Source organism: Faecalibacterium hattorii, from assembly GCF_003287455.1.
Lineage (GTDB): Bacteria > Bacillota > Clostridia > Oscillospirales > Ruminococcaceae > Faecalibacterium > Faecalibacterium hattorii.
Genome location: NZ_PRLC01000001.1, coordinates 228567 through 281941, shown reverse-complemented (window position 1 = coordinate 281941; position 53375 = coordinate 228567). Strand labels below are relative to the sequence as shown.

Genomic DNA, 53375 nt, shown 5'->3' with positions numbered 1-53375 from the left:
TGGCCCGGTAGCTCAGTTGGTTAGAGCACCAGCCTGTCACGCTGGGGGTCGTCGGTTCGAGCCCGATCCGGGTCGCTGCTGCTTCGCAGGAAGCAGCTTGTCTGCCTCTGTAGCTCAGTCGGTAGAGCAGGGGACTGAAAATCCCCGTGTCATTGGTTCGATTCCGATCGGAGGCACCATATGCGGCCGTAGCTCATCTGGTAGAGCGCCACCTTGCCAAGGTGGAGGTAGCGAGTTCGAGCCTCGTCGGCCGCTCCAGACGAAAAGCCACTGCATCACATGAGATGCGGTGGCTTTTTTCGCACAATCGTTTAAAATCGTCTCGGAATCGGAAGAGGAGGGAAAAGCAAAACCATGATATTCGGCAAGTATATCAACCGCTACTACCTCAAGCACGCCCCGGCGCTGCTTCTGGGGCTGGCAGCACTGCTGATGGTGGACTACATCCAGCTGATCATCCCGCAGTTGTACCGCTTGGTCATCAACGGCATGAACCTTGGGCAGGTGGTGGTCAACGGCGAAACGCTGCCCTTTACCAAAGAAGTGCTTTTGCAGCACATCTGTCTGCCGATGATCTGGATCGTGGTACTCATGGTCATCGGGCGCTTTCTGTGGCGTGTCTGCTTCTTCGGCTCGGCGGTGCGGGTCACGGCGGACCTGCGGGAGCGGATGTTCGACCATAGCCGGAAGCTGTCTCAGCAGTACTATCAGGTGAACAAGGTCGGCAACCTGATGAGCCTGTACACCAACGACCTCGACACCATTCAGGAGTGCTTTGGCGACGGCGTGCTGATGTTCTTCGATGCGCTGACGCTGGGTCTGCTGGCCCTTTATAAGATGTGGCGGATGGACGTCAAGCTGACCGTCCTTGCCCTCATCCCGGCTTTCATCATGTTCACCATCGGCACGCTAATGGGCAAGGTGATGACAAAGCGCTGGGAAGAACGCCAGCAAGCCTTTTCCGACCTGTCCGATTTTGCGCAGGAGAACTTCTCCGGCATCGCGGTCATCAAGGCCTTCGTCAAAGAGCTGAAGGAGCTGATGGCTTTCCGGAAGCTGAACAAGGAGAACGAGGAGATCAACGTCACCTATACCAAGATCGCCACCCTGCTGGAAGTGCTGGTCACCCTCCTCGTTGAGTCGGTCATCTGCGTCATCCTCGGCTACGGCGGCTATCTGGTCTACTGCGGCCGGTTCAACGCCGGTCAGCTCGTGGAGTACATCGGCTATTTCGAGGCGATCGTCTGGCCCATCATGGCCGTGTCGATGCTCATCGAAAAGACCTCCCGCGGCAAGGCCTCCCTCAACCGAATCACCGAGCTGCTGGATGCCCCCATCGATGTGGCGGACCGCCCCGGCGTGCCCGACCTGAAGGCCCCCAAGGGCGGCATCGAGTTCCGGAACCTGACCTTCCGCTATCCGGACGGCGAATTTGACGTGCTCAAGAACATTTCCTTCAAGATCGAGCCCGGCGAGAGCGTGGGCATCGTGGGCAAGACCGGCGCGGGCAAGACCGCACTGGTGGACCTGCTGCTCCGCACCTACAATGTGCCGGACGGCACCCTCTTCGTGGACGGGCAGGATGTGAACCGCGTGTCCATCCACTCGGTCCGCAATGCGTGCGCCTATGTGCCGCAGGACAACTTCCTCTTCTCGGATACCATCGCCCATAACATCGCCTTTGGTGTGGACGATGCCACGCAGGAGGACATCGAGCGGGCGGCCAGCCTCGCCGATGTGCGGGACAACATCGTGGACTTCAAGGACGGCTACGAGACCGTCCTCGGTGAGCGGGGCGTCACCGTCTCCGGCGGCCAGAAGCAGCGCATCTCCATCGCCCGCGCCCTACTGAAGAATGCCCCCATCCTGATCCTCGATGACTCGGTCTCGGCGGTGGATACCCGCACCGAGAAGATCATCCTCGACAACCTGAAGACCAGCCGGGCAGGGAAGACCACCCTGCTCATTGCCCACCGCATTTCCACGGTGGAGCGGCTGGATAAGATCATCTTCCTCGAAGATGGCGCCATCGAGGCCGTCGGCCCCCACGATGCGCTCTACGCTTCCTGCGAGGAGTACCGCCGCATGGTCGATCTGCAGCGGCTGGAAGACGAAACGGGAGGTGACGCGCAGTGAGTGATCTGAATCCGCTTTTGCTGGTGGGCGCGGTCATCGGCGTCATCACGGCGCTGCTGGTGGCTGCCTACGGGGGCGTCAAGGACAAAAAGACCGCCATGGGCTTTGAGCGTAACATGGACGACGGCGAAATTCTGCGCCGTCTGGCCGGGTACGCCAGACCGTATCTGGGCAAGTTCATCCTCGTGGGGTTCCTGATGCTCTTTTCCATCGCCTATGACATCGTCTCGCCCCTCATCGTCGGCTCCATTGAGGAGCTGGTAGTCGGCGACTTTACGCTGAACGCCCTGTTTGCCGCAGTGGCCGTCTATGGGGGCGTGCTGGTCTTTTCCATGGGCAGCACCTATTTACAGGCGGTCATTTTGCAGCGGGTGGGCCAGCGCATCATCTCCGACCTGCGCGAGGACCTGTTCACCCACATCGAGTCCCTCTCCCACGAGCAGCTCAATGAGATCCCCGTGGGCAAGCTGGTCACCCGCGTGACCAACGACACCAACGCCATCTCCATGATGTTCACGAACCTCTTGGTCCAGCTGACCAAGAACTGCTTCGTCATCCTCGGCATTCTGGTGGCAATGATCTGCCTGAACTACGAGCTGACCCTGATGGTGCTCTGCTTTGTGCCTTTCATCGTCATTTTCACGGTCATCTTCCGCAAATTCTCCCGCCGCGCCTACCGTAAGGTCAAGGACGCCACCACGGACATCAACACCTACCTGTCCGAGAACCTCTCCGGCATCAAGGTCACCCAGATCTTTGGCCGGGAGGACGAGAAGATGGAGGACTTCCGCAAAAAGAGCCAGACCCTCGCCAAGGCATCACAGGAGCAGATCTTTGTCTTCGGCGTGTTCCGCCCGCTGGTGTATATGCTCTATATCAGCTCGATCTTGTGCCTGTTCTATCTGGGCGGCATGGGCCATCTGAACCACATTGCCTTCCTCGGCCAGAGCATTTCCAGCGGCACAGTCGTCACCTTCTATATGTACATCTCCAAGTTCTTCACCCCCATCCAGAACCTTGCCGAGCAGTTCAACTGGCTGCAGTCGGCGCTGGCATCCTCGGAGAAGGTCTTCTCCATCATGGACCTGCAGCCCAAGATGGTGGACGCCCCGGACGCCATTGAGCTGGACGAGGTGAAGGGCGAGATCGAGTTCAAGGACGTCTGGTTCAGCTACATCCCCGGCGAGTGGGTGCTGCAGGGCGTTTCCTTCCATGTGGACCCGCGGGAGACCGTGGCTTTCGTCGGCTCCACCGGCTCCGGCAAAAGCACCATCCTCTCCCTCATCTGCCGCAACTATGAGTTCCAGAAGGGCCAGATCCTGATCGACGGCATCGACATCCGGAAAATTAAAATTTCCTCGCTGCGCCGCCACTTCGGCCAGATGCTGCAGGACGTCTTCCTCTTCTCCGGCACCATCCGCAGCAACATCGTTCTGCGGGAGGAGAACATCTCCGACGACGAGATCATGAAGGTCTGCCGCTACGTCAACGCCGACCGGTTCATCTCGAAGCTCGACCACGGCCTTGAGGAAGAGGTGCGGGAGCGCGGCAACAACTTCTCCGCCGGCCAGCGCCAGCTCCTCAGTTTTGCGCGGACCATCATCCATAAGCCCAGCGTTATGATCTTGGATGAGGCCACCGCCAACATTGATACCGAGACGGAGCTGCTGATTCAGGATTCGCTGGAAAAGATGCGCTCGGTGGGCACCATGCTCATCGTGGCCCACCGCCTGTCCACCATCCAGCACGCCGACAACATCATCGTCCTGTCCCACGGGAAGATTCTGGAACAGGGTACCCATCAGCAGCTGCTGGCCAACCACGGCCGGTACTACCAGCTCTATACGCTGCAGTACCACAAAGAGCAGATGCAGAAATAAGAAAAATTCCCTCCGCCCCTTGACGCTGCAGCGATTGTAGCGTTTATTGTAAAAGGGTAGGAGGGAATTTTTTATGGAAAAGAATTGGACGACCGGCAGCGTGGGAAAAAGCATCCTCCGCAGCGGGCCGCTCAGGCTGCATCCAAGAACTCTTCTGGGTCTTCGATGACGTCCTCGATGACTTCCTCCACCGAGTCGGAGACTTCTTCGTCGGAGGGGAAGAACCAGTTCTGGATGGCGTCGCGGAGGGAGAGCAGGGTGGTGTCCATCTCGGCGTTCTGGCTGAGCAGCTCGTTCACCATGTCGGGCTTGTCGGTGATCAGGTCATCTGCGCCCAGCTCCATCATGTGCTTGGCGTCCTCCTCGCGGTCGATGGTCCACGCGGAGACGGTCTTGCCGCGCAGGTGGATCTGATTGACCATGCCGGAGGTGATAAAGGTCGTTTCCACGCTGAAAAAGTCGGCGTCGGGCAGGTCGTAATAGTTGCCCACCCCCAAGGCGAGGATGTAGCCGGTGGGGATGTCAGGGGCCAGCTCCTTGACCTTGTGGAGGGTCTCATAGCTCTGGGAGGTGATGACGCAGTGCCCCTCGAAGCCGTACTCCCGCAGAAGGCGGACGGTCTCGGCTTCCAGCGTCGGGGTAGCGGCACTGGGTTTGATCTCCACGTTCAGGTCGATTTTCCCTTGGCAGAGCTGCAATACCTCTTCCAAGGAGGGAATCCGCGTCCCGGCGAAGCGGGTGCTGAACCAACTGCCCGCGTCCAACTGCTCGATCTCGGCAAATGTCAGGTCGTAGACCTTTGCATTTTTGCCGGTGCAACGCCTTAAATTGGTGTCGTGGGTCACAACGGCCACGCCGTCTTTGGTCATCTGGACGTCCAATTCGATGCGGTCGCCCTTTTTCAGGATGGCCGAGCGGAAGGCGGGCAGCGTATTTTCGGGGGCAATGGAGCAGTCGCCGCGGTGGTAGGTGACCAGCGGGGTCACGCCGCCCACGGCGGCAAGCAGCGCATCGTCCTGCGGCAGACTGAGCAGGTAGGCTGTAACGCCACAGGTGACGAGGGTGACGCCCGCGACCATGGCCGTCAGCAGCAGCCGCCCGCGGGGGCGGCTGCGCTTGCCGTCGGGGCGCTCTTCCGGCGCAAAGGCACCGGCGCTCCGGGTCCGGAAGTAGAGCAGACCGAGGATGGTGCACTGGGCCACCGTTACCTTGCAGTCCAGCAGGAAGCCGAAGAAGGGCAGCTCCACCAATTGCAGCGCGCGGGAGAGCAGGAGCATGGCGCGGGTGCTCTCCAGCCCCACCACCGCCGCGATGCCATACATCAGCATCGTGGCCAGCACGAACAACAGACCCATGCGGAGCAGCACCCCGAAGTTCCAGCGGGCCAGCGCGGCCAATACCCGGAAAAACCGATGCTTGACGTAGGCGCAGCTCTCCTTGACGGCGGTGCCGAAATTTTTGTGCTCCAAGGTGAACAACGGCAGTACCAGCGCAAAAAAGACCGTGAGCAGCACAGCGGCAAGGAAGATGGCACTGTACAGCGCCAGATAGATCGGTTTTGCCCGGATGACGCCCATGATGTATTCGGGCACAGCCAACTGGGTGATATAGTTGGAGGTGACGAAAATATCCGTAAAGGGGATGAGAACGGCGCAGTAAAAGAGGATGGGCCAGTTCTTCGGAAAAACGGCGTGGCGGATGGCGGCAAAGCTTTCCCGGAACAGGGGACGCAGTTTGCACGCCTCGCCCCGGCGGGCAAAGTCCAGCCCATGCAGCACGAGGGAGAACTCGTACAGGTTCCAGAGGGCTGCCAGCACCGCAATGAGCGCGATGCCGCCCAAAATGCTGGGGGCGGTGAAGATCTGGTGCGCGTTGTTGTTGGTCAGGTAGTTCACCGGCGAAAAGCGCAGCGTCAGCGACCAGATGCCCCGCATGGCGGGCAGAAAGAACAGGTTCGTGAGGATCTTGTAGAGGACGATGGCTGTTATGAGGAACATCTCGGCGCGGTGCATCAGCGCTTTGGCGTTCCGGCGCAGCTCCCTGTAGGCCGCATTTGCCTCGCGCAGGGTGATTTTGGAACGGCTCAATGAAAATTCCACCTCGCTCAAAAGTCCATTTTTTGAAAACTTTTTTATTTTATAAGTAGTATACCACAAAAATCGGCAAAAGAAAACGACGGGAGCTGAGAGGTTTAGCCAAAATTTGACGCAATTTTTTCGGCATCTTTTCAGCCGGAGAAAACCATGGTACAATAAAGAAAAACGATGGGGAGGAACGCAGGATGGATTTCCAATACAACATCAAGCCCGGCCGCTACCGGCATTTCAAGGGCAACGAGTACGAGGTGCTGGGCATGGCACACCACAGCGAGACCGAGGAGGAGCTGGTGGTCTACCGTACCCTCTACGGCGACCACGACCTCTGGGTGCGCCCGGCGGCCATGTGGTGCGAGACGGTGGAGAGGGACGGCAAGGTCCAGCCGCGCTTTGCCTACATCGGGGAGTGAGCGTATGGTGATCGCAGATCGTTTCAAGAGCCGGCCGGGGGCAGAGACCGTCCGTCTGCCGTCCGGCGGGGAGATGACGCTGGCCGTGGAGCACGCGGCGGCGATCCTTGTCAACGAGCAGACGGCGTTCCGGGTGGTCTGCACGCCGGAGCTGCTGCCCCAGTTGGCGCTGGGCCGTCTGCTGACCGAGGGCTGGATCACCTGTGCCGACGAGGTGGAGCAGATCGCCGTCTGCGCCGAGGGGCTGAAGGTCAGCGTCCATCTGACACACCCGCTGGAAACGGCGGCGGCCGCCGGGCAGGAGGTGCCCAGCTGCTGTACCGACAATCTGACTGTGGCGTCTCCCGTAAAACTCCGCCCGCTGGCCCCGGTGCCGCAGCGGGAGATCCCGGACGAGTGGGTGGAGACGCTGGCTGCCGCCATGGGGGATGAGCTGCCCCTTTACCGCGCTACCCACGCCGTCCACAGCTGCTTTGTGCTGCGGGACGGGAAGATCCTGTATCAGTGCGAGGATCTTGGCCGCCACAACGCGCTGGATAAGGCCGTTGGCTGTGCGCTGGCGGAGGGGGTGCAGCTGGGTGAGTGCGTGCTCTACACCAGCGGCCGGGTGCCGGTGGATATGGTGCGCAAGGCCATCCGGGCCGGGGTGCCCGCCCTCGTCAGTAAAACGATGCCCACGGTGCAGTCGCTGGAACTGGCGGAAGCGTATGGGCTGAAGCTGCTCATCCGAAAGAAGAAATCGTTTCATGCGGCAGCGAAGAAAGTTAGAGAATGTTCTGGCTGAAAAATGTGTCTGTATATGTTGACTAACTTACGAAAAACATGTTATTCTTATGACGAAGATACCGCTCCGTTCTGTTGCAGCAGGCTGGGCGGCTGTTTTTCGTGCACGGGGACCCCGTGCATGACGATAAGAATAGGCAGGTGAAACAATGAAGCAGACAAATCGTGCGCCGCAGCCTTTGTGGCGCAGACGGCTGCCGGGTTATGCCGCCATGGGCGCGGCCTCGCTGGTATTGGCGCTGGGTCTGCATGGGCTGATGAATGCCCGCACCACCGTTGCGGGCACCGCTCTGGCCCTGACCGACGCCGACGCTGCCACCTACGGCATCAGCGCGGTGTACCAGTTGGATGAGAACACCTATTATGTGGTGGGCTCCCAGAAGGGCTTCCAGAGCGATGTCGAGGTCGGCGTGACCCTTGGAAAGGACGGCACAGTCCAGAGCGTCGCCATCCTTACGCAGGGCGAGACCGACAACCTCGGCGGTCAGTGCGTGAACCCGGAGTTCACGGCCCAGTATCAGGGCACAGCGCCCTTCACGCTGGCGGGCAAGAGCTACACCGTGACCGACCCGGCCACCGGTGCCGTGTATGCCGCCGCGGGCAGCGCAGAGACCGAGGCCCCGGCGGAGGACTTCGACCCGTCCGCTTGGCGGGCAGGGGATACCTCCCCGGAGGCGGAAGCCACCCGCAAGATGTACGAGGCGGGCCTGACCCTCTCGGCCATCCATGGCGAGCCGATGGACAACGAGCTGATCCCCCCGATGGATTCCAGTGCGGAGGCCGTCGCAAGCCGCAAGCTGTACCAAGCGAGCCTGAGCAAGAGCGCACAGGACGGCGAGGAACAGGCCAAGCCCTTTGCAGACTGGTCGGCCGAAAAACAGGCGGCATACCGTCTGGAACAGGCGGAGCTGACCACCAGCGGCACCGGTGCTGAAACCAGCAGCGCCGACCTGACCGAGGTGGATGCACTGACCGGCGCGACTATTACCTCGACCGCCGTGACGAATGTCGTCAACAACAGTTATTTCTATGTGACCGAAGTGCTCAGCGCAGAGTAACTTCACGGAGGAATGGAACCTATGGCAAAAACCGATTTCCTGACGGCTGACATGACCCGCCGTCAATTCATGAAAATTTCGGGCAAAAGTCTTGCAGGGCTGAGCCTTTCCGCTTCGATGCTGTCGCTGTTCGGCTGCTCCCAGAGTCAGATCGATTCCGGCGCAGTGGCTACGTGGGCGCTGCCGCAGGGTCTGCTGGTGGTCAACGCAGATCTGTGCACCGGCTGCCAGCGGTGCGAGATCAACTGCACCCTGACCAACGACGGCGTCTGCTCTTCCTACATCAGCCGCGTTAAGATCCAGCGCCGCCTGAACCTCGACGGTGCGGGCAACGGCCTGTTGTCCGGCACGGACAACTGCTGGGTCTACTTCCCGGATACCTGCCGCCAGTGCGAGGACCCCGCCTGCGGCAACGCATGCCCCCAGAAGGCCATCGTGACCAATGAGCAGGGCATCCGCGTCGTGGATACCGATAAGTGCATCGGCTGCGGTGCTTGCCACGAGGCTTGCCCGTGGCATATGCCCACCGTCAACCCGGAGACCGGCAAATCGTCCAAGTGCATCGCATGCGGTGCCTGTGTCGCGGGCTGCCCGTCCGGCGCTCTGTCCATCGTGGATTGGGATGCCGTTACCAGCGCAGCACAGGCTGCTTACATGGACCTGTAAGGAGGAACAACAATGGCTGAAACCTATGGCTGGGCAGGCAAGATCCTGCGCGTCAACCTGACCACCGGTGAGATCACCACCCAGGACGACGAAAAATACCATAAATATATCGGCGGTATGGGCATGGCCTACCGCATTATGTACGAGGAAGCTCCCATGGAGCTGGACCCCTATGACGAGAAGGCTCTGGTCATCTTTGGTGTCGGCCCCCTGACCGGTGCCGGCGTGCCCTGCTCCGGCCGTATGAACGTGACTTTCCGTTCTACTTGGTCCAAGGGCCACTCCATCATCGATGCACACATGGGCGGCCACATCGGCTCCATGCTGAAGTATGCCGGTTACGACGGCATCGTTGTCAGCGGCATCTCCGAAAAGCCCGTCTACCTGCGCATCGAGGACGGCGAGGTCTCTCTGGAGGATGCAAGCGAGATCTGGGGCAAGGGTACCTTTGCTTCCAACAAGTGGATGGTGGAGCAGAACGGCCGTGAGTTCGAGACTGCTTCCATCGGCCCCGCCGGTGAGCACCTGGTGGATTACTCCACCCTGAACACCAGCTTCGGCAACTCCGGCGGTGCCGGTCTGGGCGCTGCCATGGGCAACAAGAAGCTGAAGGGTCTGGCCATCCGCGGCACCGGCAGCGTCAAGGTCGCAGACCCCAAGAAGGTGCTGGAGCTCTCCAACTACATGATGGGCAACCTGATCGGCGGCAACAACAACCACAACGTGCCCGCACAGCCCCAGAGCTGGGCAGAGTACAGCGCCACCTCCGGCAAGAACCGCTGGTCCGGCGCCCCCGGCCGGATGTGGAAGAAGGCTCCCGGCGGCCCCGTGGATACCGGTGAGCAGCCCTACAACGATATCAACAAGGTGGCTCTGCGCTGCTTCAAGGGCTACTTCGACTTCGGCGCTCCGGCTGCCGAGTACACCGTGAAGAACGGCGGCTGCTCCTCCTGCCCCATCCGCTGCTACACGGAGTACGATGTGGATCCGCTGGCCGATTACGACCTGCCCACCCACAACTCCAACACCTGTATGCCCGTGCTGTACGGCACCCGCGTCTATCCGGACGGCGTGCACGATTTCAAGTACGAAGGCGACGGCACCATGGTCATCAATCTGGCATGGTCTCATGCTGTGGACGATATGGGCCTGTGGGACAACTACGGCAACCTGAACCGCGACCTGCTGTGGATCCTGCGGATGCCCCGTGAGGAGGCCACCAAGTACATCAGCGAGGAAGAGTACGATTCTCTGCCTTGGGAGTGGGAGAAGGCCGGCGATCCCCGCTGGGAGGTGGAGCTGATCCGCCGCATGGCTTACGGTGAGGGCGACCTGTCCGTGATCGCCAAGGGCACTCTGGCCATGATGGAGAAGTTCGGCCTGCCCAAGAGCTGGCTGGACCGCGACGATGATGCCACCAACTCCAACCTGATCTACAACGGCTTCCCCAACCACCACGGCCCTGCTGAGGCATGGCAGGTGGGCATGCTGTACAACCTCGTTTTCAACCGCGACTGCATGATCCACGAGATCGTCTGCGAGACCGGCTCCGGCGCTCCCTATGAGGTGACCAAGAAGGTCATGGAGGACTTCTTCGGCGAGGGCTGCTACGATAAGGCCAAGGCCTACACTCCCATCAACGAGAACAAGGCAAAGCTGGCTGCATACTGCGTCAACGACAAGAACTTCCACGACTCTGCCACCCTGTGCAACTGGATGTGGCCCATGACCCAGTCTCCCTCCAAGGAGCGTGAGTACCACGGCGACTTGGATCTGCAGGCAGACTTTATGACTGCTGTTACTGGCGAGACCTATACTCAGGCCGGTCTGCAGGAGGACGGTGAGCGCATCACCCAGATGCTCCGCGCCATGACCGCCATCAGCTTCCAGCTCAACTGCGGCAGCGCAAACCTGCGTCAGGAGCACGATGCCATCTGTGATTGGGTGTTCGATAAGGACCCCGACTTCAAGGCATTCGAGGAAGGCACCACCAAGCTGGACCGTGCCGACATGGAGAAGGCAAAGGACATGTTCTACGACATCTTCGGCTGGGATAAGACCACCGGTGTGCCCACCCGCGAGACGCTGGAAAAGTTCGACCTCGCCGATATGGCAGACGACCTCGAAAAGCGCGGCATCTATGCCCAGACCACCGAGGCCGCTGCTGAGTAAAATCCCAGAGAAACGAGGAATTTCGTCATGTTGTTTGGCAGACGCAAACCCGGCTACACCACCACGGTGGACGCCAGTGCAGACCCGGAACAGGTCGTTCTGGATCTGCAGAAGGCGGAGATGGCCGCGAAGAAAAAGCCCAAGGCTGAGGTGTTCGACATCAACGCTGCCAGCGAGACCGCCCGCCGCCTGAAAGAGACGGGCAGCACCTTTGACGGCGCCGCCGCCAAGGCCGGTGAGGACGTGATCGCCGTGGTGGAGCGGGAGACCGGCGAGCTTGCTGCAAAGCAAGCCGCGGAGAACGCTTCCGCCCCGGCAGAAACGCCCGCTGAAGCGGCCCCGGATACCGACAGCACCGCAAAGCCGGAGCTGCTGGATTTTCTGGCCGCAGCCCCCGAAGCGGAGAATGACCCCTACGCCGACCAGCCCACCCAGACGGCTCCGGAGCTGCCGGAGCTGACCCCGGCGCAGGAGCTGGCAGGGTACATCCGCTCCCGCTCGGCGGCGGCGCAGGTCACGTCCCACGCCCTGCTGGTCACAGAGGTAGAAAACGCCGACGAGCTGCTGGCCCAGATGCCGCAGGACCCCCAGTGCGAGGATATCGTTGCCCGTGCAGGCGCAAAGGATACCTACTATTACTCCAACGCCAACATGAGCGACAACTACGCCATGATCGCGCAGCTCATCGAGGACGAGGACCTGTGCGCGATGTTCGCGGAGATGGTGCGGTTCAATGCCCGCATTTACCCCAGCGCCACCCCGCTGCGTTACTTCCGCCGCTCACCCTACGGCCTTTCGCCGGAAGAGGTCGAGCAGACGTGGAAGGCTATGCAGGGCAAGCCGGAATTTTCCGACATCGAGGAGCTGACCAACAATCAGAACGAGCGGTTCCTCTTTTCCACCCAGTACCTCACCCGCCGCTACGCGAAAGCCATCAGCGACGTGGATGAGTGGACCGACTAAAGCAATCCATACAATTGAACAGGGTATAAGAGCTTCTTTGAGCAAAGGCGTCTAAACCGAAGGGCATTGACGCCGCGCCGCAATGCTAAGGGCCCGCACGCGAGCCGGCATTCAAGGGTGGCTGGGGAAACCCGGCCGCCTTCCCGCAGAAGAAACGCTGCAATTTGAAAAAAAGAACTCCTCCCATCGACCCGACTCAAGGGGCCTCCTTTGTGTACGGCTGCTGCAACAGCCCGCGCAGAGCCGGTCCCTCCGGCGTTGCAGTCTGCAAACAGCAGCGCGGGGATATTGTGTCGTGTTTTCTGCGGGGGCGTTTTGATTTTCGTCAAGACGTCCCCGCATTTTTTACCTGCCTTTTGAAAAACGATGGAATCCGCAGAAACGCTGCTGTCCGAGCCATAGCGGACGGCTGTTTCTGCGTGCAAAATGGAGGATATTTTTCAAATGAAACAGCCTTTTTGTGCGCCCGCCGAGGCGCTGCGCCGTGTGCTGGACGCGGCGGCGCAGCTGCCAAAGCCTGCGGTTGAGAATGCCGGGCTGGACGAAGCCGTTGGCCGCATTGCCGCTGCGCCCCTGTGCGCCCGGATGGACCAGCCGCCCTTCGACCGCAGCCCCTTGGACGGCTACGCCCTCCACAGCGCGGACACGGCCGGGGCCGGGGAGAAGACCCCGAAGACCCTGCCCGTGGTGATGAAGCTGTATGCGGGTGACGCGCCGACGGCGGCCCTGCCCGCCGGGTGTGCGGCCCGGATCATGACCGGGGCACCCCTGCCCGCCGGGGCTGACTGCATCCTGATGCAGGAACTGACCGACGGCGGGGAAGAGAACGTGCGCATCTACGCCGAACTTTCCCACAACGCGAATGTGGTCTTCCGGGGCGAGGACATCGCCGCCGGGGCCCTCATTGCCGATGCGGGCACGGTGCTGACCCCGGCGCACCTCGGTGTGCTGGCGGGGCAGGGATTTGCGGAAGTGCCGGTCTACCGGCCGCTGACCGTCGGCGTGCTGGCTACCGGCAGCGAACTGCTGGCCCCCGGCGAGACTTTGGCCCCCGGCAAAATTTACGATGCCAACGGCATCCAGAACGCGGCCCGGCTGCGGCAGATGGGGTTTGCGGTCCAGCGCCGTCACTGCTCGGACGACCCGGCCCTCATTGTGGCGGAACTGGAAGAGCTGCTGACCGGCTGCGACGCCGTCGTTACCAGCGGCGGCGTGTCGGTGGGGCAAAAGGACTATCTGCCCGTGGTGCTGGAATCGCTGGGGGCAGAGCCTGTCTTCTCCGGCGTGGCCCAGAAGCCCGGCAGCCCCATGCTGGCGGCGAAGGTAGAGGGCAAGCTCGTCTTCTGCCTGTCAGGCAACCCCTTCGCGGCAGCGGCCACACTGGAGCAGTACGTCCTCCCGGCCCTGCTGCGGGCCGCTGGGCGGCTGGAGAAAGGCTGCATCCTGCCCCGCACCAAACGCACCCTGACCACCGGCTTTTCCAAGGCCAGCAAAGGCAACCGCTACCTGCGGGCGAAGGCGTCCGGCGGCACCGTGGCCATCCCCGGCGAGGGCAACGCCGAAGCCCATTCGTCCGGCAGCCTGTCCGCGATGATCGGCTGCAACTGTCTGGTAGAGCTGCCCGCGGGCAGCGGCCCGGTAAAGCCGGGCGAGGAAGTGGAGGTGCTTTCGTTTGTATACTGAACGCAAGGAGGCTCTGGCTGCAGAGCTGAGCTTAAAACACCCGGCGGTGCTGGCCGTCAGCGGTGTGCATAACAGCGGCAAGACCACGCTGCTGGAAAAACTGATTCCTCTGCTGCGGGCACGCGGGCTGAAAGTGGGTGTCATCAAGCACGACGGCCACGACTTTACCCCCGATGTCCCCGGCACCGACAGCTACCGGCTGCGGGAAGCGGGCGCGGAGGGCGTCGCTGTCTTTTCCGGGAACCGCTATCTGCTGACGGAAGAGTTCCGCCTGAACGAGCAGGACCTGCTGGCGCTGTTCGAGCGCCACGGCTACGACCTCGTGCTGATGGAAGGCTTCAAGGAGAGCGGCTGGCCCAAGATCGAGGTGGTGCGCAGCGCCATCTCCAAGGAACCGGCCTCCTTTGAGCCGCTGGCCGTGGTGGGCGATGTACCGGGCGCAGATTTCGCGCTGGACGAGCCGGAAGCATTGGCCGATTGGATCGCCGCTCAGATGCCGGCGCAGTGAGGAAGAGAGGAAATTACCATGAAACTGATCCGTACCGAAGACGCGGCGGGGCAGGTGCTCAGCCACGATATCACGCAGATCATTCCGGGCGAGTTCAAGGGAGCCCGCTTCCGCAAGGGCCATATCGTCCAGCCGGAGGATATCCCGGTGCTGCTCTCCATCGGCAAGGAGAACCTCTACGTCTGGGAAAAGAAGCCCGGCATCCTCCATGAGGATGAGGCCGCCGCACTGCTGTACAAGGCCGCTGCGGGCAAAAACATCCACGGCACCGAGCCGAAAGAGGGCAAGATCGAGCTGATCGCCGACTGTGACGGTCTGCTCAAGATCCACCGCGAAGCCTTGCTGGCCGTGAACCGCACCCCCCAGATGATGATCGCCACGATCCACGGCGACCTGCCCGTGAAAAAGGGCGCGAAGCTGGCGGGTACCCGCATCATCCCCCTCGTCATCGAGCAGGAGAAGATGGACGCCATGCAGAAAGCGGCGGGCAGCGAGCCCATCCTGAACGTGCTGCCCTTCCACCAGAAGAAGTTCGCGGTCATCACCACCGGCAGCGAGGTATTCAAGGGCCGCATCGAGGACAAGTTCACCCCCATCCTTGAAGCAAAGCTCAAGGAATACGGCTGCGAGATGACATTCCATAAGGTCTGCGATGACGACCCGGCGGGCATCACGGCAGCGATTCTGGAAGCAAAGGCAGCGGGCTGCGAGCTGATCTTCACCACCGGCGGCATGAGTGTGGACCCCGACGACCGCACCCCGCTGGCCATCAAGAACACCGGGGCCGACATCGTGACTTACGGCGCGCCGGTGCTGCCGGGTGCCATGTTCCTCGTCAGCTACTTGGACGGCGTGCCCGTCTGCGGTCTGCCCGGCTGTGTGATGTACGCCAAGCGCACCATTTTTGACCTGCTGCTGCCCCGTCTGCTGGCCGATGACCCCATCACCGCCGACGACATCGCCCGCCTCGGCGAGGGCGGCCTCTGCCTTGGCTGCGCCGAGTGCCACTGGCCCAACTGCGGGTTTGGGCATTGCTGAGAGGTTGTACGGAGGAGAAGCGTGACAATATGACAAGTAACTTGACCCATTTCGATGCCGAGGGCAATGCGGTGATGGTGGACGTGAGCGAAAAGCCCGTCACTGCCCGCGAAGCCACGGCCCACGGCATCATTACCATGAACGAAGAAGCCTTTACCGCTGTGAAAAACGGCACGGTCAAGAAAGGCGATGTGCTGGGCGTGGCCCGCGTGGCGGGCATCATGGCCACCAAGCGGACCAGTGAACTGATCCCGCTGTGCCATCCGCTGCCGCTGACCAAGGTGAAGATCGAGTTTGAGCTGTTGGAAGACCGCCGCGCCGTCGAGGCCCGCTGCACCGTCAAGACCAGCGGCGTCACCGGCGTGGAGATGGAGGCCCTGACCGGCGTTTCCACCGCGCTGCTGACCATTTACGATATGTGCAAGGCCGTGGACAAGGGGATGGAACTGGGCGAGATCCACCTTGAGAAAAAGAGCGGCGGCAAGAGCGGCCTGTACATCCGGGCGGAGGGCGGCTATGTTTGATGCAAAGGGCCGCAGCATCCATTACCTGCGCCTGTCTGTCACCGACCTGTGCAATCTGCGCTGTCGGTACTGTATGCCGGACGGCGTGGAGAAGCTGGAACGGGAAGATATTCTGACCTACGAAGAATTCCTGCGCCTTGCCGCGCTGTTTGCCAAGTGCGGGGTGGACACCGTCCGCGTCACCGGCGGCGAACCGCTGGTGCGCAAGGGCGTGGACTATCTGGTGGCCCAGTTGAAGGCCATCCCCGGCATCCGCCGCGTGACCATGACCACCAACGGTGTTCTGCTGGCAAAGCAGCTGCCCGCCCTGCTCTCTGCCGGGCTGGACAGCGTGAACATCAGCCTCGACACCCTCTCGCCGGAGCAGTTCGCCCGCATCACCGCGCGGGACGAGTTTGAAAACGTGAGGGCGGGCATCCATGCCGCGCTGGAAAGCGGGCTGCCCGTCAAGCTGAACTGCGTGCCGCAGGTGGGCGTGAACGAGGGCGAGCTGGAAGCGCTGGCCGCCCTCGCCAAAGACAAGCCTTTGCAGGTGCGGTTCATCGAGATGATGCCCATCGGCTATGGCGCGGCCATGCCCTGCATCTCCGGGCCGGAACTGCTGGCCCGGCTGCAAAAGCGCTGGCCGGGGCTGGCCCCGCTGCCCGCGCAGGAGAGCGCCGCCCTCGGCGACGGCCCGGCGGTCTACTACACCGCCCCCGGCTGGCAGGGGAGCGTGGGCTTCATCGCGGCGGTGCACGGCAAGTTCTGCGCCTCCTGCAACCGCGTCCGGCTGACAAGTCAGGGCTTTCTGCGCCCCTGTCTTGCCAGCGAAGCGGGCTGCGACATGAAGACCCTGCTGCGCTCCGGCGCAACGGACGAGAAGCTGCTCAAGGCGATCCAAACGACGATTTGGGAAAAGCCGCAGGAGCACCATTTTGAACGCAAACAAAACATCCCGGCGACCCGCGGGATGTATCGGATCGGAGGATAATATGGGAAAGATTCTGGCCATTTGCACCAGCCCCAAGCGCGGCACCGTCAAGACCGAGGTGCCCGAAGCCACCCTGACCCCGGAATGGGGCATCGAGACCGACGCCCATGGCGGCAATTGGCACCGTCAGGTCAGTCTGCTGAGCGCCGAAAAGATCGAGAACTTCCGCAAGAAGATCTGGGTCGATTACGGCGCATTTGGCGAAAATCTGGTCGTAGAAGGGTTCGATTTCCGCAACCTGCCCGTCACCAGCCGGTTTCAGGTGGGGGATGTCGTTCTGGAAATGACCCAGATCGGCAAGGAGTGCCACAACGACTGCGTCATCAAGCAGCAGACCGGCGAGTGCATCATGCCCCACGAGGGCGTGTTCGCCCGCGTGCTCCACGGCGGCACCATCCATGTGGGGGACGAGATGACCCTGCTGCCCCCGGAGGAGGATCCGCCGCTGCGTGCCGCCGTCATCACCCTGTCCGACAAAGGCTCCCGCGGGGAACGGGAGGACAAGAGCGGCCCGCTGATCGTGGAGATGCTCACCGCCGCCGGGTACAAGGTGGAGGAAACGATGATCCTGCCCGATGAAGCCAAGGCCCTCAAGGCTCAGCTCATCCGGCTGGCCGATGGCCGTCAGGTCAACCTGATCCTGACCACCGGCGGCACCGGCTTCTCCCCCCGCGACATCACCCCGGAGGCGACGTATGCTGTCGCCACCCGCAGTGCCCCCGGCATCGCCGAGGCCATGCGCTGCCACAGCCTGAGCATTACCCCCCGCGGGATGCTCAGCCGCGCCGCCAGCGTCCTGCGCGGCAAGACACTGATCGTCAACCTGCCCGGCAGCCCCAAGGCCGTGCAGGAAAATCTGGAGTACATCCTGCCCAGCCTTGAACACGGCATCCGCATCGCCGCCGGGCTGGATGGCGAGTGCGCCCGCAAATAATGTTGCTTTATGAAGCACTTGTGACTCCCTCAGTCACGGCTTCGCCGTGCCAGCTCCCTCTCGGAGGGAGCCTTGGCGTAACGGTAAGCTGTGAAAGCCTCCCTCATTGAGGGAGGTGGCATCGCGTAAGCGATGACGGAAGGAGTCTGCAAGAGCTTTATAAATAGATCGAAGTGTTAAGGAGTACACACAATGAATGGCAAGATCTCCCGCCGCAGCTTCCTGTGCGCTGCCGGCATCGTATCCGTATCTGCTGCCCTGACTGCTTGCGGCGGTTCCGGTAGCTCCACCAGCACTGCTTCCTCCGTGGCAGGTTCCGCTGCCGCTTCCTCTGCGGCGGCTTCCGGCGAGGCCGTCGAGCTGATCGTCTTCGCCGCAGCTTCCCTGACCGAGACCCTGAACGCCATCGCCGAGAACTACGCAGCAGAGAACCCCGGCGTGACCTTCCGCTTCAACTTCGATTCCTCCGGCACCCTGAAGACCCAGATTCAGGAGGGCGCGGACTGCGACCTCTTCCTCTCCGCCGGTCAGAAGCAGATGAACCAGTTGGACATCACCGCTTCTGCAGATGTCAATACCGAGGGCCTCGACTTCGTGGACGGCGACAGCCGCGTGGACCTGCTGGAGAACAAGGTGGTTCTCTGCGTGCCCGAAAACAGCGATCAGGGCATCGACAGCTTCGATTCTCTGGCTGAGCACCTGAAGGCGGAGGACATCCTGTTCTGCATGGGCAACAGTGATGTGCCCGTTGGCCAGTACACCCAGAAGATCCTCGCTTACTACGGGCTGGACGAAGAGGCTCTGGCGGCTGCCGGTGTCATCACCTACGGCTCCAACGTCAAGGAAGTCACGACGCAGGTCAGCGAGGCCAGCGTCGATGCCGGTGTCGTCTACTGCACCGATGCCTTCAGCGCTGGTCTGAAGGTCGTGGACGAGGCCACCGAGGAGATGTGCGGTCAGGTCATCTACCCGGCTGCCGTTCTGAAGGCTGCCCCCAACGCCGAGGCCGCCAAGGAATTTCTGGCCTATCTGCAGACCGACCGTGCCGCCACCGTCTTCGAGAGCGTCGGCTTCACGGCATTATGATGGACTGGTATCCGCTTTGGAACAGCCTCCGCATTGCGCTCATCAGCGGTGCGGCGGTGTTCTTCCTCGGCATTTTTGCCGCGTATTATATCGCGAAGCTCCCGCGGGTGCTCAAGGGCGTGCTGGATGTGATCCTGACGCTGCCGATGGTCCTGCCGCCGACGGTCGTGGGCTACTTCCTGCTGCTGCTCTTCGGTGCCAAGCGGCCGCTGGGGATCTTCTTTATGGAGCATTTCGGCGTCAAGCTGGTCATGAACTGGTACAGCGCCATCTTCGCGTCCATCGTGGTGGCCTTCCCGCTGATGTACCGCACGGCCCGCGGCGCTTTCGAAAGCTTTGACGAAACGCTGGCGTGGTCGGCGCAGACGCTGGGCCTCTCGAACACATGGATCTTCTGGCGGGTGCGGATGCCCTATTGCCGGCAGGGCATTCTAGCCGGCACGGTGCTGGCCTTTGCCCGCGCACTGGGCGAGTACGGCGCCACCAGCATGATCGCGGGCTACACCCCCGGCAAGACGGCCACCATCGCCACCACGGTGTACCAGCTCTGGCGCACCAATGACGAAGCGGGCGCGATGCAGTGGGTGCTGGTGGACATCCTCATCTCGGCGGTGGTGCTGCTGGCGGTCAATCTGCTGGAGCGCAAACAGAGGCAGGGGGGTAGGCACGCATGAGTCTGGAAGTGACCATTGCCAAGCGGTTTGAAGGCTTTACCCTCCACGCCGATTTCACAGCGGGCAACACCGCTGCCGCCATCCTCGGCGCATCCGGCTGCGGCAAGAGCATGACCCTGCGCTGCATCGCGGGCGTCGTCAAGCCCGACAGCGGCCGCATCGTGCTGGATGGCCGGGTGTTGTTCGACAGCGAGAAGGGCATCGACCTGCCCCCGCAGCAGCGGAACGTGGGCTTGCTGTTCCAGAACTACGCTCTGTTCCCGAATATGACGGTGGAGCAGAACATCCTCTGTGCCCTGAAAAAGGAAAAAGACCCCGCCGCCCGGAAAGCTGCCTGTGGGTCAGCTCTCCGCGCCATGCGGCTGGAAGAGCTGGCCCATCGGCTGCCCAGTGAGCTTTCAGGCGGGCAGCAGCAGCGTGCCGCGCTGGCCCGCCTCTTGGCGGGCAGACCCCGCATCCTGATGCTGGACGAGCCTTTCAGTGCGCTGGACAGCTACCTGCGCGAGGAAGTGGAGGGCGAAGTGGGAAGTCTGTTCTCCAACTTTGACGGCACGGCCCTGCTCGTGACCCATGACCGGAACGAAGCCTACCGCCTCTGCCGCGAGATGATCGTCATGGACAGTGGCGAAGTGCTACGTGCGGGCACGACGAAGGAAGTTTTCGCCGACCCCCGCCGCCTGACCGCCGCCCGGCTGACCGGCTGCAAGAACATCCTGCCCTGCGTCCGGGTGGACGAACACCATGTCCGCCTGACCGGCTGGGAGCGGGAGCTGACCGTGGCCCTGCCGGTGCCGGAAGGGTGTTGCGCCGTGGGCATCCGCGCCCACGACTTTGCCCCCGAAGCGGCCGACGGCGAAAACCGGATGCCGGTTCAGGTGGGCGCTTCCAGTGAAAACCCCTTTGACTGGAACATGATCTGCACCGCTGCGGACGATGCAGGCAAGCTGTGGTGGAAGGTGTCCAAAACGACCCTTTCCTCCCCGCCGCCTCAAGCCCCTGCCTACCTCCGGGTAGCGCCGGAAAACATCATGCCGCTGGTGTAAAAAAATAAAAAGGCTGCTGCCTTTCCTCCCACCGTCACGGCTTCGCCGTGCCAGCTCCCTCGGTGAGGGAGACTTGGCGCAACGAAACGCGATGGGAAAAGGAGTAGGCAGCAGCCCTTTTTTGTTGCGGAGTGGATCACATCAATGCCGTCAGCACCAAGGCACACAACGGCAGGGTGACGATGCTGAGCAGAGTGGTCAGGACGACGCACCCGGCGGCAAACTGCTCATCGTGGCCGAACTGGACCGCAAACACCGAGGTGATGGCGGCGGCGGGGCAGCACTCCAGCAACAGGACCACCTGTGCGCTCATGCCGAACCGCAGAAGCCCCAGCACCGCGAAAGCGGCAAGGCAGACTGCCGGGATGAGCAGCATCCGCACCGCCGCCAGCTTCCAGATGTGCCGGTCGCAGACGATCTGCTTCAGGTCGCCTGTGGCGATCAGGATGCCTGTGATGAGCATGGAGAGCGGGGTGTTCATGTTGCTCAAAAGCTCCAGCGGCTGCGCAATGAGGGCGGGCACCGGGATCTGCAAAAGGTAGATGGCAAGCCCCGCCACCATGGCGTAGAGCACCGGCGTGCGGAGCAGACTCTTGACCACTTCCTTGGGGCTGGAACTGCCGCTGACCATGCCGTAGCCCATGGTCCAGAGCAGGATGTTGAAAACGGTAACATAGGCGCTGGCGTAGAGCAGCCCCTCCGAACCGAACAGCGCCGAGATGAGGGGGAAGCCCATGTAGGCCGCATTGGAGAAGACGCACGCGAACCGGAAGATGGGGGCGCGGCGATCCTTCTGCTTGGCCGTCAGCGCCAGCGTCAGCACAGTGCCGATCAAGATCGCCAGCACACTCAGCCCAAAGGCCGCCAGCAGGTTGTGCAGGATCTCCTCGCTGAACTCCATCATGTAAGAGTGGATGATCATGGCCGGGACGACCAGATACACCAGCAGGTTCGAGAGCGTCTGCCGCCCTTCCGCCTTGAGCACGCCGGTCTTGATGGCCGCCGCGCCCGCGCCGATGAGCAAAAACAGCACGATGACCTGCTGTGCGCAGATAAGTGCCAGTTCCATTTCCAATTCCCCCTCATTCATAGATACAATCATGAATACAAGAAAGATATAGCACAAAACCGCCCGTTTGGCAAGAGAAAAAGCGACGATTGCAAAGAATAACTCCCTCCGTCACGGCTTTGCCGCGCCAGTTCCCTCAGGGAGAGAGCCTTGGCGCAGCGGTAAGCGATGGCGGAAGGAGCTGTGTTTACAAGATCACATTCTTGATCAGCAGGGAAACGCTGCCGTCGGCGTCGTGGAGGAACTCCACCTCGGAGTCGGAGGAGAGGATCTCGGTGGGAATCTTCACCTCGATGCCGCTGGCGGTGTGGATGCTGCGGCTCTCCATCCGGCGGATGCGGGAGGGGGTGACGGTGACGGGCTGCTCGGCGTGCTCGATGACCTCGCTCTTTTCCACATAGTCGTCGAAGGGGACAGCGGCCAGCGGGTATTCTTCGGCCAGCTGGCGGCGCACCTGCTCCACCGAGATCTGGTTGTCGTTGTCGGCGGCCTCCGTGGCAATGAGCATGGCCACCTGCGCGTCGGCGTGAGGCTCGTCCACGTAGGCGTCCTTCACGGCCTGTGCAGCGGCTTCCTGAATGGCTTGGAGCTTCTTTTTCTCCGGCTCAGCTTGGGTGTACTGGAAGACCACGGAGGAAAGGTAGAACTCCTTGTGGCCGTCGATGTCGTACTTCTTTTCCAGCAGACGCATGGAGAGATCCTGCAAGTTGATGAGGGCGCCTTCCTCCACCTTGCCGCTCTGGGTGGGCAGACAGGCCCGCTGCTGGATGATGGAGTTCACGGGGGCACCCTGTACCGTTTCGGTGTAGTGGGTGTAGCCGTTTTTGTAGTTCAGCTTGAGGATGCCCAGCCACGGGGCCCCGTCGCGGGTGAAATCCACCACGGCGAGGTCTGCGCCGGGGATGGTGGTGTGGGCGTGCATGTAGTCGAACAGCACCCCCGCAATGCGGCAGGACAGGTCGATGAAGTCCTGATTGTGCTCCAGCTCGTTTTTGAAGGCCGAGTCCGGCAGCGGGCGGCACTGGCGGATGTCGTCGCTGGCCAGCAGCTTTTCGATGTGGTTTTGCAGGTAGGCCGTTTTTTCGGCGGTCAGCTCCATGCTGCTGCCGCTGAGCACCGGGGCGTCAAGGGTGGTGTCCAGCACGTGCAGGATGGCCTGATGAATGATGATCTCCATGGGTCAAACCTCATTTCTTGGGAAATCTAAAATGTTCCGTCCCAGTATACCACACCCGCGCCCAAAAGGCGAGAGGAAAAGCCGCTTGTCAACGCCCGGCGGGGGTGTTACAATAAGGCTGACGAAACTACGCTGAAAGGGGATAAGGACCTATGGAATTTCGGGATAAACCCATGCAGAACCTCATCCGCATCAAGGAAAAGGACATCTGCAAAAATGTACAGGCTCTGCTGCTGGAGGGCGAGACCATCGTGGGCGCGTACAAGACGGTGCGCGATCAGGCGGTTTTCACCTCCCACCGCATCTTTCTGGTGGATATGCAGGGCGTGACCGGCACCCGGCAGGAGATCTTTGTGCTGCCTTATAAAAAGGTGCTGCACTTCGGCATCCAGACGGCGGGCTTCGGCGACCCGCTGCAAACCTCCGAGCTGACGGTCTGCTTTGCGGACGAGCACGAGGCGAAGTTCGGCTTTATCGGGCAGGAAGAGCTTCTGGCCGTGGCCCGCGCCATCAGCCGCTGCATCCTGTAAGGGCGAAAACGCGCAGAGCGCCCGCTCCGGCTTCTGACCCCGGAGCGGGCGCTCTGCGTTGCTGTAATATGCGAATGAACGAGAAGATGGCTTGGTTTAGCCGGCCACGCGCTCGGTGCGGCCCGCTTCCAGCATATACCGCAGGAAGCCGGTGACGTCGGTGGGGTCAGTCACGGTGATGTCAAAGCCCTTCTTGGGGGCGTTCATCATCCGCAGGATGGAGGATGCCGTCGCATCCTTCTTCAAATCGCAGGTCTTACCGTTGTCCAGATGGAGCAGCACGCTGCCATGGCTGGCGGAAACCTGACGCATGAAACGGTCTTTATCAAAGTATTCGATACGAAGCATAGAAATACCTCCTGTCAGAACTTTTTTTTCTGCACGCCGAACGGCGGGGAAACGATTGTGTTTCACTTCGTTCGGTGTTATACTGAGCTTGGAAGCTCTGATGAAATAATACCACGATTTCGACAGATATGGTAGAACAAAATCGCACCTTTTATACAACAAAATCGGCTTTGACAAAAAATGTTCAAAGTATTGCGGAAAGGAATTGGGCAAAATGGCATATCAAACGAGCTGTGCAACAATCGTCCATGGCAGTGGGATCCACTGCGAGACGGACATCGTGGCCGACGCCGAGGGCCGCGAGCTGGTCCAGCACGGCAGCGCGCTGTTTCCCATCGCGTGCTATGCGGAAGATCTGACCAGCTACTCGGTGGCGTGGCATTGGCACGAGGAGTTTGAGTATATCCTCGCGGTGCGGGGGCCGCTGCAGGTGGATGTGAACAAGACCCGCCTGACCCTGCAGACCGGGCAGGGGGTGTTCCTCAACTCCGGGGCGCTCCACTCGGTCGAACAGGCCGAGCACACGGCTCTGCTCCACTCCGGCGTGTTCCAGCCCCGGCTGGTGGGCGGCATGGATACGATCTTCTGGCAGAAGCTCATCCGCCCGCTGCTGCAGCCCGGTGCCCCGGCCTTTTTCCTGCTGGACGAGGCCGTGCCGTGGCAAAAGCAGGTGCTGGTCTGTCTGCGGGATGCGTGGAAAGAGGTGGCCGATGAGCCTTTCGACTACGAGAACCGGGTGCGGTATCATCTCTCGGCGGCGCTGCGGCTGCTGAGCACCCAGTGCGTCGGCGGGAAGACCAAGGTCTCGGAGCAGGAACAGATCGCCTCCGAGCGGATGAAGCAGATGCTCCGCTACGTGGAGGAACACTACGCCGAGGAGCTGACCGTGGAGAAGATCGCGGGCTGCGTGGCCCTCAGCGAGAGCGCCTGTCTGCGCAGCTTCCGGCAGCTGCTGGGCATCACGCCCATCCAGTACGTCAAGCAGTTCCGGGTGGAAAAAGCTGCGGAGCTGCTCCGCTCCACCCGGCTCAAGACCGGCGAGATCGGGCTGGAATGCGGCTTTTCGGATGGCAGCTATTTTATCAAGACCTTCCGGGAGATCAAGCACTGCACCCCCCGCGAATACCGGATCAGATTTTGTTGAGTTTTCGGAAAAGAGGAAGGAACCACCATGCAGCGTACTTTAACGGAAGGGTCCATCACGCGGAACATCCTGCTGTTCGCCCTGCCTTTGATGTTCGGAACCCTTTTGCAGCAGATGTACAATATCGCCGACACGTGGGTGGTCGGCCGCTTCCTCGGCGCGGATGCGCTGGCGGCGGTTGGCTCCTCCTACACCCTGATGACCTTCCTGACCTCCATCCTGCTGGGCCTTTGCATGGGCAGCGGCGCGGCCATCTCGATGCAGTACGGCAGCGGCGAGGAGGAAAAAATGCGGAACAGCGTGTTCCAGTCCTTCGTGCTCATTGCAGGGATGGCGCTGGCGCTGAACCTGCTGATCTATCTGGGGCTGGGGGGCATTTTGTGGGTGCTGCGGGTCCCGGCGGAACTGCAAGCCCTGATGAAGCAATATCTGGTCGTCATCTTTATGGGCATCTTTGCAACATTTTTGTATAACTATTTCGCGAACCTCCTGCGCGCCATCGGCAACTCCATGGTGCCGCTGATCTTTTTGGCCGTGTCGGCCATCCTGAATGTGGTGCTGGACCTTCTGTGCGTCATCGTGCTGGGGTGGGGCGTCGCCGGGGCGGCGGGGGCCACGGTCTTTTCCCAATATGTGTCGGGCGTGGGCATCGGGCTTTACACCCTGAAAAAGTTCCCCTACCTTTGCCCGCGCCGCGCCGACTGCCGGTGGGACAAGCGGAACCTCGCCACCATCCTGAACCTCTCGGTCATGACCAGCGTCCAGCAGTCCATCATGAACTTCGGCATCCTGATGGTGCAGGGCCTTGTGAACAGCTTCGGCATCGTCATCATGGCGGCCTTTGCGGCGGCGGTCAAGATCGATTCCTTCGCCTACATGCCGGTGCAGGATTTCGGCAACGCCTTTTCCACCTATGTGGCCCAGAACTACGGGGCAGGGAAGAGCGAGCGCATCCGCAAGGGCATCCGCAGCGCCGGGCTGACCAGTGCGGCGTTCTGCATCCTCATCAGCGTGCTGGTCTGGGCCTTTGCCGCGCCGCTCATGGGCATCTTCGTTGACCCCGGCCAAAGCGAGATCATCGCGGCGGGCGTCCACTACCTGCGCATCGAAGGCGCGTGCTATATCGGCATCGGCATCCTGTTCCTGCTCTACGGCTACTACCGGGCGGTCAACAAGCCCATGATGTCGGTGGTCCTGACCATTGCTTCGCTGGGCACCCGCGTGGCGCTGGCCTATCTGCTCTCGGCTACGCCGCTGGGGGTCACGGGCATCTGGCTCAGCGTCCCGATCGGCTGGGCGCTGGCGGACGCCATCGGCATCGGGTACTACCTCAAAACCAAAACGGCATAACGAAACAGCCGGGAGGCGTTCCAAAAGCGGAAGCCTCCCGGCTGTGTTTTTATAAGTTGTGTGCTCCGTCCGGTTACTTGAGCAGGGCGCTGTGGTCTACGCCGTCAATGGTCAATGCCGCACGGGGGCCGGTGTGGGTCCAGACGACGGCCGTTTCATCGGGGGCGTCGGGTTCCGCCGCCAGCAGGGCGTCCACCGAGACCGTGGTGGAGCGGGAGAGCAGGGTGGTGAACACAAGGGTCTTCACGCCCTGCGCCTTCAGGGTGCGGACCATGCCCAGCGTCAGGTGGGCCGAGGTCACGATGCCGTTGGCGCGGATGGTCAGGGTCGTGCCGTTCTGGGTGCAGGTGTGGGTGATCTGCTTGCCCAGAACGTTGGTGACATACAGCCCCTCCACCGTGACCGGGCGCTCCACTTCCACCGAGCCGGTGGAAGGTGCTTCTGCCCCTTCGCTGGGCGTCACGGTCGGCTGGGCGGGCTTTTCGGGTTCGGGTACATCACCGGGCTGGGAAACATCGTCGCCCTTCGCATTGCGGCGGGTGATGGTGGTGCCCACCTGCAAACCGTTAAATGTTTGCTCGGTGTTGTTGGCACCGATGGCCGCATTGCCTTCACCGGCCTTGGCGTCGATGGTTACTTTACCTTCAATGGTGATATCAGCGTCTGCTTCAGGAGCAACATCGCCGTTTTTGTCCGGGAGCGAAGCGCCACTGCCGATAGCGGCACCACCAGCACTGATTACGTTACCGTCGTTATCAACTTCGGGAACACCACCGGTTGCATTGATGGTGGGAGAGCCATCCTTGTTGCTGCGGATAACGATACGGTTCCCGGTGCCATCGTCTTTAGTTTTGGCGTTCGAACCGCCACCGATACCGGCAGCACCAGCGCCACCCTGAGCGTTCTTAATAGTGACATTACCCTCAATGGTAACATCACCGAGGGAGGCATAGCCGCCGCCAATGCCGGCACCATCTGAGCCACCGGTGGCGTTGTCGATGGTCGAATTACCTTCGATCCTGACGGTCACATCGCCGTGAACACCGCTGCCGATACCAGCAGCGCCGTCACTGCCGGTAGAATGATTGATTTGTGCATTATCTTTGATGGTTACAGTGCCGATAGTATCCCAACCACCACCACCAATACCTGCGGATTGAACACCACCTTCGGCATGGTTAATGACAGCATCACCGGAAATGGTTACGTCGCATTTACCAGCATAACCGCCGCCTATACCAGCGCATCCGCCACCGCCGATTGCTTCTTTGATAACTGCGTCGCCAGTAATAGTAACAGTGGAATTGCCACCTGAACCACCACTGCCGATACCAGCACCACCAATCGCACCCTGCTGTTGCCACGGGTCAGTACCGCCAATGGCAGTAATAGTTCCGCCGGAAATCGTAATATCGGCATCGCCGCCGGAACCGCCACCGCCGATACCAGCACCATCGAGTCCGCCTGTAGCAGTAATGGTACCGCCGGTGATTTCGAGCTCACCGGCATCTTCGATATTTCCGCCGCCGATTCCAGCACCTCCGTAATTACCACCGGTGGCAGCCAGCGAACCATTCTTATCCGTGTCAGTGATGGTCAGTGTGCCGCTGGTTTCGTTGCCCTCAGAATCGGTCTCCTTATTATGTTCCAGACCTGCGTGCCAGCCGCCGCTCGTCAGAGTATTATTACCTTTCAGCTCAATGTTCGTATTGCCGCTGCCGGTAACGCTTACAGCGGCTTTGCCTGTATCGCTGGTGTCGATATTGACGTTTTCCAGCGTGACATCTACCGTTTTGCCTTCACCTGCTTCGATCGTTACCGTATGCTCAGACGCAGTAGAAGGTTTGTCGCTTTTAATAACTGTGTCCGTGTCATTCTCTTTTGTCGTACTTCCCTGTGTGACATTGTTGCCGTTTTCACCAGCCGAAATCGTGATGTCACCATTTTCGATGAACCAGTCTTGGGCAAAGGCGGGGAGCGTCATCCCGACCACAAGGGCGGCGGTGAGGGCGAGGGCGGCGGCGCGCTTTCCGGTGGAGCGGCGGGCTGTTTTGACCGCAGAAACCGGGCTGTGCCCCAGAACACGCATGGCGAGTTTGCGATAAGAGATCATAAGTAGTACCTCCTTACAAAACTTCAAATCCGGTAAAACATGGGCTTGTGCTTGTAAGAAAATTATACCACTCTCCGGGGGGGGGTGCAAGCAAAACTGCGTGAAAGGGGGTGTTTCCTGCGTGAAAAGCGGAAAATTGGCAAAAATTACCTAAAAACCGCCAGAATTTTTACTTCCAGCCCCGTGCTGTGGGGTCCAGCATTTCGGCGGCGGAGTAGACCAGCGCGTTGCAGATGGCGGCGGCCACGTTGCTGCCGCCCTTGCGGCCCATGGCTGCGATGGCGGGCACGCCGTAGGTCTCGCAGACGGCGAAGAGCCGCTCCTTGCTCTCCACCACGTTCACAAAGCCCACCGGCACCCCGATGACCAGCGCGGGCCGCAGCCCGGCCTCGATCAGCTCGGCAATGGTCAAAAGGGCCGTGGGCGCGTTGCCAACGGCGAGGATGGCGCCGGGGTGCTCCGCCACCGCCCGGTGCATGGAAGCCACGGCGCGGGTGGTGCCAGCCGCTTTGGCCGCGGCGGCGACCTCTGGCTCCGCCATGTAACAGAGCGCACTGCTGCCCAGCTTTTTCAGGCCCGGCTTCGTGATGCCCGCCAGCGCCATGTTGGTGTCGGTGACGATGGGGGTCCCGGCGCGGAGCGCGGCCACCCCCGCCGCCACAGCCCCCGGCGTGAAGCGGAGGTTCTTGGCGTAATCAAAATCCGCCGTGGTGTGGATGACCCGCTTGACCACCGGGGCTGTCTCCGGCGGCGGGGTCAGGCCCAGTTCGGCCAGCTCGGCGGTGATGATGGAAAGGCTCGTCCGCTCAATGTCGGCGGGCAGATGATGTTGTGGGGTCATAGCTGCTCCTTTCGGGCAAGGCCCATGGCGGCATACAGGGCGTCCATGTCCAGCGCCTTGCGCACCCCCTCGGCCAGAAGGTCGAATTGCTGCTGGCGGTACTGCTCCATGGGCATCAGGGCGGCGGTGTCGGGGGCAATGCCCTTCCGCGCGCACAAAGCGGCCACCAGCTTTTCGGTCAGCTCGCCGGTGTCGAACAGGCCGTGCAGATAGGTGCCAAAGACCCTATCCTGCACACAGCCTTCGGGGGTGCCGTCCTCCTGTGTGCAGAAGGGGAGGCCCTCCACCTCGGTGCGGCCGGTGTGGATCTCGTAGCCCGTCAGCGCGGCCCCGGCAAAGGGGGCGGCGGTGGCTTCTGCCGTGACCTGCGCCCGCCGCTTCCGGGCGGTGAAGGTGGTGCGGGTGGGCAGCAGCCCCAGCCCGCGCAGGGTCTGGGCGCGGCCGCTCTCGGTGCCGTCGGGGTCGGCGAGGGTCTGCCCCAGCATCTGATAGCCGCCGCAGACGCCCAGCACGGGGGTGCCCCGCGCGGCCAGCTTGAGCAGCGCCGGTTCCAGCCCGGACTGCCGCAGCCAGAGCAGGTCGTCCACGGTGTTCTTGGTGCCGGGCAGGATCACAAGGTCCGGCGTGCCGAGGGTGTGGGCGTTTTGTACATACCGCACGCCCAGAAGCGGGTGCTGTTCCAGCGGCATGAAGTCGGTAAAGTTCGAGATATGGGGTAGGCGGAGGATGGCGATATCCAAGGGCTTGACGGTCTTGCCGGTCTCCAGCCGCTCGGAGAGGGAGTCCTCGTCCTCGATGTCCACCTTCAGGTAGGGTACCACGCCCAGCACGGGCAGATGGGTCTTTTCCTCCAGCATGGCAAGGCCGGGGCGGAGGATCTCCACGTCCCCACGAAATTTATTGATGATAAGGCCCTTGATGCGGGCACGCTCGTCGGGTTCCAGCAGCTCCACGGTGCCGTAGAGCTGGGCGAAGACGCCGCCGCGGTCGATGTCGCCCGCCAGCAGCACCGGCGCGTCCACCAGCTTCGCCAGCCCCATGTTCACGATGTCGTCGGCCTTCAGGTTGATCTCCGCCGGGCTCCCGGCCCCTTCGATCACGATGATGTCCACGGCTTCGGCAAGGCTGTTGTAGGCCGCGAGAATGTCCGGGATGAGGGATTTCTTCATTTTGAAGTAGGCGGCGGCGGGCATCTGGCCCCGCACTTCGCCGTTTACGATGACCTGACTGCCCACGTCGCTGCTGGGCTTGAGCAGGATGGGGTTCATCCGCACGTCGGGCTCGATGCCCGCCGCTTGGGCCTGTACCACCTGCGCCCGGCCCATTTCCAGCCCGTCGCGGGTGACAAAGCTGTTCAGCGCCATGTTCTGACTTTTGAAGGGGGCGGTGCGGTAGCCGTCCTGCGCAAAAATGCGGCAGAGCGCCGCGCAGAGCAGACTTTTGCCCGCGCCGCTCATGGTTCCCTGCACCATGATGCAGCTTGCTTTGCTCATCGGATCACCTCCGCAAGGGTCTTCAGCAGTCGTTCGTTTTCAGGCCCGGTGCGCACGGCGGTGCGATACCAGCTGGCGTCAAGGCCGGGGTAATTCGCGCAGCTGCGCAGAACCACGCCCTTTTGCCGCAGCGCCTCGCCCAGCGTCTCCGGCCCTTGGAAAAGCAGATAGTTTGCCCGGCCCTCCAGCACCCGCAGCCCCAGCGCCCGCAGCCCGGCGGTCAGCCGGGGGCGCTGTTCGGCGAGGAGGGCGCGGACCCGGTCCACATAGACCGTCTCGTCCAGCGCGGCCAGCCCCGCCGCTTGGGCAAGGCTGGAAACGCCCCACGGCTGCCCGGCGGCACCCATGGCGTCCAGCAGGGCGGGGTCTGCACTCAAAGCGTACCCCAGCCGGACGCCCGCCATGCCGTAGAGCTTGGTGAAGGCCTTTAAGATCAGCAGATTCCCGCTGCCCAGCAGGGGCTTTGCGGTGAGCGAAGCGTGGTCGGGCAAAAAATCGAGGAAACATTCGTCCAGCAAAAGAAGCGCCCCGCAGGCGGTGCACTTCTCCAAGATGCGGGCCACAAGGGCGGGGGGCGTCAACTGGCCGGTGGGGTTGTTGGGCTGGCAGAGGAACACCATGTCCACGCTGTCATCGATGGCGCCGCAGAAGGCCTCCGTCACCGCGAAGTCGTCGGCCTCCCGCAGAAAATAGCGCTCCACCGTGCAGCCGACCGTTTCAAGTGCGGCGGCATATTCCGCAAACGTGGGGGCCGTGACCAGCGCCTTGCGGGGGCGCTTGGCCCACACCAGCCGGAAGATCAGGTCTGCCGCGCCGTTGCCGCAGAGGAGCTGTTCCGCCGGAACGCCCTCGTGTGCGGCCAGCTTTTCCCGCAGGGCGCGGCAAAAAGGGTCGGGGTAGCGGTCCGCCGTGGCAAGGGCTGCGGTGATGGCCTTGGCCACCCCCTCCGGCAAGCCCAGCGGGCTGACATTGGCCGAAAAATCCAGCGGGTCGCGGCCAAACTCGGCGCGGTAGCCCGCCCAGTCGCCGCCATGTACGAATTGCATGGAAACATCTCCTTCCGCAACGCATGATTGAAAGGGCGGGCCTGTCACAAAATCGCCCGCACCGCCAGCCCAACTGCCAGCGCCAGCACACTTTCGGCGTACATCATCCGGTTGGCGCGGCGGATGTCCTCCGGCTCAATGGGCCGGAGCGGGTCGCCGATGGTGGGTTTTGCGTAATACTCGCCGAAATAGTAAGCGGGCCCGGCCAACTGGACGCCCAGCGCCCCGGCACAGGCGCTCTCGGTCTGGGCGCTGTTGGGGCTGGCGTGGCAGCGCCGGTCCCGCCGCCAGATGCGCCATGCGCCCTTCGGGCTGTTCCCGGTCAGGGCCGCAGCGGCGCACCAGAGCAGCCCGGCCAACCGGCTGGGCAGATAGTTTGCCGCATCGTCGAGTTTTGCGGCGGCGCGGCCAAAGTAAAGGTACTTCTCGTTTTTGTAGCCCAGCATACTGTCCATCGTGTTGATGGCCTTGTAGGTCAGTGCCAGCGGGGCACCGCCAAGGAGCATATACAGCAGCGGCGCAATGACGCCGTCGCTGGCGTTCTCGGCCACAGTCTCCACGGCGGCTTTGGTCACCCCTTCCAGCGTCAGGTTCTGGGTGTCCCGCCCCACGATGCGGCTGACCGCCTTGCGGGCGGCGGGCAGGTCGGGCTTGATGAGCGCGCGGTAGACGTTGGTGCTCTCCTGCGCCAGACCCTTCGCGGCCAGCGCCTGTCCGCACCAGAACATCTGCACCGCCAGCCCCAGCCATGGGCTGAGCTTTGCCGCGCCGAGGCAGACGAGGCTGGTGAGCAGAAAGGTGCCCACGGGCAGGGTGAAAGCCACCACCGCCCCGCCCAGCAGCTCCCCCTGCGGCGTTTGGGGCAAGCGGGCCCGCAGCCGCTTTTCCAGCGCCGAGATGGCTTTGCCCATCAGTACGACGGGGTGGGGGAGCCATGGGGGGTCGCCGAAAAGGGTGTCCAGCACAAAGCCCCCCAGAACTGCTTCGCCGATCATCGGGCTGCCTCCTTTGTGTACTGCACCGTTTTCACAAGGTGCAGGATGCGGTGCGCGGCCCAGTCGCGGGCGTCCAGCAGATAGCCGCCCGCGTTGGGGGCGCACCAGTGGTAATAGTCCTCGTGGGGCAGGGCGTAGCGCTCCATCGCCGCCATTTGGGTGCCGCCGTGGGCGAGGATGACCAGCGTCTCTTCGCCGTCGGCCAGCGCCTTGTCCACCAGCGCGGAAAATGCCCGGCAGACCCGCGCGGAGAAGAGTGCCTTCGTCTCGCCGTCGGGGCAGGGACTTTCGCAGTTGGCGTCCACCCATGCCAGATAGTCGGGGTCGTGCTCCATCTCGATGAAATTGCGGCCCTCGAAGCTGCCAAAGCACATCTCCTGCAGGCCGCGCACCTCCACGAGGTCGGCCTCCGGGAAGAGCACTTCGGCGGTCTGCCGGGTGCGGCAGAGGGGCGTGATGTAGACGGTTTTCGGCTGGATGTCGGCCCGGCAGAGCTGGGCCCGGCCTTCGGGCGAGAGCGGGATGTCCCGCTGGCCCTGATAGCGCTTTTCAGCGTTGTAGGCGGTCAGCCCGTGGCGCAGCAGATAGATCAGCATGGGGGCAGTTCTCCTTTCAGAATGGTGGGGATGCCGCAGAACATCTGTACGACGCATTGGGCCCGGCTGGCCAGCAGACAGGCCAGCCGCCCGGCAGCTTCCCGCGCGGCCCGCTCCCCGGCGTCCACGGGGACCACGCCGCCGCCCACCTCGGTGGCGATCACGATATCATAGGCGGCGAGTTTGTCCGCGAGTTTCTCCAGATCGTCCGCATCCTTTGCAAGGTTCTGCACCTCGGCGATGCGGGTGCCCGGCAGGGCGTTTGCAAAGGTGCGCTTGCCGCTGTACAGCGGCCCGGTGATGAAGATCATAACAGCCCTCCCCATTGGCACGCACACAGTGCCGCCAGCATCCACAGCTCGGCTTTCTGCAAAAACCACCCGGCCAGATCGCCGGTGATGCCGCCAAACTGCTTTTTAGAAACAACGTAATAACGAACAAAGACAAGAACCGCCGCCAGCGCCAGCCCCCAGCCGCCCAGTACCGTCAGCGCGGCGCAGAGGGCGAAGGCCAGCCCGAACAGAACGCTGCGGACAGTCTTGCGGTCCGCCGCTGAAGCAAAGGTGTGGGCGAGGCCGGTGTTCTTCGCCATGGGGAAGGCGGCCACGGCAAGGCCGGAAAGTGCCCGCTCCAGCACCAGCGCCAGCGTCCAGAGGAACCCTGTGCGCGGGGTAAACTGCACGGCGGTGCACAGCGCAAAATAAGCGAGGAAATAACTGCACAGTCGGATCACGGCAAAGGCCCCGCAGTGGGGGTCCTTCAGGATTTCCAGTTTCTTTTCCCGGTCGCCGTAGCTGGAAAGGGCGTCGCAGGTGTCGGCGTAGCCGTCCAGATGGATGCCGCCCGTGACCCAGACCGGGAGCAGACAGAACCCGCCCGCTTTCACCAGCGCCGGGAGCGGCAAGGCCCCGCACAGGGACCACAGCCCGCCGATGACCAGCCCGATGAGGGGGAAGGCGCACATCGCGTACCGCATATTCTTTTCGTTCCACTGGAACTGCGGCACCGGTACAGCGGAAAACATCGCAAAAGCCACCGCAATGGTCTGGAAAAAGATCATGATTTCGCTCCTTTATAAGAGACCGGGATGCCGCACACCACCCGCACCACAGCGTCGGCGCGGGCCGCCAGCCCATTGTTGACCTGCGCCAGCGCTTTCAGGTAGCGGTCGGTGTCGCCCGCATAGCCGGCCCCGCCGCTGAACACCTCGTTCGAGACGACGATGAGGTGTTCGCATTGCGCGGCCAATTGGGAAAGCCCATCCAGAATGGCCGAAGCGGCGGCTTCGCCCGCACCGGCGGGGTCATACAGTTCGTTGGCGGTCAGGTTGCCGAGGTCTTCCAGCAGGGCGGTGCCCCGCGCGGGGAGCCGGACGGCGTCAAGATGCAGCGGGCACTCCACGGTCTCAAACTGCTTTTTGGCCCGCATTTGGCGGTGCTTTTCCACCCGCGCGGCACACTCGGCGTCCCACACCTGCATGGTGGCGAGGTAATAGCGGGGAAGAGCTGTTTTCAGCACCAGCGATTCGGCGTATTCGCTTTTTCCGCTGGCCGCGCCGCCCAGCACCAGCGTCAGCATTGGGGAGTATACGGCGTGATGCCGCCCTCCGCGAAGGAATAACAGTGGTCATAAACGGCTAGCGCCATATCCCACAGCGGGATGGAAGCCACCGCGCCGGTGCCCTCGCCGAGGTGGAGCCCAGCGGTCAGGAGCGGGGCCTTGCCCAGTGCCTCCAGCACCAGCCGCGCCGCCGGTTCGGAGGAACAGTGGCTGGCGAAAACGGCCTTGGCAGCGGCGGGGCAGAGCCGCACGGCACAGAGCGCCGCGACCCCGCTGATGAAGCCGTCCATCAGGACGGGGATCCCTTCCAGCGCCCCGCCGAGGAAAACGCCGCACAGGCCCGCAAGGTCGAACCCGCCAAGCTTCGCGAGGACGTCGAGGGGGTCAGCGGCGTCGGGCGTGTTGACCGCGATGCCTCGGCGGATGGCGTCCATTTTGCGGGCAAGCCCCTTATCGGAGAGGCCCGCGCCCCGGCCGGTCATGGTTTCGATGGGCTGGCCCAGCAGCACCGCCGCCACCGCGCTGGAGGTGGTGGTGTTGCCGATGCCCATCTCGCCGGTGGCCAGCAGTTGCACGCCCTGCGCCTTCTGGGCACGGACGAGGGCGATGCCCGCCGCGATGGCGTCGATCGCTTCGGCGCGGGTCATGGCAGGGCCTTGGGTGAAGTCCTGCGTCCCGGCGGCGATGCGGCAGTTGACCACACCGGGCACCGAGTCCCCGGCCATGCCCATGTCCACGGGCACGACCTCGCACCGGGCCGTTTTGGCCATCTGGCAGACACTGGTCCGCCGGGCAGCAAGGTTTTCGGCCACGGCGCGGGTCACGCTCTGGTCGGTCTGGCTCACGCCCTGCGCCACCACGCCGTTGTCGGCGCAGAGCACCAGCACGGCCCGGCGGGAAAGATCAAGCTGGGCCGTGCCGGTCAGCGCGGCGGCTTCTTCCAGCAGCGTTTCCAGCGCACCGAGGCCGCCCAAGGGTTTTGCGAGGCTGGCCCAGTGGGCGTGGGCGGCGGCACGGGCCGCTTCGTCGGGCGGGGTGATGGTGGAAAGAAGCTGGTTCAGTTCCGGTTCTGTCATGGGTTCGGCTCCTTTTGAAGATAAGATCGGGCGGCGGTCACGAACCGCCGGGGCAGGGAAGTGCCCGCCCAATACAAATGCGGGAAGCCCGCATAGAAATGCTCATTTGCAAAGCCGCAGGGCCAGCTCCGGCCATCGGCTTTCCGAGCGGTGAAGGCGTCGCCGTTCGCGGTGGTGTCCCAGTGGTGGAACTCGTGGACGGGGAGTGCTTCGCCGCGGCGGAACAGCATACTGTCCGCCTGTGCGGTCAGGGCGGCGTAGCCGAACCGCACGAGTTTGCCGACCCGGAAGCCCTGCCCCGGCAGCACGCCCGCCATGGGATAGGCGGTGCCGTCGGCATCTTCCAGCGACTGCCCCAGATAGAGGAAGCCGCCGCATTCGGCCACGGTGGGAAGACCGCGCTGGATGGCGGCGCAGAGGACGCAGCGCAGCGGTTCGTTCTCACGCAGCGCCTTGGCGTGCAGTTCCGGGTAGCCGCCCGGCAGGTAAACCCCGCCGATGCTCTCCGGCAGGGCGGTATCGTGCAGGGGGCTGAAAAAGACAAGCTCAGCGCCCGCCGCCCGCAGCGCGTCCAGCGTCTCGGCATAGGTGAAGCAGAACGCTTCGTCCTTTGCCACCGCGATGCGCACCGTCGGCGAGGCAGGGGTCAGAAAATCGGGCAGGGGCGAAACGGGGGCGGGAAGGCTCGTCAAAGCGAGGAGCCGCTCCCAGTCCAGCGTGGCGGAAACTGCTTCGGCGAGACGCTCGATCTTTTCCTGTAGACCGGAAACTTCCTCCGCCGTTTTCAGCCCCAGATGGCGGCTCTCCACAACGGCGTCGGGCAAATGGGGCAGATAGCCCAGCACGGGCAGCCCAGTCTCCCGCTCCAGCAGGGGGGCAAGCAGTTGGTGCAGACGGGGGGAGCAGTCGTTGAGGAGGATGCCCGCCAGATGACTCGGCGTCCGGAAATTTTTCAGCCCGTTGATCTGAGCCGCCAGCGTCACACTGGCCCCTTTGGGCTGGACCACCAGCAGAACGGGGAGGCCAAGGGTATCCGCCAGCGCCCACGCGCTTGCGGCGGTGGTACAGTTGAGCCCGTCATAAAAGCCCATGGCTCCCTCGCAGAGGGCGGCCCCATGCCCGGCGGCATAGTGGGCGTACAGGGCCCGCACCGTGTCTGGCGCAGAGAAGAACAGGTCGAGGTTGTGGCTGTCCACCCGGAGAGCGGAGCGGTGGAACATCGGGTCGATGTAGTCGGGCCCGGATTTGAAGGCGCAGGGCCAAAACCCACGCTTCTTCAGCGCCGCCAGCAGGGCACAGGTCAGGGTGGTCTTTCCGCTGCCGGAAGCGGGGGCTGCAAGGACGAACTGGATCATTTTCGTTCCCCCGTGATCAGAAAAATGGGGTTGTTGGCCATCAGGAGATGGAGCTTGCCCGCCGGTCTGGTGCGGCTGACGGCAAGCTGGGTTACTTCGGCGGTTTGTCCATGAGCCGCCAGCGCCGCAATGGCCGCACTCAGGGTCTCCAGCGCAATGGCGGAGATGCACAGGCGGGCGTTCGGGTTCTTGGCAAGGGCGGCGTTTACCACCTCGGCCATGCTGCCTTTGGTGCCGCCGATGAAGACGGCGTCCGGTGCGGGCAGGTCGGCCAGAACCTGCGGGGCGGTCCCCTCGATCAGGGACAAATTATAGGCGTGGAATTTCTCCCGGTTCTGGCGGATGAGGGCACAGGCGTCGGGGGCACATTCCACCGCGTAGACATGCCCGCGCGGTGCGGCCAGCGCCAGTTCGACGCTGACGCTTCCGGTCCCGGCCCCGACATCCCAAAGGGTATCTGTAGGCCGGACAGCCAGCTTCGCCAGTGCGGCGGCGCGGACTTCCTGCTTCGTCATGGGGACCTCTCCCCGGATGAAGGCATCATCCGGGAAGCCGGGGGCCCGCCGGGCAGGGAGAACGGTGTGCTCGATGAGCAGAACGCTCAGAGGGGCACAGGCGTTTGCGGCAAGGGCCTGCGCCGTGCCGAATGCCAGATGTTCCTGCGGTGTACCGAGGTTTTCACCTATGATCGCATGGGCGTCCCCAAGGCCCGCATCGGCCAGTTTGGCGCAGAGGGTGGCGGGCGTTTCGGTGCCGCCGGTCAAGAAGAACACCGGGCGGCCTTCGGCGGTCAGGCACTCGGCTGCCGGGTCACAGGCACAGCCGTGGGCCGAGACGAGCTTCCAATCCTTCCACGGGCGGCCAATGGCCGCAGAGAGAAGCTGCACGCTGGAAATACCGGGCAGCACCCGCGCCGAAATGCCGAAGGCCCGCAGCATGGGCAGCAGCTTGGAAGCACCGGAATAAAACCCGGTGTCGCCGCTGTAAAGAAGGGCCGCATTTGCTGCCGGAAACTCGGAAAGGCAGGACAAAATATCCTCCGGTTTATAGAGGGCTTTCCGGTTCTCGGTGCAGCCGGTGGGCAGATGCTCCAGCAGCCGTTTTGCCCCGATGATGAGGTCGGCGCTCTGCAGGGCAACAAGCCCCTGCGCCGTGAGCAGTTCCGGTGTGCCGGAACCCATCCCGATCAGTGTGACCATCCCAAAGCCTCCTTGCAGCGTGCCAGAATTTGTGCGGCAGTTTCTCCGTTTTCGGCCGGGCGGCGGAGCACCACGAGCTGTGCGCCCATGTCCTGCGCGGCCTGTGCCTTTTCGGCAAAGCCGCCCGCTGCGCCGCCGTCCTTTGTGACGAGGAAACGGATGTGGAACTGCTCCATCAGTGCCCGGTTCAGCGCGTAGGAGAAGGGCCCCTGCATCGCAAGGATGTTTTTGTGGGGAATGTGAGCGGCTTCACAGGCGGCGATGCTGTCCAGCGTGGGCAGAACGCGGGGGAACAGCCGCGCCGGGTCGATGCGGGAAAAGGCGGCAAGCTCCTTGGCCCCGGTGGCCAGCAGGACATTGCCCTGTGTTCCGGCGAGAAACTCCGCCGCGTGCATGGCCGACTGGAACACCATGCTTCCTGCTGGGAGGGGGCTTTCGGCCCGCAGCAGCCGGTGGTATTCGATCTGCGCCGTTTTGCACGCCGCCGCAATGTTTTTGGTGGCATCCACTGCGTAGGGATGGGTGGCGTCCACGCAGAGGTCGGCCCCTTTCAAAAGGTCGGCCATTTCCTCCGGTGTCAGCCGCCCGCAGTGCACTGTGATGCCGGACAAACTGCCCTGCTCCTCGGCCCCCAGCGGGGTCGCCACGCTGACAAGGACGTCCGCCCCCAGCGCGGCCAGCTCTTTGGAAAAAATGCGGCCCTCGGTGGTGCCGCTGAAGACGACTGTTTTCATCCGCGATACCCCCTCGGTGTAACCATCCGGCCGCTGAGCTGTTTTGTCTCCGCGTTGCCGATGAAGACGGTGGTGAACATATCCACCGGGGTATGTTCCATCTGGGCCAGCGTCAGGACGCGGTGGGTCTGGCCCTCCCGCCCGATGTTCCGCACCAAGCCGCAGACGGTCTGGGGCGGTTTGCCGTGTTCCAGCAGGATGCGGACCGCTTTTTCAAGGTAGTCCGGCCGCCCCTTGGAGGAGGGGTTGTACAGCGCGATGCAGAAATCGCCCATGGCTGCCGCTGCCAGCCGCCGCTGGATGACCGCCCACGGGGTGAGCCGGTCGGAGAGGGAAAGCACGCAGAAATCATGGGCCAGCGGTGCCCCCAGAACGGCCCCGCCGCTGAGGGCGGCGGTCAGGCCCGGCACCACTTCCACGGCGACATCGGGAAACCGCTCGGCCAGTTCCAGCAGAGGGCTGGACATCCCGTAAACGCCTGCATCGCCGGAGCAGATGAGGGCGACGGTCTTGCCGCTTTGCGCCGTTTCCAGCGCCCAGCGGCAGCGGTCCAGCTCCTTGGTCATGCCGGTGGCGTAATATTCCTTTTCCGGGTAATAGGGGCGCACGAGATCCAGATAGACCGTATAGCCGCACAGCACCTCGGCTTTTTGCAAGGCACTCTGCGCCTGTGCGGTCAGAAACTGCGGGTCGCCGGGGCCAAGGCCGACCACGAACACGGTATTATTCATGCTGCCACCTCCAATCTGGGGCATAGGGGCGGAGCGCCAGCGCAAAGGTCACGCCGCCGCCCGCCTGTTTCGGGATGCGGAGGGGTCCGCCCGCCGCCAGCACAGCCGCCCGCTCGCACACATTGTCCACGCCGGTAACGCTTTGAACAAAGTGCGAGGGCGTAAAGGTGCCGGGCGCGGCTTGGAGCTGCGCGGCGGAATAAAAGGAAACCTTCCACCGGTGCGCTTGGCAGAACGCCAGCAGCCCGGCTTCGTTTTGTTTCAGGTCGATGCTGGCGGCGGCGCAGATGCAGGCAGGGGCAAGGCCGTGGATTTCGCAGAACGCGGCAAAAGCTGCTTCCAACTGTTCGATGGTGGTGCCGCGCTTGCAGCCGACGCCCAGCACGCCGATGCGGGGGACAAGGTGCAGCGCATTCCCGGCAGGGAAAAGGGTCAGGGCGAAGTCTGCTGCGTCCTGCGTTTGGGTCGGAATTACCCCCGCAGGAGCCGCGCCGGGAAGGGGAAATTCCGACCAGACGGAAGCGGTCTGTCCGGCCAGCAGTTTCCCACTGACGGCCTTGATCCGCGCCGGTTCCAACACCTGACAATTTTGATGCTTCGCCCACTCGTCCACAGCGAAAATCCCGTTGGCATCCGTCGCCGTGGTGATGACCGGCACCGCCCCACAGAGCGCAGAAAGCTGGCGTGCCAGATCGTTGGCCCCGCCCAAATGGCCGGACAAGATTGGCACCGCGAAGCGTCCGTATTCGTCCAGCACGACCACGGCGGGGTCGCTGGCTTTGCTTTGGCAATGGGGCGCAATGGCCCGCACCGCAATGCCGATGGCTCCCACAAATACCAAGGCATCCGAGCGGACAAACTCCGCCGCTGTCCACTGGGCTAAGGTCGGCCCGCCATGGCCGCAGCGGGTCACGCTGCCGGGCAGGGAAGCGGCCAGTTTTTCGGCCAGCCGCAGTCCCCTTTCGGTGAAGGCGGCGTAGGCGGGGGTCACCGGTCGGCTCCTTTGCGGAACGCGGTGGTAAAGGCGGGGTCGTAGAGCTTGCTGCGCTCGTACCGGGTGCCGAGAAAATCCCCCACCACGATGAGGGCGGTTTTGGTGATGCCGTTCCGGCGGGTGCTCTCGGCCAGTGTTCCGACGGTGCAGCGCACGATTTTCTGCTCCGGCCAGCTTGCCTTATAGACCACGGCGGCAGGGGTGGCGGAGGTGTAAGCGCCCTGCAGCAGCGCTTCCTGCACCTTGTCAATGAGGCCGATGGAGAGGAAGATCACCATGGTCGCCCCGTGGGAAGCAAGGCTTGCCAGCTTTTCCTTTTCCGGTACGGGGGTGCGGCCCTCCATCCGGGTGATGATGACGGTCTGGCTGACGGTGGGCAGGGTGTACTCGGCGTTCAGGGCCGCCGCCGCCCCGCAGAAGCTGGAAACGCCGGGGGTATCATCGTAGGAAATTCCGGCAGCGTCAAGGGCGTCCATCTGCTCCCGGATGGCACCGTAAAGACAGGGGTCGCCGGTGTGGAGCCGCACGGTGGTCTTGCCCGCCGCTTCCGTCTGCCGCATGACGTCGAGCACCTGTTCCAGCGTCATCTCGGCGCTGTTGTAAAGGACGCAGCCGGGCTTTGCCAGCCCCAGCAGGGCGGGGTTCACAAGGCTCCCTGCATAAATGATGCAGTCTGCTCCTTGCAGAAGGGCGGCTCCGCGCTGGGTGATAAGGTCCGGCGCACCGGGTCCGGCTCCGACAAAATGTACCATAATGCGTTACTCCTTCCAGTGCTGCAATAACTGTGCGGCGGCTTCGGTCTGGCCCAGCGGGCCATTCTGGTTTGAAAACAGGATCGCCCCCACCCGGAACGCTCCTGCCGCGCGGCGGTCAAGGTGGAGCTGGATGGCGGAAAGCAAGCTTTTCAGCACCGGTTCTCGCAGCCCGGCAGCGTCTAATATCTCCAGACAGGCGTCGGTGGTGGCGGCGTCCATCAAAGAAGCGCAGACTTCACGGGGCGCGCCGCAGAGGGCCGCATGGGTGCAGAACAGCTCCGTACGGCAGTCGGCGGTGTGGGAGTGGGTGTTCATGATGCCGCCCGCCAGCTTGACGAGCTTGCCCACATGGCCCACCAAAAGCACCTCCTCGAATCCGGCGGCAGCGGCCATATCCAGCGTGTCACCGATGAAGTTTGAGGTCTTCACCACCGGGAGGACGGCAAATTCCGGGTAAGTTCCGTGGAGGTAGTCCAGCCCGTAGTTGCCGGGCGCAAGGATGAGCCGCCGGGGGCCGGGGGCTGCTTTGGCCCGCAGGGCGGCTTGGTTCATTTCCAGCTGGATGGTGTCCAGAATGGCCTGTTGGCTCATGGGCTCCACGATGCCGCTGGTGCCCAGCACAGACAGCCCGCCCTCGACCCCGATGTGGGGGTTGAAGGTGCGCTTGGCTACCTCTTCGCCGCCCTTGATGGAGAGTGTCACAGCAAAGCCGCCGGTGTAACAGGCATTTTCGGCCTCTCGTTTCAGCGCCTCGGCGATCATCTGACGGGGGACATGGTTGATGGCGGCTTCTCCGACCGGCTGGTCGAGGCCGGGCTTTGTCACCCGGCCTACTCCTTTGCCGCCGGAAATGCGGATGTCCGTGGTGTCGGGCAGCAGGGCGACAGAGGCGATCACCGGCAGCCCGGTGGTCACGTCCACATCGTCGCCGCCGTCCTTTTCGATGGCACATTCGGCCCCGGCGTCCGTTTTGCGGCAGAACAGGGGGGCCACTTCCACCACGATGCCCTTCGGGGTGCGGAGGGCGACGGTCTCCGGGGGGGTCCCGGTCAGCAGCAGCCGGGCTGCCCCCGCCGCCCCCAGCGCTGCGCAGGTGCCGGTGGTGTAGCCGCAGCGCAGCAGCTTCTGCCCGCTGCGGACGTAGTGCTCAAACTTGGGCTTCGGAGGCTTTGGGGGACCGAACAGGGCTTCGTACTGCTCCCGGCTCAGGTCGTAAAGGGCTTGGATGTTCTCCGGCGCAAAGGCTTCTTTGGCCGTCAGCACGCCGGAAACGCCCTGCGGTGAGACGCAGACCACTGCATCCGCGATCTTCTGGGCCATGTCCAGCTCGTGCAGACTGACGATGACGGCAAGGTGCTGCTGGTGGGCCAGCTTTTGCAGGATGGTCAGCAGCTCGATCTTGCCCTTGATGTCCAGAAACGAGGTGGGCTCGTCCAGCAGGAGGATCTCCGGCTGCTGGCAGATGGCGCGGGCCAGCAGGATGCGCTGGCGCTGGCCGTCGCTGATGCAGTTGAAGTCCCGATCGGCAAGGTGGGAAGCCCCCACCAGCGCAAGGGCGTCCCGCACGGCCTGTTTGTCCGCTTCGGAAAGGATGCCCAGCCGCCCGGTGTAGGGGATGCGCCCCGCCGCCGCAAACTCGAAGCAGGTGGTCAGCTCGGTGCGGCGGGTGTGGGGGAGCATCAGGGCCAGCCGCTGTGCGCGGGCAGTGCCGGTGTAGGCGGCAAGGTCTTGGCCGCCCAGCAGCACGGTGCCGCCGAGGGGGGCCAACTGCCCGGCCAACGTTTTGAGCAGCGTGGATTTGCCCGCGCCGTTCGGGCCGATGAGGGTCAGGATCTGCCCGCGCCGGACGCCGAGGGCGATGGCCTCGGCCAGCGGTGCTTTGCCGTAGCCCATGGCTAAATTTTGCGTTTCGCAGAAAAAATCGTTCATCGTGCGCCCTCCTGATCCCGGCGGACGAGCAGCCCGATGACCACCGGCGCGCCGAACACCGCTGTCACCGCGCTGATGGAAAGCTCAGTGGGGGCGAACAGGCTGCGGGCGATGAGGTCACAGAGCAGACAGAACGCCGCGCCGCCGAGGCAGCACCCCGGCAGGACATAGAGGGGCTTTGCGCTGCCCAGCAGCTGCTTGACGAGGTGGGGTACCGCAATGCCCACAAAGGAGATGGGCCCGGCAAAGGCGGTGACACAGGCGGCCAGCAAGCTGGAAAGCAGAACCAGCGCGCGGGAAAACCGCTTGACGTTGACCCCGACGCTCTGGGCATAGGCTTCCCCCATCTGGTAGGCGGACATGGGTTTCGAAAGGCAGAACGCCGCCGCCAGCACGGGCAGCACCACCAAGGCGGCGGCCCGGACGTTGCCCCACGTCATACCGGAAAAGCTGCCCTGCGACCAGTTGTGGAGGTTGACGATGTTTGAATCCTGCGCAAAGGCCACCACGAATTCGGTGATGGCGGAACAGATGTAACCGATCATGATGCCGCAGATGACGAGGATGCTCATCCGCTGCACCCGGCGTGCCACGGCCAGCACAAAGGCCATGGCGGCCATGGCCCCCGCAAAAGCGGCGAGGATGAGGGTGACGGAATTGGTCAGCAGCCCCCGGTTCAGGAAGACCACCATGACCAGCGCCACGGCCAGCTTGGCCCCGCTGGAGATGCCCATGACGAAGGGGCCTGCGATGGGGTTGGCGAAAAAGGTCTGGAGCAGGTAGCCCGCCGCCGAAAGCGCCGCCCCCAGCAGCACGACCATGACCGCGCGGGGAAGGCGGAGCTGGGTGATGATGCCGACGGACAGGGCGTCCTGCCCGCGGCCCAGCAGTGCCGAGACCACGGCTCCCGGCGTCAGCGCCACGCTGCCCCAGAAGATGTTCGCGGCGAAGAGGATCACCAACAGGAGCGCCAGAAGCAGATAGGCTGCGGCAAGGCGTTTTTGGCTTGTCATGAGCGGCTCCTTTCGTCAGGTCACGTGGGTGAGGAATTGCAGGTCGGCGGGGGCATCTTCGGTCAGGACGCGGTGGAGGTCCACCACGAAATCGGCCAGCTCCATGCTCTGCTGGAAAAAGCTCTGGGTGGTGCACCAGACATCGCCGTTCTGCACGGCCTTGAACTCGGCCAGCAGGGGGCACTTGGCCACCAGCTCGTCGATGGTGGAGACAACGCCCTCAATGGTGCTGTTGTAGAGCAGCACGTCGGCATCCTTGGCCCCAGCGTAGAAATCTTCCAGCGGGAGGTTCATGGTGGAAAGGCTGTTGCCGCTGTCGGTCAGGTCGGAAAAGACGTAATCGCCGCCCGCCAGTTCGATCATCTGGGACACATAGTCGCCGCCCTTGCGGACATTGGCGAGGTCGTTGGCCGTGATGGAGAAAAAGGCGCAGGTCTTGCCGGTGGGCGCTTGGTCGGCCAGCACGGCGATGCGCTCGGCCTGTGCGGCGAACAACTGCTCGGCCAGCTCCTCTTTGCCCAGCAGGATGCCCCAGAATTTGATCCACTCCATCCGGGCGAGGGGGCCGCTCTCGTAGCTGGAGCGTTCCACCAGCGCCGGAATGCCGAACCGTTCCAACTGCTCCTTGACCTCCGGGGTGTGGAAGATCATGGTGTTCTCAATGGCGAGGCTGCAATTGGCGGCTAAAATCTGCTCGTAGTCCGGGGCGCTGTACTTGCCCGCGTAGGCGATGCGTCCGGCTTCCATGGCGGTTTTGGCGTCGTCGAGGTACCAGCCCTCGGCTTTGGTGCCGGAAAGAGTGATGGTGTCCAGCGCGTCGAGGTGGATAAACAGATCCATGACCGATGTAGAGACGAGGTAAATGTTCTGCACCGGCTGGCGCAGGACAGTCACGCCGTCGGGGAGGGCGTCCACTTCGGCGGCATCCTCCGGAACGACAAGGAACTTCTGATCCGAATCGGGGAGGGAGAGCAGGGTATAACCCCCCTCGTAGCAGTCGGCTGTGAACTGGGCCGCGTAGTCCAGAGGGTAGCTGTGGCTGAACACCAACTTGTCCGTATTGGCGGGGGCGGACTGCGCTGCGCAGCCGCTGAGCAGAAGGGCAGAGACGGGAAGGACTTTCAGAAAATTGCGACGTGAGATCATATCAGTTCAGGGTAAAGGTCAGGGTGTACTCGATCTCGTGGGGGGTGCTCATGGCAACGGTATCCGCCACGACGGAGAGGGGAGTGCCCAGCGCAGCCACGGGGATCTCAAAGGTGGAGTTGCCCTCGGTGTTGGTGGGCAGATACTTCTCGCCGTCCACGATCATATAATCGTAGTTGGGGCTGCTCCAGACGATCCCAGCGGTCATCCTGCCGTCCGCGACGGTCAGGGCAGCGGGGCTGTCCACGCTGGCGCGGCCGGAACCGCCCTCCAGCACGACATTGACGCTGTACTCGCCGTCCGCAGGGGTCTCCGCGGCCTCTTCGGCCTTGGGCTCTGCGTTGCGGACACTGACGGTGTGGTCGTACCACTTGCCCTTGGTGCCGAGGATGGCGAGGGCAAAGTCCTCGTCTACGGCGGTCAGGGGGATATCGTAGCCGTACACCTCTTCGGTGGTGCCGTCGGAGTAGGTCACGGTGTCGGTGGTGGGGAGCAGCCAGTCGGCCTTGTTGGCGTCGGCATCGGCCGCGCTGCCCAGATACAGGTTGACGATCTTCTTGGAAGCAAGGCTGACGTGGAAGGTCATCTGGCCGTCTTTCACGGTCAGGGTGCCCTTGCCATCACAGGCTTCGTTGGTGTGGACCATGCTGCTGTCGGTCTCGAAGTCGGCGGTGTAGATGCCGTCCGGCAGGGTGGCAGCGGCCTCCGAAGCAGCCTCCGAGGTCGCGGCCACGGAAGAAGCAGCCGAAGACGCAGCCTCCGAGGCCGCGGCGGAGCTTGCGGTGGAGGAAGAAGCACCGCAGCCGGTGAGGGCGGCGGCCAAAATCAGGGTTGCGGCGGAAAGCGTAAGAAACTGTTTGCAGCGCATCGATCAAATACCTCAAAAAATCAAAATTTCAGATGGGTGGGAGCCTCCTCCTCATGCGGGGGCGGCTCCCATAAAAATTGCCCGAAAAGATTTCTCCCTTCGGGCAATGAAATGCGGGATATTAGCCGTTCAGGGAATCAATGGCGGCTTTGGTGTGGGCAACGTAGAGCTGCTGGATGTCGTCGATCTCACCCAGACCATTGATCTGGCAGTCGATGGAGTCGAAGGCACCGGCGGCCTTGAACTGGCTCAGCCAAGAATCGGCGTCCTCACCGGCCATATCGTTGTTGGCGTGGTCACCGGCAACGACCATCAGCGGGCGCAGGACGACCTTGGTATAACCGGCAGCCTTGACGGCTTCGATCACGTTCTCACAAGCGGTCTCCTCCGGCTCGCCTTCGACGGTGCCGATGAAGATGTTGCTGTAGCCAAGGGTGTCCATGGTGGTCTGCATCTGGCTGTAGCTGACCTTTGCGGTGTGAGAGGTGCCGTGGCCCATGAAGACGAAGGCCACACCGTCGGCAGCAGCGGCGTCGAGGCTGTCGTAACCGGCTTCCTTCACGGCAGCGGCGGTCACAGCCTTGGCAACGGCTTCCTTATCAGCGTTGATGACGGCAGCGTCGGAACCGACCTCGCCCAGCAGGGGCTCTGCCACGGCGACGGATTCGAACTTGTCGCGGTAGGAGTCGATCATCTCCATCATCTCGTCGTACTCGGCGCCGTGCATCAGGTGGGTGGGCTGGACCACGAGGTTCTTCACACCGTTGGCCACAGCGCGGTCCATGGCCTGCTGCATGTTGTCGATCTTCTCGCCGTCACGGGCCTGCACATGGTTGATGATGATCTGGGCGGTGAAGGCACGGCGGACCGACCAATCCGGGTAAGCTTCCTGCAGAGCATCCTCGATGCCCTTGATGTCGGCCACGCGGCTGTCGTTGAAGGAGGTGCCGAAGGAGACCACCAGCAGCTCATTGTCGCCGATGTTATCCTCGTTGCGGCTGTCGTCCTTGGAGGCATCGCCGGTGTCGCGGCCAAAGTAATCGGGGTCGGCCTCTTCGCCCTCGACCAGCTCCTTCTGTGCGTCGGTCAGAGCGTCCCAAGCGGCCTTGGCGGCAGCGCACTGCTCGTCGGTGTTGTCGTTGCGCTCCTGCACATAGATGGCGTCGATCAGATCGGCAACGTTCTTTGCAGCCAATTCATCTGCCTCCTCACTGGAAACTTCGCTGGATGCGGCGGCAGAGCTTGCCACGCTGGAAGCAGCGGTGCTGGATGCAGACCCGCCGCAGCCGGTGAGCACACCGGCGCAGAGGGTGAGGGCGGTCAGAGCGGCCGCCGCCTTGTGGATCGTACGTTTTCTCATGTTCTGTGTTCCTTTCCTGTTTTGGATACATTCGTTCGAACCGGACAGAAGGGTACAGGAAAGAGAACCTGACCAAACAAAAAGGCCCCTTTTGTTTGCGGGATGGCAAAACAAAAAGGACCCTTTCCAGTGATTCAGGCTTTTTGGGTACAACCAATTCCTCGTGATTTGGAGCATACGCTCCCGTACCAACAACCGGCAGGTTTCCTGACTGAAAGATCACCGCCCTCCGCCGCCTTCCCGGAGCAGATGCTCCAGTGACCGGTGCCCAAAGCACCCGGACGGGGGACTCCCTTATCACAGTGACGAGATCGTGCGGGATTGTGCACCCGCTTCCCTTTTAACGTTTCTGCCCTCCGCTTATCAGCAAAATGACGAAACGCACCGACTGTTTTCTATTCAGTTCGCTAGAAAGTATAGCACACACACGAGAAAAACGCAAGCGATCACAGCCATTGCCGCAACACGTCGTTCAGCTTGTTCAGGTCGAGGGGTTTTGCGATGTGATCGTTCATGCCCGCATTGCGGGAGAGGACGACATCCTCGGCAAAGGCGTTGGCCGTCATGGCAACGATGGGGATGGTCTGCCCGCCGTGGAGCGTCTGGGCCCGGATGGCGGCGGTGGTTTCGTAGCCGTTCATCAGCGGCATCTGGATGTCCATGAAGATCAGATCGTAATAGCCGACGGGGGCTGCTGTGAACTTTTCTACGGCCTCCCGGCCGTTTTCGGCACACTCGATGGAGACGCCGGTCATCCCGATGATCTCCTTGGCGATCTCGCGGTTCAGCTCGTTGTCCTCCACCAGAAGGATGCGCTTGCCGGTGTAATCGCAGCGGGCCAGCTCGTCCAGTTCGTTCCGGTCGGCGGCGTTCGGTTTGCCCGCCACGAGATTTTTCAGCGCGGCGGTCAGGCGGGAGCGGAAGAGCGGCTTTGTAATGAAGTCGTTGACCCCGGCGGTGCGGGCCTCGTTCTCGATATCCGTGTAGTCATAGGCCGTCAGCACGACGATGGGCAGTGCCTTGCCGAGTTTCTGCCGGATGCGCCGGGTCAACTCGACGCCGTTCATGCCCGGCATCTTCCAGTCCACGAGGACGGCGAAGTAATCGTTGTGTGCCTCGTGGTGGGCCGCGGCGCGGGCGACGGCTTCCTCGCCGGAGGTGGTCCACTCGCCGTCGATGCCCACTTCCTGCAGCATCTCGACCGTGCTCTCGCAGCACAGCACATCGTCATCCACCACGAGGACCGGCAGATGGACCAGCTCGTCGATCTGCTCGGTGGAACGGTTTTGCAGCTTCAGGAAGATGGTCACGGTGAACTTGCTGCCCTTGCCCAGCTCGCTTTCTACGTCGATGGTGCCGTTCATCATGTTCACGGCGTTCTGGGCGATGGCCATGCCGAGGCCGGTGCCCTGAATTTTGGTGGTGCGCTTGTCGTCCGCGCGGGTGAAAGGCTCGAACAGGATCTTCTGGAACTCCGGTGTCATGCCGATGCCGTTGTCTTTCACGGTGAACTGGTAGCAGCCTACGCCGGGGGAGCGGGTCGGCTGCTCAGCGATGGAAAAGACGATGTGGCCGCCGTCCGGGGTGTACTTGATGGCGTTGCTGAGGATGTTGGTGATGACTTGCTGGATGCGCAGACTGTCGCCGTAGACGTCCTCATGTTCCAGCTTGTGCAGGTGGACATCGAGGCTGTGGCCGTGGGCGGCGATGTTGCCCTTGTTGATGCCGATGAGGTCGTCCACCAGTTCGGCCAGATTGAACGCTTCCTCGTTGAGCACGACCTTGCCGCTCTCAATGCGGGACATATCCAGCACTTCGTTGATCAGGCCGAGCAGATGGTGGCTGGACTGGGTGATCTTCCCCAGACAATCGGCCACCCGCTCCGGGTTGTTGATGTTGGCCCCGGCGATGGCTGTCATGCCGACGATGGCGTTCATGGGGGTGCGGATGTCGTGGCTCATGTTGGAAAGGAACTCGGTCTTGGCGCGATTGGCGCGGTTGGCCGCGTCGTAAGCATCCTTGAGGGCCTTGCGGGAGGCGATCTCCGTCTTCTTTTCCTGCGTGACATCCTGTGCGACGAAGAGGGCCTGTTCCACCACGCCGTCCTTCCACGAGACGGGCAGAATGGCCATGGTCTTGAACTGGGTCTCATCTTTGGTGCTGTACTCGAAGCGGTAGATGTCGTCCGGGGTGCGGAGCTGCTGGCGCAGGTGAGCGGGGGAGAGGCTCTCTTCTAACGTCCGCTCGCCGCCGATGGGCTGGAACTGCGCGAGGAAGTAGGCCACAAGGTCGTGGTAGCAGCCGCTGGAAGGGCGGCTGGCGGCGGAGATCATGTTGTAGAAAGTGTATTCATCCGTGGAAAGGTTGCACAGGAAGTACCGATCCACGAGCTTGACCGTGCTTTGCAGCAGCATGTCCATGGCCTTGTTCTGCTGGGTCAGCGCGGCGATCTGGGCGGCCTCCTTTTTGGAGTCGGTGATGTCGCGGATGAAGACGATGGCATAGCGGGGGTCTCCGGCGGTCTCGCCGGGCATGACGACGTTCCGCACCCAGCGTTCCTCGCCGTTCAGCCGGAGGCGGCACTCAAAGCTCAACTCCGGGCGGTTCTGCCGGAAGCGCTCGATGATGTAGCTGCGGTCAAAGATCATGGCCACGGCGTCCCGGTCTGCGGGCGCAATGAAGCGGTCGCGGTAGGAGCAGACCAGCGCATCCCACGAGGGCTGCTCGAAGGCGCTCAGAAAGGAGGGAGCCTCCTTGAGGGGGTCGAAATGATCGGTCTGGAGATCAACGTAATATTCGCAGAGGTTGGATTCCGTGTAGGCGCGGTGGAAGGCCTCGCTCTTTTTGACGAGAAGTTCCGCCTTTTTCTCCTTGTCCACATTGACGAAAACGCCCACGAAGCGGCGGATGGTGCCGTTCAGGCGGCGGCTGGCCTCGGCGCTGTCCCGGAACCACTCATAATGGCCGTCGGGCAGACGCATCCGGTACTCGACATCGTAGGGGCTGGCACCGGTCCGGTCAGAGAGGGAGCGATCCAGTGCGGCCAGCACCGGGTCCCGGTCATCCGGGTGGATGAGGGCAGACCAAGCGTCCAGCGTGTTGGGAAAATCCAGAACGTCGTGGTAGCCCAGCATCCGGCGGAACTCGTGGCTGTAGACCACGCCGGTGGGGGAACCGGCGGGGTCGCAGTCGATGTACCATATGCCGGACCGCATGACGCTGTTGACGAGGTGGAGGTTCTGGCGGACCCAGTCCATCTGGGCGGAAAGGATCCAAATGGGGGCGCCGTCGCTGTTGGTGGAGTCCATTTTGTACAGCCGTGCAAAAATGGGCACGCCGTCCTTCGTCAGCAGCTGGCCGTCGCCGTCTGCGGTGATGAGGGGCCAGCGCTCCGGCGCCAGAAAGCTCTGGTTCTCGCCGTAGAACAGCGCCCGGAGCGAACAGCCGGTGACACGGCAGAAATCTTCGTATTCGTAACCGAGGTTCTTTAAAAAGAAACCGCTCACATCCGTGATGGTGAGCGCTTCATCATACAGGCCTGCCACTACGCCGACCGGCTGGCTGCGCTGGACGGTGTTCTGGATGGCGGCGATGCTTTCGGGGGTCAGCTTGGAGGCGTTCTGGGAGTAGAGGACATCCTCCTGCAGAGTGGTACACTCCATATGTAAATCTCCTTCGAAAAATGTCGAAAATCATACGCTTGATACTTCATTTTCATTTTACCACTGCGGCAGGGCCTTGGCAAGGAATTTGGCCATTATAATAGGTATAAAACCGGAAAAACGGCTACCGAAAACAGAAAGCGGAAAAATTTTGAAAAAAGCTGTCGCAGAGTGTTGACAGGGGAGGTGGGATGTGGTAGTATAGAGCCGCAGAATGGAGGCGGACGAGAGAAAGCCTACGGACTGCAGGAAAGGTTTTCTGAATTGAATATCCTCGGCAAAGCAGTCGAAAGACTGTGACGCAAAGCTATAGGGCCTGTAAAATGGCAGCCAGTTGCTTCTCGAACAGAACACAACCATGTGGAATGTCGAGTGACCCTCATCTGAATTTCAGGTGTTGATTTGTCGAGTGTATCAGCAGATCAGCACCTTTTTTATTGTAATTCTTCTCTTACGGAAGAAGGACGTCAAAACTGAATATTCTCGGCAAAGCAGTCGAAAGGCTGTGACGCAAAGCTATAGGGCCTGTAAAATGGCAGCCAGTTGCTTCTCAAAACGGACACGCGGTGCCCGCCCTTTGAGCGACCTCCATCTAGGAATACTAGGTGTCGATTTGCCGAGTGTGTTTTTGCAGATCGACACCTTTTTTCGTAGGGTCACTCAAAAGAGGGTAATACGATGCGTAACACTACGAAAAACGTCCTGAAGAACCTGCTCCTGTGCGCTGCAATGTTCTGCCTGATGATGGTCATGGCAATGCCCGCACACGCTGCAACTTCCAATGGCGCCGAGCTGCTGAGCCTCATCAACAACGAGCGCGCAGCCAATGGCATCGCTCCTCTGACCATCGGTAGCACCGAACTGAACGCAGCCGCTCAGGCCCGTGCCGAAGAGCTGGCAACCAACTACTCCTACAACCGCCCCAATGGTAGCCGCGAGTTCACCGTCCTCGCTGAGTACGGCGTCAATGAGATCGAAGTTGGCGAGAACTACTGGGCAGCTTCCGATTCCGCTGAAGATGTCTTCGAAACTTGGAACCGTTACGATTTCTTCCGTACCCGCATGATGAGCAAGGACGCCACCCACGTTGGCATCGGCTACTACGAAGGCGGCGAGTACGGCAACTACTGGGTCATGATCTTCACCTACGCTCCCAACACCAGCAACAACCAGTTCGCACAGGAGCTCCTGACTCTGGTGAACAACGAGCGCACCAAGAACGGCCTCTCCGCTCTGGCTCTGGGCGATGCAAACCTGAACGCAGCCGCTGAGAAGCGCGCACAGGAGGTTGCAAAGACCGCTTCCCACACCCGCCCCGATGGCACCAACTGCTTCACCGTTCTGGGTGAGTATGGCGTCAAGCAGACCGGCGAGGGCGAAGGCGAGAACATCGGCTGGGGCGAAGCTTCTGCTCAGGAAGTGTTCGACTCTTGGATGGCTTCCGACAGCCACCGCGCAAACATTCTGAACCCCTCCGCTACCGAGATGGGCGTTGGCTACTACTTCGATGCCACTTCCGCTTGGGGCCACCAGTGGGTGCAGCTCTTCGTCTGATAAGAGCTTCTTCAAAATGATATCTCCGTGCTTCAAATAAATCCGGGGGAAGGTCCGGCACGAGCATCCGCTCGTGCCGGGCTTTTTCTTTGTGCGGATTTATGCTATAC

General features: G+C 62.4%; 48 protein-coding genes, 3 tRNA genes, 1 pseudogene and 3 riboswitches. Of the genes and pseudogenes, 25 read left to right on the top strand and 27 right to left on the bottom strand.

Annotation, left to right across the window (positions count from 1 at the left end):
• The first annotated feature begins 1 nt into the window (after window position 1).
• From C4N23_RS01395 to C4N23_RS01375, 5 genes are all read left to right on the top strand, one after another.
• A tRNA-Asp gene (locus C4N23_RS01395) sits at window positions 2–75 on the top strand.
• A 28-nt stretch (window positions 76–103) separates the two neighbouring features.
• Window positions 104–179: transfer RNA gene (locus C4N23_RS01390), tRNA-Phe, on the top strand.
• Between the two features lie 3 nt (window positions 180–182).
• Window positions 183–258, top strand: a tRNA-Gly gene (locus C4N23_RS01385).
• A gap of 96 nt (window positions 259–354) precedes the next feature.
• Window positions 355–2136: an ABC transporter ATP-binding protein gene (locus C4N23_RS01380; RefSeq protein ID WP_112143536.1), complete on the top strand. Its 1782-nt coding sequence runs from the start codon at window positions 355–357 to the stop codon at window positions 2134–2136.
• Window positions 2133–4016 carry an ABC transporter ATP-binding protein gene (locus C4N23_RS01375; RefSeq protein ID WP_112143534.1) on the top strand — a complete coding sequence of 628 codons (1884 nt, stop codon included), beginning with the start codon at window positions 2133–2135 and terminating at the stop codon, window positions 4014–4016. Before C4N23_RS01380 ends, C4N23_RS01375 begins: the two co-directional genes overlap by 4 nt.
• Window positions 4017–4147: 131 nt before the next feature.
• On the opposite strand, the gene C4N23_RS01370 is transcribed toward C4N23_RS01375, so the two are convergent.
• Window positions 4148–6103 (bottom strand): glycerophosphodiester phosphodiesterase family protein, encoded by a 1956-nt coding sequence (locus C4N23_RS01370; RefSeq protein ID WP_242983689.1) that lies wholly within the window; start codon window positions 6101–6103, stop codon window positions 4148–4150.
• 194 nt (window positions 6104–6297) lie between these two features.
• Between C4N23_RS01370 and C4N23_RS01365 the strand changes: the two genes are divergently transcribed.
• The 15 genes from C4N23_RS01365 (at window position 6298) to C4N23_RS01295 (ending at window position 20627) form a co-directional block, all read left to right on the top strand.
• Window positions 6298–6522, top strand: a complete 225-nt coding sequence (locus C4N23_RS01365) for a DUF1653 domain-containing protein (RefSeq protein ID WP_055191048.1) — start codon at window positions 6298–6300, stop codon at window positions 6520–6522.
• Between the two features lie 4 nt (window positions 6523–6526).
• On the top strand, window positions 6527–7306 hold the full coding sequence (locus C4N23_RS01360; protein ID WP_112143531.1) for a formate dehydrogenase accessory sulfurtransferase FdhD: 780 nt from the start codon (window positions 6527–6529) through the stop codon (window positions 7304–7306).
• A 148-nt stretch (window positions 7307–7454) separates the two neighbouring features.
• The gene (locus C4N23_RS01355) at window positions 7455–8363 is read left to right on the top strand and encodes an FMN-binding protein (protein WP_112143529.1); all 909 of its coding nucleotides are present in this window, start codon (window positions 7455–7457) and stop codon (window positions 8361–8363) included.
• Window positions 8364–8384: 21 nt separating this feature from the next.
• Window positions 8385–9029 (top strand): ferredoxin-like protein, encoded by a 645-nt coding sequence (locus C4N23_RS01350; protein WP_055191042.1) that lies wholly within the window; start codon window positions 8385–8387, stop codon window positions 9027–9029.
• Between the two features lie 12 nt (window positions 9030–9041).
• Complete coding sequence (locus C4N23_RS01345) at window positions 9042–11201, top strand: aldehyde ferredoxin oxidoreductase N-terminal domain-containing protein (RefSeq protein ID WP_055191040.1); 2160 nt, start codon at window positions 9042–9044, stop codon at window positions 11199–11201.
• 27 nt (window positions 11202–11228) lie between these two features.
• A complete protein-coding gene (locus C4N23_RS01340; RefSeq protein ID WP_097838561.1) occupies window positions 11229–12164 on the top strand; it encodes a hypothetical protein in 936 nt (311 codons plus the stop codon).
• 444 nt (window positions 12165–12608) lie between these two features.
• A complete protein-coding gene (locus tag C4N23_RS01335; RefSeq protein WP_112143527.1) occupies window positions 12609–13847 on the top strand; it encodes a molybdopterin molybdotransferase MoeA in 1239 nt (412 codons plus the stop codon).
• The gene (mobB, locus tag C4N23_RS01330) at window positions 13837–14355 is read left to right on the top strand and encodes a molybdopterin-guanine dinucleotide biosynthesis protein B (RefSeq protein ID WP_112143525.1); all 519 of its coding nucleotides are present in this window, start codon (window positions 13837–13839) and stop codon (window positions 14353–14355) included. Before C4N23_RS01335 ends, mobB begins: the two co-directional genes overlap by 11 nt.
• An 18-nt stretch (window positions 14356–14373) precedes the next feature.
• On the top strand, window positions 14374–15393 hold the full coding sequence (locus tag C4N23_RS01325) for a molybdopterin-binding protein (RefSeq protein WP_112143523.1): 1020 nt from the start codon (window positions 14374–14376) through the stop codon (window positions 15391–15393).
• A 29-nt stretch (window positions 15394–15422) separates the two neighbouring features.
• Window positions 15423–15917, top strand: a complete 495-nt coding sequence (gene moaC, locus C4N23_RS01320; RefSeq protein ID WP_055191029.1) for a cyclic pyranopterin monophosphate synthase MoaC — start codon at window positions 15423–15425, stop codon at window positions 15915–15917.
• Window positions 15910–16890 (top strand): GTP 3',8-cyclase MoaA, encoded by a 981-nt coding sequence (gene moaA / locus C4N23_RS01315; protein ID WP_112143521.1) that lies wholly within the window; start codon window positions 15910–15912, stop codon window positions 16888–16890. The genes moaC and moaA overlap by 8 nt, the downstream gene beginning before the upstream one ends.
• Before the next feature lies 1 nt (window position 16891).
• Window positions 16892–17824 carry an MOSC domain-containing protein gene (locus C4N23_RS01310; RefSeq protein WP_055191025.1) on the top strand — a complete coding sequence of 311 codons (933 nt, stop codon included), beginning with the start codon at window positions 16892–16894 and terminating at the stop codon, window positions 17822–17824.
• Window positions 17825–18016: 192 nt separating this feature from the next.
• Window positions 18017–18910: a molybdate ABC transporter substrate-binding protein gene (gene modA, locus C4N23_RS01305; RefSeq protein WP_112143519.1), complete on the top strand. Its 894-nt coding sequence runs from the start codon at window positions 18017–18019 to the stop codon at window positions 18908–18910.
• Complete coding sequence (modB, locus tag C4N23_RS01300) at window positions 18910–19584, top strand: molybdate ABC transporter permease subunit (protein WP_112143548.1); 675 nt, start codon at window positions 18910–18912, stop codon at window positions 19582–19584. The genes modA and modB overlap by 1 nt, the downstream gene beginning before the upstream one ends.
• On the top strand, window positions 19581–20627 hold the full coding sequence (locus tag C4N23_RS01295; protein ID WP_112143517.1) for a sulfate/molybdate ABC transporter ATP-binding protein: 1047 nt from the start codon (window positions 19581–19583) through the stop codon (window positions 20625–20627). The genes modB and C4N23_RS01295 overlap by 4 nt, the downstream gene beginning before the upstream one ends.
• A 136-nt stretch (window positions 20628–20763) precedes the next feature.
• Here the strand turns inward: C4N23_RS01295 and C4N23_RS01290 are convergent, their stop codons facing one another.
• Together C4N23_RS01290 and C4N23_RS01285 are read right to left on the bottom strand one after the other, a co-directional pair.
• Window positions 20764–21696, bottom strand: coding sequence for an AEC family transporter (locus C4N23_RS01290; RefSeq protein WP_112143515.1), 933 nt, complete (start codon window positions 21694–21696; stop codon window positions 20764–20766).
• A gap of 187 nt (window positions 21697–21883) precedes the next feature.
• Window positions 21884–22873: a nucleoid-associated protein gene (locus tag C4N23_RS01285; RefSeq protein WP_112143513.1), complete on the bottom strand. Its 990-nt coding sequence runs from the start codon at window positions 22871–22873 to the stop codon at window positions 21884–21886.
• Between the two features lie 152 nt (window positions 22874–23025).
• On the opposite strand from C4N23_RS01285, the gene C4N23_RS01280 reads away from it, so the two are divergent.
• Window positions 23026–23403 (top strand): PH domain-containing protein, encoded by a 378-nt coding sequence (locus C4N23_RS01280; RefSeq protein WP_055191015.1) that lies wholly within the window; start codon window positions 23026–23028, stop codon window positions 23401–23403.
• 96 nt (window positions 23404–23499) lie between these two features.
• Here C4N23_RS01280 and C4N23_RS01275 read toward each other — a convergent pair whose 3' ends face one another.
• Window positions 23500–23751, bottom strand: coding sequence for a hypothetical protein (locus C4N23_RS01275; protein ID WP_055191013.1), 252 nt, complete (start codon window positions 23749–23751; stop codon window positions 23500–23502).
• A gap of 214 nt (window positions 23752–23965) precedes the next feature.
• Here C4N23_RS01275 and C4N23_RS01270 point away from each other — a divergent pair, with 214 nt between their 5' ends.
• Complete coding sequence (locus C4N23_RS01270; RefSeq protein ID WP_112143511.1) at window positions 23966–24895, top strand: helix-turn-helix domain-containing protein; 930 nt, start codon at window positions 23966–23968, stop codon at window positions 24893–24895.
• A 27-nt stretch (window positions 24896–24922) separates the two neighbouring features.
• On the top strand, window positions 24923–26245 hold the full coding sequence (locus tag C4N23_RS01265) for an MATE family efflux transporter (RefSeq protein WP_112143509.1): 1323 nt from the start codon (window positions 24923–24925) through the stop codon (window positions 26243–26245).
• Window positions 26246–26318: 73 nt separating this feature from the next.
• On the opposite strand, the gene C4N23_RS13935 is transcribed toward C4N23_RS01265, so the two are convergent.
• A complete protein-coding gene (locus C4N23_RS13935) occupies window positions 26319–27275 on the bottom strand; it encodes a hypothetical protein (RefSeq protein ID WP_181567053.1) in 957 nt (318 codons plus the stop codon).
• Window positions 27276–27281: 6 nt separating this feature from the next.
• Between C4N23_RS13935 and C4N23_RS13930 the strand changes: the two genes are divergently transcribed.
• Window positions 27282–27560 (top strand): hypothetical protein, encoded by a 279-nt coding sequence (locus C4N23_RS13930; protein WP_181567052.1) that lies wholly within the window; start codon window positions 27282–27284, stop codon window positions 27558–27560.
• Between the two features lie 138 nt (window positions 27561–27698).
• Here the strand turns inward: C4N23_RS13930 and C4N23_RS14425 are convergent.
• From C4N23_RS14425 to C4N23_RS01155, 22 genes and pseudogenes are all read right to left on the bottom strand, one after another.
• A pseudogene (locus C4N23_RS14425) lies at window positions 27699–28229 on the bottom strand (hypothetical protein); the annotation flags it as partial.
• A 298-nt stretch (window positions 28230–28527) separates the two neighbouring features.
• Window positions 28528–29199, bottom strand: coding sequence for a precorrin-8X methylmutase (locus C4N23_RS01255; protein ID WP_112143505.1), 672 nt, complete (start codon window positions 29197–29199; stop codon window positions 28528–28530).
• Window positions 29196–30692 (bottom strand): cobyric acid synthase, encoded by a 1497-nt coding sequence (locus C4N23_RS01250; protein WP_112143503.1) that lies wholly within the window; start codon window positions 30690–30692, stop codon window positions 29196–29198. The genes C4N23_RS01255 and C4N23_RS01250 overlap by 4 nt, the downstream gene beginning before the upstream one ends.
• Window positions 30689–31738, bottom strand: coding sequence for a pyridoxal phosphate-dependent aminotransferase (locus tag C4N23_RS01245; protein ID WP_112143501.1), 1050 nt, complete (start codon window positions 31736–31738; stop codon window positions 30689–30691). The genes C4N23_RS01250 and C4N23_RS01245 overlap by 4 nt, the downstream gene beginning before the upstream one ends.
• A 44-nt stretch (window positions 31739–31782) precedes the next feature.
• A complete protein-coding gene (gene cbiB / locus C4N23_RS01240; RefSeq protein WP_112143499.1) occupies window positions 31783–32733 on the bottom strand; it encodes an adenosylcobinamide-phosphate synthase CbiB in 951 nt (316 codons plus the stop codon).
• The gene (locus tag C4N23_RS01235) at window positions 32730–33329 is read right to left on the bottom strand and encodes a histidine phosphatase family protein (RefSeq protein ID WP_112143497.1); all 600 of its coding nucleotides are present in this window, start codon (window positions 33327–33329) and stop codon (window positions 32730–32732) included. Before C4N23_RS01235 ends, cbiB begins: the two co-directional genes overlap by 4 nt.
• A complete protein-coding gene (locus C4N23_RS01230) occupies window positions 33323–33640 on the bottom strand; it encodes a bifunctional adenosylcobinamide kinase/adenosylcobinamide-phosphate guanylyltransferase (protein WP_055188509.1) in 318 nt (105 codons plus the stop codon). The genes C4N23_RS01235 and C4N23_RS01230 overlap by 7 nt, the downstream gene beginning before the upstream one ends.
• The gene (locus C4N23_RS01225; RefSeq protein ID WP_112143495.1) at window positions 33637–34389 is read right to left on the bottom strand and encodes an adenosylcobinamide-GDP ribazoletransferase; all 753 of its coding nucleotides are present in this window, start codon (window positions 34387–34389) and stop codon (window positions 33637–33639) included. The genes C4N23_RS01230 and C4N23_RS01225 overlap by 4 nt, the downstream gene beginning before the upstream one ends.
• The gene (locus tag C4N23_RS01220) at window positions 34386–34907 is read right to left on the bottom strand and encodes a bifunctional adenosylcobinamide kinase/adenosylcobinamide-phosphate guanylyltransferase (RefSeq protein ID WP_112143493.1); all 522 of its coding nucleotides are present in this window, start codon (window positions 34905–34907) and stop codon (window positions 34386–34388) included. Before C4N23_RS01220 ends, C4N23_RS01225 begins: the two co-directional genes overlap by 4 nt.
• Window positions 34901–35965, bottom strand: a complete 1065-nt coding sequence (gene cobT, locus C4N23_RS01215; protein WP_112143491.1) for a nicotinate-nucleotide--dimethylbenzimidazole phosphoribosyltransferase — start codon at window positions 35963–35965, stop codon at window positions 34901–34903. Before cobT ends, C4N23_RS01220 begins: the two co-directional genes overlap by 7 nt.
• Window positions 35962–37320: a cobyrinic acid a,c-diamide synthase CobB gene (locus C4N23_RS01210; RefSeq protein WP_112143489.1), complete on the bottom strand. Its 1359-nt coding sequence runs from the start codon at window positions 37318–37320 to the stop codon at window positions 35962–35964. Before C4N23_RS01210 ends, cobT begins: the two co-directional genes overlap by 4 nt.
• Entirely contained in the window at window positions 37317–38519 is a 1203-nt protein-coding gene (cbiE, locus tag C4N23_RS01205; protein WP_112143487.1) for a precorrin-6y C5,15-methyltransferase (decarboxylating) subunit CbiE, read from the bottom strand. The genes C4N23_RS01210 and cbiE overlap by 4 nt, the downstream gene beginning before the upstream one ends.
• Complete coding sequence (cobK, locus tag C4N23_RS01200) at window positions 38507–39253, bottom strand: precorrin-6A reductase (protein WP_112143485.1); 747 nt, start codon at window positions 39251–39253, stop codon at window positions 38507–38509. The genes cbiE and cobK overlap by 13 nt, the downstream gene beginning before the upstream one ends.
• Window positions 39250–39984, bottom strand: coding sequence for a precorrin-3B C(17)-methyltransferase (gene cobJ, locus C4N23_RS01195; RefSeq protein ID WP_112143483.1), 735 nt, complete (start codon window positions 39982–39984; stop codon window positions 39250–39252). Before cobJ ends, cobK begins: the two co-directional genes overlap by 4 nt.
• On the bottom strand, window positions 39977–40975 hold the full coding sequence (locus C4N23_RS01190; protein ID WP_112143481.1) for a cobalt-precorrin 5A hydrolase: 999 nt from the start codon (window positions 40973–40975) through the stop codon (window positions 39977–39979). The genes cobJ and C4N23_RS01190 overlap by 8 nt, the downstream gene beginning before the upstream one ends.
• Complete coding sequence (gene cobM, locus C4N23_RS01185; protein ID WP_112143479.1) at window positions 40972–41730, bottom strand: precorrin-4 C(11)-methyltransferase; 759 nt, start codon at window positions 41728–41730, stop codon at window positions 40972–40974. The genes C4N23_RS01190 and cobM overlap by 4 nt, the downstream gene beginning before the upstream one ends.
• A 6-nt stretch (window positions 41731–41736) precedes the next feature.
• Window positions 41737–43662, bottom strand: coding sequence for a cobalt-precorrin-5B (C(1))-methyltransferase CbiD (cbiD, locus tag C4N23_RS01180; protein ID WP_112143477.1), 1926 nt, complete (start codon window positions 43660–43662; stop codon window positions 41737–41739).
• Window positions 43659–44675, bottom strand: a complete 1017-nt coding sequence (locus C4N23_RS01175; RefSeq protein ID WP_112143475.1) for a FecCD family ABC transporter permease — start codon at window positions 44673–44675, stop codon at window positions 43659–43661. The genes cbiD and C4N23_RS01175 overlap by 4 nt, the downstream gene beginning before the upstream one ends.
• A gap of 15 nt (window positions 44676–44690) precedes the next feature.
• A complete protein-coding gene (locus C4N23_RS01170) occupies window positions 44691–45821 on the bottom strand; it encodes an ABC transporter substrate-binding protein (RefSeq protein WP_112143473.1) in 1131 nt (376 codons plus the stop codon).
• Window position 45822: 1 nt separating this feature from the next.
• A complete protein-coding gene (locus C4N23_RS01165) occupies window positions 45823–46689 on the bottom strand; it encodes an iron transporter (protein ID WP_112143471.1) in 867 nt (288 codons plus the stop codon).
• Window positions 46690–46810: 121 nt separating this feature from the next.
• Complete coding sequence (locus C4N23_RS01160) at window positions 46811–48049, bottom strand: sirohydrochlorin cobaltochelatase (RefSeq protein WP_112143469.1); 1239 nt, start codon at window positions 48047–48049, stop codon at window positions 46811–46813.
• A gap of 180 nt (window positions 48050–48229) precedes the next feature.
• Window positions 48230–48453, bottom strand: a riboswitch (cobalamin riboswitch).
• 42 nt (window positions 48454–48495) lie between these two features.
• Window positions 48496–51711 carry a hybrid sensor histidine kinase/response regulator gene (locus C4N23_RS01155; protein WP_112143467.1) on the bottom strand — a complete coding sequence of 1072 codons (3216 nt, stop codon included), beginning with the start codon at window positions 51709–51711 and terminating at the stop codon, window positions 48496–48498.
• Between the two features lie 266 nt (window positions 51712–51977).
• Window positions 51978–52053, top strand: a riboswitch (cyclic di-GMP riboswitch).
• A 133-nt stretch (window positions 52054–52186) separates the two neighbouring features.
• Window positions 52187–52262, top strand: a riboswitch (cyclic di-GMP riboswitch).
• A gap of 127 nt (window positions 52263–52389) precedes the next feature.
• Here C4N23_RS01155 and C4N23_RS01150 point away from each other — a divergent pair.
• Window positions 52390–53265: a CAP domain-containing protein gene (locus C4N23_RS01150; RefSeq protein WP_112143465.1), complete on the top strand. Its 876-nt coding sequence runs from the start codon at window positions 52390–52392 to the stop codon at window positions 53263–53265.
• Window positions 53266–53375 lie beyond the last annotated feature (110 nt).

What these genes read in the sequence shown, in the direction of transcription:
- C4N23_RS01380 (WP_112143536.1), top strand. Translation starts at nt 355, where the DNA reads ATGATATTCGGCAAGTATATCAACCGCTACTACCTCAAGCACGCCCCG.
- C4N23_RS01365 (WP_055191048.1), top strand. Translation starts at nt 6,298, where the DNA reads ATGGATTTCCAATACAACATCAAGCCCGGCCGCTACCGGCATTTCAAG.
- C4N23_RS01360 (WP_112143531.1), top strand. Translation starts at nt 6,527, where the DNA reads ATGGTGATCGCAGATCGTTTCAAGAGCCGGCCGGGGGCAGAGACCGTC.
- C4N23_RS01355 (WP_112143529.1), top strand. Translation starts at nt 7,455, where the DNA reads ATGAAGCAGACAAATCGTGCGCCGCAGCCTTTGTGGCGCAGACGGCTG.
- C4N23_RS01350 (WP_055191042.1), top strand. Translation starts at nt 8,385, where the DNA reads ATGGCAAAAACCGATTTCCTGACGGCTGACATGACCCGCCGTCAATTC.
- C4N23_RS01345 (WP_055191040.1), top strand. Translation starts at nt 9,042, where the DNA reads ATGGCTGAAACCTATGGCTGGGCAGGCAAGATCCTGCGCGTCAACCTG.
- C4N23_RS01340 (WP_097838561.1), top strand. Translation starts at nt 11,229, where the DNA reads ATGTTGTTTGGCAGACGCAAACCCGGCTACACCACCACGGTGGACGCC.
- C4N23_RS01335 (WP_112143527.1), top strand. Translation starts at nt 12,609, where the DNA reads ATGAAACAGCCTTTTTGTGCGCCCGCCGAGGCGCTGCGCCGTGTGCTG.
- C4N23_RS01325 (WP_112143523.1), top strand. Translation starts at nt 14,374, where the DNA reads ATGAAACTGATCCGTACCGAAGACGCGGCGGGGCAGGTGCTCAGCCAC.
- moaC (WP_055191029.1), top strand. Translation starts at nt 15,423, where the DNA reads ATGACAAGTAACTTGACCCATTTCGATGCCGAGGGCAATGCGGTGATG.
- moaA (WP_112143521.1), top strand. Translation starts at nt 15,910, where the DNA reads ATGTTTGATGCAAAGGGCCGCAGCATCCATTACCTGCGCCTGTCTGTC.
- C4N23_RS01310 (WP_055191025.1), top strand. Translation starts at nt 16,892, where the DNA reads ATGGGAAAGATTCTGGCCATTTGCACCAGCCCCAAGCGCGGCACCGTC.
- modA (WP_112143519.1), top strand. Translation starts at nt 18,017, where the DNA reads ATGAATGGCAAGATCTCCCGCCGCAGCTTCCTGTGCGCTGCCGGCATC.
- modB (WP_112143548.1), top strand. Translation starts at nt 18,910, where the DNA reads ATGGACTGGTATCCGCTTTGGAACAGCCTCCGCATTGCGCTCATCAGC.
- C4N23_RS01295 (WP_112143517.1), top strand. Translation starts at nt 19,581, where the DNA reads ATGAGTCTGGAAGTGACCATTGCCAAGCGGTTTGAAGGCTTTACCCTC.
- C4N23_RS01290 (WP_112143515.1), bottom strand. Translation starts at nt 21,696, where the DNA reads ATGGAACTGGCACTTATCTGCGCACAGCAGGTCATCGTGCTGTTTTTG.
- C4N23_RS01285 (WP_112143513.1), bottom strand. Translation starts at nt 22,873, where the DNA reads ATGGAGATCATCATTCATCAGGCCATCCTGCACGTGCTGGACACCACC.
- C4N23_RS01280 (WP_055191015.1), top strand. Translation starts at nt 23,026, where the DNA reads ATGGAATTTCGGGATAAACCCATGCAGAACCTCATCCGCATCAAGGAA.
- C4N23_RS01275 (WP_055191013.1), bottom strand. Translation starts at nt 23,751, where the DNA reads ATGCTTCGTATCGAATACTTTGATAAAGACCGTTTCATGCGTCAGGTT.
- C4N23_RS01270 (WP_112143511.1), top strand. Translation starts at nt 23,966, where the DNA reads ATGGCATATCAAACGAGCTGTGCAACAATCGTCCATGGCAGTGGGATC.
- C4N23_RS01265 (WP_112143509.1), top strand. Translation starts at nt 24,923, where the DNA reads ATGCAGCGTACTTTAACGGAAGGGTCCATCACGCGGAACATCCTGCTG.
- C4N23_RS01255 (WP_112143505.1), bottom strand. Translation starts at nt 29,199, where the DNA reads ATGACCCCACAACATCATCTGCCCGCCGACATTGAGCGGACGAGCCTT.
- C4N23_RS01250 (WP_112143503.1), bottom strand. Translation starts at nt 30,692, where the DNA reads ATGAGCAAAGCAAGCTGCATCATGGTGCAGGGAACCATGAGCGGCGCG.
- C4N23_RS01245 (WP_112143501.1), bottom strand. Translation starts at nt 31,738, where the DNA reads ATGCAATTCGTACATGGCGGCGACTGGGCGGGCTACCGCGCCGAGTTT.
- cbiB (WP_112143499.1), bottom strand. Translation starts at nt 32,733, where the DNA reads ATGATCGGCGAAGCAGTTCTGGGGGGCTTTGTGCTGGACACCCTTTTC.
- C4N23_RS01235 (WP_112143497.1), bottom strand. Translation starts at nt 33,329, where the DNA reads ATGCTGATCTATCTGCTGCGCCACGGGCTGACCGCCTACAACGCTGAA.
- C4N23_RS01230 (WP_055188509.1), bottom strand. Translation starts at nt 33,640, where the DNA reads ATGATCTTCATCACCGGGCCGCTGTACAGCGGCAAGCGCACCTTTGCA.
- C4N23_RS01225 (WP_112143495.1), bottom strand. Translation starts at nt 34,389, where the DNA reads ATGATCTTTTTCCAGACCATTGCGGTGGCTTTTGCGATGTTTTCCGCT.
- C4N23_RS01220 (WP_112143493.1), bottom strand. Translation starts at nt 34,907, where the DNA reads ATGCTGACGCTGGTGCTGGGCGGCGCGGCCAGCGGAAAAAGCGAATAC.
- cobT (WP_112143491.1), bottom strand. Translation starts at nt 35,965, where the DNA reads ATGACAGAACCGGAACTGAACCAGCTTCTTTCCACCATCACCCCGCCC.
- C4N23_RS01210 (WP_112143489.1), bottom strand. Translation starts at nt 37,320, where the DNA reads ATGATCCAGTTCGTCCTTGCAGCCCCCGCTTCCGGCAGCGGAAAGACC.
- cbiE (WP_112143487.1), bottom strand. Translation starts at nt 38,519, where the DNA reads ATGGTCACACTGATCGGGATGGGTTCCGGCACACCGGAACTGCTCACG.
- cobK (WP_112143485.1), bottom strand. Translation starts at nt 39,253, where the DNA reads ATGAAAACAGTCGTCTTCAGCGGCACCACCGAGGGCCGCATTTTTTCC.
- cobJ (WP_112143483.1), bottom strand. Translation starts at nt 39,984, where the DNA reads ATGAATAATACCGTGTTCGTGGTCGGCCTTGGCCCCGGCGACCCGCAG.
- cobM (WP_112143479.1), bottom strand. Translation starts at nt 41,730, where the DNA reads ATGGTACATTTTGTCGGAGCCGGACCCGGTGCGCCGGACCTTATCACC.
- cbiD (WP_112143477.1), bottom strand. Translation starts at nt 43,662, where the DNA reads ATGAACGATTTTTTCTGCGAAACGCAAAATTTAGCCATGGGCTACGGC.
- C4N23_RS01175 (WP_112143475.1), bottom strand. Translation starts at nt 44,675, where the DNA reads ATGACAAGCCAAAAACGCCTTGCCGCAGCCTATCTGCTTCTGGCGCTC.
- C4N23_RS01170 (WP_112143473.1), bottom strand. Translation starts at nt 45,821, where the DNA reads ATGATCTCACGTCGCAATTTTCTGAAAGTCCTTCCCGTCTCTGCCCTT.
- C4N23_RS01165 (WP_112143471.1), bottom strand. Translation starts at nt 46,689, where the DNA reads ATGCGCTGCAAACAGTTTCTTACGCTTTCCGCCGCAACCCTGATTTTG.
- C4N23_RS01160 (WP_112143469.1), bottom strand. Translation starts at nt 48,049, where the DNA reads ATGAGAAAACGTACGATCCACAAGGCGGCGGCCGCTCTGACCGCCCTC.
- C4N23_RS01155 (WP_112143467.1), bottom strand. Translation starts at nt 51,711, where the DNA reads ATGGAGTGTACCACTCTGCAGGAGGATGTCCTCTACTCCCAGAACGCC.
- C4N23_RS01150 (WP_112143465.1), top strand. Translation starts at nt 52,390, where the DNA reads ATGCGTAACACTACGAAAAACGTCCTGAAGAACCTGCTCCTGTGCGCT.